The sequence below is a fragment of the Microbacterium ginsengiterrae genome (assembly GCF_014205075.1).
GTDB classification, from domain to species: domain Bacteria; phylum Actinomycetota; class Actinomycetes; order Actinomycetales; family Microbacteriaceae; genus Microbacterium; species Microbacterium ginsengiterrae.
The window spans coordinates 1-56,335 of record NZ_JACHMU010000001.1 but is presented as its reverse complement, the minus strand read 5'-3'; the positions used below and the strand labels follow the sequence as shown (position 1 = coordinate 56,335).

55 protein-coding genes and 2 tRNA genes (1 of these 57 cut by a window edge) are annotated in these 56,335 nt (G+C 68.0%); 50 read left to right on the top strand and 7 right to left on the bottom strand.

All coding sequences use genetic code 11. The annotated features are described in order from the left end of the window. The 10 genes from rpsA to HD600_RS00240 form a co-directional block, all read left to right on the top strand. Nucleotides 1-923 carry the 3' portion of a 30S ribosomal protein S1 gene (gene rpsA / locus HD600_RS00285; RefSeq protein ID WP_144796668.1) on the top strand. Its footprint begins 541 nt before the window's first position, so the window shows 923 of its 1,464 coding nt (coding positions 542-1,464); its start codon lies beyond the left edge, outside the window; its stop codon occupies nucleotides 921-923. Nucleotides 924-1,080: 157 nt separating this feature from the next. Then, nucleotides 1,081-1,932, top strand: coding sequence for an ABC transporter ATP-binding protein (locus HD600_RS00280; RefSeq protein WP_184280753.1), 852 nt, complete (start codon nucleotides 1,081-1,083; stop codon nucleotides 1,930-1,932). Continuing rightward, nucleotides 1,929-2,957 (top strand): aliphatic sulfonate ABC transporter substrate-binding protein, encoded by a 1,029-nt coding sequence (locus HD600_RS00275; RefSeq protein ID WP_184280751.1) that lies wholly within the window; start codon nucleotides 1,929-1,931, stop codon nucleotides 2,955-2,957. The genes HD600_RS00280 and HD600_RS00275 overlap by 4 nt, the downstream gene beginning before the upstream one ends. After that, on the top strand, nucleotides 2,957-3,793 hold the full coding sequence (locus tag HD600_RS00270) for an ABC transporter permease (protein ID WP_184280749.1): 837 nt from the start codon (nucleotides 2,957-2,959) through the stop codon (nucleotides 3,791-3,793). Before HD600_RS00275 ends, HD600_RS00270 begins: the two co-directional genes overlap by 1 nt. After that, nucleotides 3,784-5,811 (top strand): acetate--CoA ligase, encoded by a 2,028-nt coding sequence (gene acs / locus HD600_RS00265; RefSeq protein WP_184280747.1) that lies wholly within the window; start codon nucleotides 3,784-3,786, stop codon nucleotides 5,809-5,811. The genes HD600_RS00270 and acs overlap by 10 nt, the downstream gene beginning before the upstream one ends. 8 nt (nucleotides 5,812-5,819) lie before the next feature. After that, the gene (locus HD600_RS00260) at nucleotides 5,820-7,124 is read left to right on the top strand and encodes an O-acetylhomoserine aminocarboxypropyltransferase/cysteine synthase family protein (protein ID WP_184280746.1); all 1,305 of its coding nucleotides are present in this window, start codon (nucleotides 5,820-5,822) and stop codon (nucleotides 7,122-7,124) included. Further along, a complete protein-coding gene (locus HD600_RS00255) occupies nucleotides 7,121-7,702 on the top strand; it encodes a CoA-binding protein (RefSeq protein ID WP_184280744.1) in 582 nt (193 codons plus the stop codon). Before HD600_RS00260 ends, HD600_RS00255 begins: the two co-directional genes overlap by 4 nt. Before the next feature lie 46 nt (nucleotides 7,703-7,748). After that, entirely contained in the window at nucleotides 7,749-8,348 is a 600-nt protein-coding gene (gene coaE / locus HD600_RS00250) for a dephospho-CoA kinase (RefSeq protein ID WP_184280742.1), read from the top strand. A gap of 48 nt (nucleotides 8,349-8,396) precedes the next feature. Beyond that, nucleotides 8,397-10,472 carry an excinuclease ABC subunit UvrB gene (gene uvrB / locus HD600_RS00245; protein ID WP_184280740.1) on the top strand — a complete coding sequence of 692 codons (2,076 nt, stop codon included), beginning with the start codon at nucleotides 8,397-8,399 and terminating at the stop codon, nucleotides 10,470-10,472. 8 nt (nucleotides 10,473-10,480) lie between these two features. Next, complete coding sequence (locus HD600_RS00240; RefSeq protein ID WP_241731691.1) at nucleotides 10,481-10,807, top strand: TfoX/Sxy family protein; 327 nt, start codon at nucleotides 10,481-10,483, stop codon at nucleotides 10,805-10,807. Between the two features lie 49 nt (nucleotides 10,808-10,856). Here the strand turns inward: HD600_RS00240 and HD600_RS00235 are convergent, their stop codons facing one another. Further along, nucleotides 10,857-11,102 (bottom strand): hypothetical protein, encoded by a 246-nt coding sequence (locus HD600_RS00235; protein ID WP_144796651.1) that lies wholly within the window; start codon nucleotides 11,100-11,102, stop codon nucleotides 10,857-10,859. 60 nt (nucleotides 11,103-11,162) lie between these two features. On the opposite strand from HD600_RS00235, the gene HD600_RS00230 reads away from it, so the two are divergent. The 16 genes from HD600_RS00230 to HD600_RS00155 all read left to right on the top strand — a co-directional run bounded on the left by HD600_RS00230 (nucleotide 11,163) and on the right by HD600_RS00155 (nucleotide 26,940). Further along, a complete protein-coding gene (locus HD600_RS00230; RefSeq protein ID WP_184284565.1) occupies nucleotides 11,163-11,582 on the top strand; it encodes a MarR family winged helix-turn-helix transcriptional regulator in 420 nt (139 codons plus the stop codon). Nucleotides 11,583-11,608: 26 nt separating this feature from the next. Further along, a complete protein-coding gene (locus tag HD600_RS00225; RefSeq protein WP_184280738.1) occupies nucleotides 11,609-12,337 on the top strand; it encodes a DUF4129 domain-containing protein in 729 nt (242 codons plus the stop codon). After that, a complete protein-coding gene (locus HD600_RS00220; protein WP_184280737.1) occupies nucleotides 12,334-12,804 on the top strand; it encodes a hypothetical protein in 471 nt (156 codons plus the stop codon). The genes HD600_RS00225 and HD600_RS00220 overlap by 4 nt, the downstream gene beginning before the upstream one ends. After that, nucleotides 12,801-13,766 (top strand): AAA family ATPase, encoded by a 966-nt coding sequence (locus HD600_RS00215; protein ID WP_184280735.1) that lies wholly within the window; start codon nucleotides 12,801-12,803, stop codon nucleotides 13,764-13,766. Before HD600_RS00220 ends, HD600_RS00215 begins: the two co-directional genes overlap by 4 nt. Further along, complete coding sequence (locus HD600_RS15105; RefSeq protein ID WP_184280733.1) at nucleotides 13,763-15,028, top strand: DUF58 domain-containing protein; 1,266 nt, start codon at nucleotides 13,763-13,765, stop codon at nucleotides 15,026-15,028. The genes HD600_RS00215 and HD600_RS15105 overlap by 4 nt, the downstream gene beginning before the upstream one ends. Further along, nucleotides 15,025-15,552 carry a hypothetical protein gene (locus tag HD600_RS00205; RefSeq protein WP_184280731.1) on the top strand — a complete coding sequence of 176 codons (528 nt, stop codon included), beginning with the start codon at nucleotides 15,025-15,027 and terminating at the stop codon, nucleotides 15,550-15,552. Before HD600_RS15105 ends, HD600_RS00205 begins: the two co-directional genes overlap by 4 nt. Before the next feature lie 46 nt (nucleotides 15,553-15,598). Beyond that, on the top strand, nucleotides 15,599-18,487 hold the full coding sequence (gene uvrA / locus HD600_RS00200) for an excinuclease ABC subunit UvrA (RefSeq protein WP_184280729.1): 2,889 nt from the start codon (nucleotides 15,599-15,601) through the stop codon (nucleotides 18,485-18,487). Next, on the top strand, nucleotides 18,487-20,394 hold the full coding sequence (uvrC, locus tag HD600_RS00195) for an excinuclease ABC subunit UvrC (RefSeq protein WP_184280727.1): 1,908 nt from the start codon (nucleotides 18,487-18,489) through the stop codon (nucleotides 20,392-20,394). The genes uvrA and uvrC overlap by 1 nt, the downstream gene beginning before the upstream one ends. Nucleotides 20,395-20,422: 28 nt before the next feature. After that, a complete protein-coding gene (rapZ, locus tag HD600_RS00190; RefSeq protein ID WP_144796636.1) occupies nucleotides 20,423-21,295 on the top strand; it encodes an RNase adapter RapZ in 873 nt (290 codons plus the stop codon). Between the two features lie 73 nt (nucleotides 21,296-21,368). Next, nucleotides 21,369-22,346, top strand: a complete 978-nt coding sequence (gene whiA / locus HD600_RS00185) for a DNA-binding protein WhiA (protein ID WP_144796634.1) — start codon at nucleotides 21,369-21,371, stop codon at nucleotides 22,344-22,346. 158 nt (nucleotides 22,347-22,504) lie between these two features. Continuing rightward, entirely contained in the window at nucleotides 22,505-23,131 is a 627-nt protein-coding gene (locus tag HD600_RS00180; protein ID WP_144796632.1) for a superoxide dismutase, read from the top strand. A 104-nt stretch (nucleotides 23,132-23,235) separates the two neighbouring features. Further along, the gene (gene gap / locus HD600_RS00175; protein WP_144796630.1) at nucleotides 23,236-24,246 is read left to right on the top strand and encodes a type I glyceraldehyde-3-phosphate dehydrogenase; all 1,011 of its coding nucleotides are present in this window, start codon (nucleotides 23,236-23,238) and stop codon (nucleotides 24,244-24,246) included. 7 nt (nucleotides 24,247-24,253) lie between these two features. After that, the gene (locus tag HD600_RS00170) at nucleotides 24,254-25,468 is read left to right on the top strand and encodes a phosphoglycerate kinase (RefSeq protein WP_184280725.1); all 1,215 of its coding nucleotides are present in this window, start codon (nucleotides 24,254-24,256) and stop codon (nucleotides 25,466-25,468) included. Then, nucleotides 25,459-26,250: a triose-phosphate isomerase gene (gene tpiA, locus HD600_RS00165; RefSeq protein ID WP_144796626.1), complete on the top strand. Its 792-nt coding sequence runs from the start codon at nucleotides 25,459-25,461 to the stop codon at nucleotides 26,248-26,250. Before HD600_RS00170 ends, tpiA begins: the two co-directional genes overlap by 10 nt. An 83-nt stretch (nucleotides 26,251-26,333) precedes the next feature. Next, entirely contained in the window at nucleotides 26,334-26,582 is a 249-nt protein-coding gene (gene secG / locus HD600_RS00160; protein WP_144796624.1) for a preprotein translocase subunit SecG, read from the top strand. A 1-nt stretch (nucleotide 26,583) separates the two neighbouring features. Next, nucleotides 26,584-26,940 carry an RNA polymerase-binding protein RbpA gene (locus HD600_RS00155; protein WP_144796622.1) on the top strand — a complete coding sequence of 119 codons (357 nt, stop codon included), beginning with the start codon at nucleotides 26,584-26,586 and terminating at the stop codon, nucleotides 26,938-26,940. Nucleotides 26,941-27,002: 62 nt separating this feature from the next. Here the strand turns inward: HD600_RS00155 and HD600_RS00150 are convergent, their stop codons facing one another. Both HD600_RS00150 and HD600_RS00145 read right to left on the bottom strand, forming a co-directional pair. Beyond that, entirely contained in the window at nucleotides 27,003-28,205 is a 1,203-nt protein-coding gene (locus tag HD600_RS00150) for a hypothetical protein (protein ID WP_144796620.1), read from the bottom strand. A 24-nt stretch (nucleotides 28,206-28,229) separates the two neighbouring features. Continuing rightward, nucleotides 28,230-28,303, bottom strand: a tRNA-Gly gene (locus HD600_RS00145). 104 nt (nucleotides 28,304-28,407) lie between these two features. On the opposite strand from HD600_RS00145, the gene HD600_RS00140 reads away from it, so the two are divergent. The 12 genes from HD600_RS00140 (at nucleotide 28,408) to HD600_RS00085 (ending at nucleotide 39,579) form a co-directional block, all read left to right on the top strand. Continuing rightward, a tRNA-Pro gene (locus HD600_RS00140) sits at nucleotides 28,408-28,484 on the top strand. A gap of 59 nt (nucleotides 28,485-28,543) precedes the next feature. Next, entirely contained in the window at nucleotides 28,544-30,073 is a 1,530-nt protein-coding gene (gene tig / locus HD600_RS00135) for a trigger factor (protein ID WP_184280723.1), read from the top strand. A gap of 70 nt (nucleotides 30,074-30,143) precedes the next feature. After that, nucleotides 30,144-30,626 carry a tetratricopeptide repeat protein gene (locus tag HD600_RS00130; protein ID WP_184280721.1) on the top strand — a complete coding sequence of 161 codons (483 nt, stop codon included), beginning with the start codon at nucleotides 30,144-30,146 and terminating at the stop codon, nucleotides 30,624-30,626. A 33-nt stretch (nucleotides 30,627-30,659) separates the two neighbouring features. Continuing rightward, the gene (locus HD600_RS00125; protein ID WP_277816232.1) at nucleotides 30,660-31,301 is read left to right on the top strand and encodes an ATP-dependent Clp protease proteolytic subunit; all 642 of its coding nucleotides are present in this window, start codon (nucleotides 30,660-30,662) and stop codon (nucleotides 31,299-31,301) included. Nucleotides 31,302-31,320: 19 nt separating this feature from the next. Beyond that, the gene (locus tag HD600_RS00120) at nucleotides 31,321-31,962 is read left to right on the top strand and encodes an ATP-dependent Clp protease proteolytic subunit (protein WP_144796568.1); all 642 of its coding nucleotides are present in this window, start codon (nucleotides 31,321-31,323) and stop codon (nucleotides 31,960-31,962) included. Between the two features lie 167 nt (nucleotides 31,963-32,129). Further along, nucleotides 32,130-33,065 (top strand): sugar-binding domain-containing protein, encoded by a 936-nt coding sequence (locus HD600_RS00115; protein ID WP_184280719.1) that lies wholly within the window; start codon nucleotides 32,130-32,132, stop codon nucleotides 33,063-33,065. Continuing rightward, nucleotides 33,062-34,063 carry a deoxyribose-phosphate aldolase gene (gene deoC, locus HD600_RS00110; protein WP_184280717.1) on the top strand — a complete coding sequence of 334 codons (1,002 nt, stop codon included), beginning with the start codon at nucleotides 33,062-33,064 and terminating at the stop codon, nucleotides 34,061-34,063. Before HD600_RS00115 ends, deoC begins: the two co-directional genes overlap by 4 nt. Before the next feature lie 9 nt (nucleotides 34,064-34,072). After that, nucleotides 34,073-35,515, top strand: coding sequence for an aldehyde dehydrogenase family protein (locus HD600_RS00105; RefSeq protein ID WP_184280715.1), 1,443 nt, complete (start codon nucleotides 34,073-34,075; stop codon nucleotides 35,513-35,515). Beyond that, the gene (locus HD600_RS00100; RefSeq protein ID WP_184280713.1) at nucleotides 35,512-36,363 is read left to right on the top strand and encodes an aldehyde dehydrogenase family protein; all 852 of its coding nucleotides are present in this window, start codon (nucleotides 35,512-35,514) and stop codon (nucleotides 36,361-36,363) included. Before HD600_RS00105 ends, HD600_RS00100 begins: the two co-directional genes overlap by 4 nt. Nucleotides 36,364-36,616: 253 nt before the next feature. After that, nucleotides 36,617-37,885, top strand: a complete 1,269-nt coding sequence (gene clpX, locus HD600_RS00095) for an ATP-dependent Clp protease ATP-binding subunit ClpX (RefSeq protein ID WP_184280711.1) — start codon at nucleotides 36,617-36,619, stop codon at nucleotides 37,883-37,885. 7 nt (nucleotides 37,886-37,892) lie between these two features. Continuing rightward, on the top strand, nucleotides 37,893-38,438 hold the full coding sequence (locus HD600_RS00090) for an NUDIX hydrolase (protein WP_184280709.1): 546 nt from the start codon (nucleotides 37,893-37,895) through the stop codon (nucleotides 38,436-38,438). 34 nt (nucleotides 38,439-38,472) lie between these two features. After that, entirely contained in the window at nucleotides 38,473-39,579 is a 1,107-nt protein-coding gene (locus tag HD600_RS00085) for an epoxide hydrolase family protein (RefSeq protein ID WP_184280707.1), read from the top strand. An 85-nt stretch (nucleotides 39,580-39,664) separates the two neighbouring features. On the opposite strand, the gene HD600_RS00080 is transcribed toward HD600_RS00085, so the two are convergent. After that, entirely contained in the window at nucleotides 39,665-41,713 is a 2,049-nt protein-coding gene (locus HD600_RS00080; RefSeq protein ID WP_184280705.1) for a M3 family metallopeptidase, read from the bottom strand. Between the two features lie 113 nt (nucleotides 41,714-41,826). On the opposite strand from HD600_RS00080, the gene HD600_RS00075 reads away from it, so the two are divergent. Both HD600_RS00075 and HD600_RS00070 read left to right on the top strand, forming a co-directional pair. Further along, nucleotides 41,827-42,447, top strand: a complete 621-nt coding sequence (locus HD600_RS00075) for an ArsR/SmtB family transcription factor (RefSeq protein WP_184280703.1) — start codon at nucleotides 41,827-41,829, stop codon at nucleotides 42,445-42,447. Beyond that, nucleotides 42,444-42,677 (top strand): hypothetical protein, encoded by a 234-nt coding sequence (locus HD600_RS00070; protein WP_184280701.1) that lies wholly within the window; start codon nucleotides 42,444-42,446, stop codon nucleotides 42,675-42,677. Before HD600_RS00075 ends, HD600_RS00070 begins: the two co-directional genes overlap by 4 nt. An 8-nt stretch (nucleotides 42,678-42,685) precedes the next feature. Here HD600_RS00070 and HD600_RS00065 read toward each other — a convergent pair whose 3' ends face one another. Next, nucleotides 42,686-42,901 carry a hypothetical protein gene (locus HD600_RS00065; protein ID WP_184280699.1) on the bottom strand — a complete coding sequence of 72 codons (216 nt, stop codon included), beginning with the start codon at nucleotides 42,899-42,901 and terminating at the stop codon, nucleotides 42,686-42,688. Then, the gene (gene valS / locus HD600_RS00060; protein WP_184280697.1) at nucleotides 42,901-45,492 is read right to left on the bottom strand and encodes a valine--tRNA ligase; all 2,592 of its coding nucleotides are present in this window, start codon (nucleotides 45,490-45,492) and stop codon (nucleotides 42,901-42,903) included. The genes HD600_RS00065 and valS overlap by 1 nt, the downstream gene beginning before the upstream one ends. Before the next feature lie 169 nt (nucleotides 45,493-45,661). On the opposite strand from valS, the gene HD600_RS00055 reads away from it, so the two are divergent. The 7 genes from HD600_RS00055 (at nucleotide 45,662) to HD600_RS00025 (ending at nucleotide 53,615) form a co-directional block, all read left to right on the top strand. After that, nucleotides 45,662-47,281, top strand: coding sequence for an ABC transporter substrate-binding protein (locus tag HD600_RS00055; protein ID WP_184280695.1), 1,620 nt, complete (start codon nucleotides 45,662-45,664; stop codon nucleotides 47,279-47,281). 7 nt (nucleotides 47,282-47,288) lie between these two features. Continuing rightward, a complete protein-coding gene (locus HD600_RS00050; protein ID WP_184280693.1) occupies nucleotides 47,289-48,245 on the top strand; it encodes an ABC transporter permease subunit in 957 nt (318 codons plus the stop codon). Then, nucleotides 48,242-49,054, top strand: coding sequence for an ABC transporter permease (locus tag HD600_RS00045; RefSeq protein WP_184280691.1), 813 nt, complete (start codon nucleotides 48,242-48,244; stop codon nucleotides 49,052-49,054). Before HD600_RS00050 ends, HD600_RS00045 begins: the two co-directional genes overlap by 4 nt. Next, nucleotides 49,051-50,538, top strand: coding sequence for a dipeptide ABC transporter ATP-binding protein (locus tag HD600_RS00040; protein WP_184280689.1), 1,488 nt, complete (start codon nucleotides 49,051-49,053; stop codon nucleotides 50,536-50,538). The genes HD600_RS00045 and HD600_RS00040 overlap by 4 nt, the downstream gene beginning before the upstream one ends. Before the next feature lie 105 nt (nucleotides 50,539-50,643). After that, entirely contained in the window at nucleotides 50,644-52,371 is a 1,728-nt protein-coding gene (locus HD600_RS00035) for a carbon starvation CstA family protein (protein WP_184280687.1), read from the top strand. A gap of 3 nt (nucleotides 52,372-52,374) precedes the next feature. Continuing rightward, nucleotides 52,375-52,659, top strand: a complete 285-nt coding sequence (locus tag HD600_RS00030) for a cory-CC-star protein (protein WP_184280685.1) — start codon at nucleotides 52,375-52,377, stop codon at nucleotides 52,657-52,659. Beyond that, nucleotides 52,650-53,615 carry an ArsA family ATPase gene (locus tag HD600_RS00025; RefSeq protein WP_184280683.1) on the top strand — a complete coding sequence of 322 codons (966 nt, stop codon included), beginning with the start codon at nucleotides 52,650-52,652 and terminating at the stop codon, nucleotides 53,613-53,615. Before HD600_RS00030 ends, HD600_RS00025 begins: the two co-directional genes overlap by 10 nt. On the opposite strand, the gene HD600_RS00020 is transcribed toward HD600_RS00025, so the two are convergent. Then, entirely contained in the window at nucleotides 53,606-54,256 is a 651-nt protein-coding gene (locus HD600_RS00020; protein ID WP_184280681.1) for a pentapeptide repeat-containing protein, read from the bottom strand. The genes HD600_RS00025 and HD600_RS00020 overlap by 10 nt on opposite strands. A 39-nt stretch (nucleotides 54,257-54,295) precedes the next feature. Here HD600_RS00020 and HD600_RS00015 point away from each other — a divergent pair, with 39 nt between their 5' ends. From HD600_RS00015 to HD600_RS00005, 3 genes are all read left to right on the top strand, one after another. Beyond that, a complete protein-coding gene (locus HD600_RS00015) occupies nucleotides 54,296-54,448 on the top strand; it encodes a ribbon-helix-helix domain-containing protein (RefSeq protein ID WP_184280680.1) in 153 nt (50 codons plus the stop codon). Further along, nucleotides 54,445-55,137 carry a VOC family protein gene (locus HD600_RS00010; RefSeq protein WP_184280678.1) on the top strand — a complete coding sequence of 231 codons (693 nt, stop codon included), beginning with the start codon at nucleotides 54,445-54,447 and terminating at the stop codon, nucleotides 55,135-55,137. The genes HD600_RS00015 and HD600_RS00010 overlap by 4 nt, the downstream gene beginning before the upstream one ends. Nucleotides 55,138-55,910: 773 nt before the next feature. After that, nucleotides 55,911-56,335 (top strand): class I tRNA ligase family protein (locus HD600_RS00005; RefSeq protein WP_184280675.1); only part of this gene is annotated, 425 nt, incomplete at its 3' end.

The window sequence follows — 56,335 nt, the reverse complement described above, 5'->3', positions numbered from 1 at the left end:
ACCGCAACAACGTCGTCCTCAGCCGCCGTGCTCTCCTCGAGCAGACGCAGTCCGAGTCGCGCACCACGTTCCTCAACAACCTGCACAAGGGCCAGGTCCGCAAGGGCCAGGTCTCGTCGATCGTCAACTTCGGTGCGTTCGTCGACCTTGGCGGCGTTGACGGCCTCGTGCACGTCTCCGAGCTGTCCTGGAAGCACATCGAGCACGCCTCCGAGGTCGTCGAGGTGGGCCAGGAGGTCACCGTCGAGATCCTCGAGGTCGACCTCGACCGCGAGCGCGTCTCCCTGTCGCTGAAGGCGACGCAGGAGGACCCGTGGCAGGTCTTCGCCCGCACCCACGCGATCGGTCAGATCGCTGCGGGCAAGGTCACCAAGCTCGTTCCGTTCGGTGCGTTCGTCCGCGTCGCAGACGGCATCGAGGGCCTCGTGCACATCTCCGAGCTCTCCAGCAAGCACGTCGAGCTGGCTGAGCAGGTCGTCTCCGTCGGCGAAGAGGTCTTCGTCAAGGTCATCGACATCGACCTGGAGCGTCGTCGCATCTCGCTGTCGCTCAAGCAGGCCAACGAGTCGGTCGACCCCAACGGCACCGAGTTCGACCCGGCTCTGTACGGCATGCTCGCCGAGTACGACGACAACGGCGAGTACAAGTACCCGGAGGGCTTCGACCCCGAGACCGGTGCGTGGAAGGAAGGCTTCGACGCTCAGCGCGAGGCATGGGAGCAGGAGTACGCTGCAGCCCAGGCTCGCTGGGAGGCGCACAAGGCTGCCGTCGTCAAGGCCGCCGAGGCCGAGGCTGCCGCGGGCGACGACTTCGGCGCTGCCGCTGGTCAGTCGTTCACGAGCGACTCCACCGGCGCCGGCACGCTCGCCGATGACGAGGCTCTCGCCGCTCTGCGCGAGAAGCTCTCGGGCGGCAACGCGTAAGCACACCACTCGAACGGGCCGTCACCCCGCCTTCACCGGCGCGGGTGGCGGCCCGTTTCGTATGCGCGCACGTGCGCAGACAGCGGAGGTTCCGCGCGTGTGACGGTACGTTACGGCGTGACTCGTCACATCTCGTCCGCTCCGCGACGATGGACGAATGAGCACCGCACTCCTTCCTCCCCGCACGGAGAACACCGCCCGTACCGGCGCTGCGACCGCCGTGCGCCTGGAAGGCGTGGAGCGTCACTTCCCCGTCTCCGACGGTCGCCGGCAGGTGCTGCGCGAGCTCGACATCGACCTCTTCGCCGGTGAGATCGTCGCCGTCGTCGGCCCGTCCGGGTGCGGCAAGTCGACGCTCCTGCGGCTCATCGCGGGACTGGACGCCCCGAGCGGCGGTGCCATCACGATCGACGGTTCCGGCGTCTCGGACACCGACGAGCGCACAGCCGTCGCATTCCAGGAACCGCGGCTCCTCCCGTGGCGCACTCTGGCTCAGAACGTCGAGCTCGGCCTCCCGCGATCTCTCAGGGGCAAGACGGCGCGCGCCGAGCGCGTCGGAGAACTCCTCCGCCTCGTCGGGCTGGATCACGCGGCCGCGCAGCGGCCACGAGAGGTGTCGGGCGGCATGGCGCAGCGCGCCTCCCTCGCACGTGCCCTGGCGCGCAACCCCAGCGTTCTGCTGCTCGACGAGCCCTTCGGTGCGCTCGACGCGCTGACGCGCCTGCGCATGCAGGACCTCCTGCTGGACATCCACGCCGCAGAGCCAACGACCATCCTCCTCGTGACGCACGACGTCGAGGAGGCCCTCTACCTCGCGGACCGGGTGCTGCTGCTGCGCTCCCTCGCCGTGGACCCCGACCCGGATGCCGCCTCGATCGCTCGCACCATCAGCGTTCCCGGCATCCGCCCGCGCGACCGCGCCGATCGCGGTATCGCGAAGCTGCGCGCCGAGCTCCTCGAGGGGCTGGGCGTCGACACCCATCACAGCGACACTCTGGAGACCCGATGAGCCTCATCACCCGACGAATCCTCCCTGCGACCGCGATCGCGGGAGCGATGATGCTCGTGGCCTCCGGCTGCGTCGCGGGAGAGAACGCCGACGCGGCATCCGAGTCCGCCTCGGGCGAATGGTCCGCGAGCACCGTGACGGTCGACTGGGCGACCTACAACCCACTGAGCCTGGTGATCAAGGACCAGGGCATCCTCGACGACATCCTCGGCGACGACGTGACGGTCGAGTGGGTCCAGTCCGCCGGCTCCAACAAGGCGAACGAGCTGCTGCGCTCCGGGTCTGTCGACGTCGGTTCCACAGCCGGGTCGGCAGCGCTGCTCGCGCGCGCCAACGGTTCGCCCATCAAGGTGATCGACATCTATTCGCAGCCCGAGTGGTCGGCGATCGTCACGACGCCGGACAGCGGCATCACCACCGTCGCCGATCTCGCCGGGACCTCGGTCGCGGCGACCAAGGGCACCGACCCGTACTTCTTCCTCCTGCAGGCGCTGGAGGAGAGCGGCCTGAGCGTCGACGACGTCGAGGTGCAGAACCTCCAGCACGCGGACGGGCGCGCGGCGCTCGACGGCGGATCCGTTGAGGCATGGGCCGGGCTCGACCCGATCATGGCCGCCGCAGAGGTCGAATCCGGTGACCAGCTCGTCTACCGCAACGTCGACTTCAACACCTACGGTTTCCTCAACGCGACCGAGGACTTCATCGACAACCACGCCGATCTCGCCCAGGCCGTGGTCGATGCCTACGAGCAGGCTCGCGAGTGGGCGCTGGCGAACCCCGAGGAGACCGCTCAGCTGCTCGCCGACGCCTCAGGCATCGACATCGAGGTGGCGACCACGGTGATCGAGGAGCGCTCTAACCTCGACGTCGACGGTGTCCCCGGCGACGCGCAACTGAAGGTCCTCGAGAAGATCGCTCCGGTGATCGTCGACTCGGGCGACGTGCAGGGCGGGCAGGACGCCGTCGACAAGGCACTGTCCGAGATCATCTTCCCGGACTTCGCGCAAAAGGCCGTGCAGGGCTGATGAGCCGGGTCGCCCAGGGCGTCACGGGCGAGGCAACGCGACGCGCGCAGGACGAGCCGGGCTCCGGCCCGCGCAGTCTGTGGTCCCGCCCGGGAGTGCGCGTCATCGGCGGGCTCCTCGTTCCCGCCGTCATCCTCCTCGTCTGGCAGATCGCCACGACCTCCGGGCTCGTGCCGGCCTACCGACTCCCCACCCCGGGGTCCGTCATCACTGCGGGCGTCGAGCTGGCGGAACGCGGACAGCTGTGGACGCACATCGCGATCTCCGTGCAGCGCGTCCTGCTCGGCTTCGCGATCGGATCTCTCGTCGGCCTCGCGGTCGCGGCGATCGTGGGTCTGTCCAAGCTCGGTGACGTGCTCTTGAGCCCGACACTCGCCGCACTCCGTGCCGTGCCGTCACTGGCCTGGGTGCCGCTGCTGATCCTGTGGATGCAGATCGGGGAGGAGTCGAAGATCACGCTGATCGCGATCGGCGCGTTCTTCCCCGTCTACACCTCCGTCGCCGACGCCCTCCGGCATGTGGACCCGCACCTCGTCGAGGCCGGACGTTCGTTCAGCCTCCGCGGGTGGTCGCTGTTCCGCACGGTCCAGTTGCCCGCGGTCGTCCCCTCGGTGATGTCGGGCCTGCGTCTCGCGCTCGCCCAGTCGTGGCTGTTCCTCGTCGCGGCAGAGCTCATCGCGTCCTCGATGGGGCTCGGGTGGATGCTCAACGACTCGCAGACCAACGGTCGCGTCGACCGCATCCTGCTCGCCATCGTGCTCCTCGCGCTGCTGGGCACCATCACCAACGCCATCCTCGGCTTCATCGAAAGGCGCCTGCTCACGCGATGGACCTGATCGAGACCGCTCTGCCCGAAGCACGACTGATCGAAGACCGCGTCTACCCGCCGTCGCCGGAGTTCCTCGCTCAGGCCAACGTCGCCGGAGACGCCTATGCTCGCGCCGATGCCGACCCCATCGCGTTCTGGGAGGATGCCGCGCGGCGACTCGACTGGGTGACCCCGTGGCACACCGCCATGCAGTGGCAGCCGCCGACCGACGGCGCGATCCCTGCGGCGCGCTGGTTCGACGGCGGCACGCTCAACGTCGCATACAACTGCGTCGACAGGCATGTCGCCGCCGGTCGCGGAGGCAAGGTCGCCCTGCACTTCGAAGGCGAGCCCGGCGACCGCACGACGGTCACCTACGCCGACCTGCAGCGACGGGTCGCCCAGGCCGCCAACGCGCTGACCTCACTGGGCATCGCTCCAGGCGATCGGGTCGTCGTGTACCTGCCCGTCCTCATCGAGACGATCGTCATCGCGCTGGCGTGCGCGCGCATCGGCGCGGTGCACTCGCTCGTGTTCGGTGGATTCTCCGCGGAGGCCGTACGCTTCCGTCTCACCGACACCGGCGCCAAGCTGCTGGTGACCAGCGACGGGCAGTACCGGCGGGGTTCCGCGGTGGAAGTGAAGTCCGCCGCCGACGTCGCGGCCCACGATCTGCCGGCACTCGAGCATGTGCTCGTCGTGCGACGAACAGGCCAGGACGTGCCGTGGACCAACGGGCGGGACGTCTGGTGGCATGATGTCGTCGACACGGCGAGCCCCGAGCACACCGCGCAGCCCTTCGCCGCGGAGCATCCGCTGTTCATCATCTACACGTCCGGCACGACGGGGAAGCCCAAGGGGCTCGTGCACACATCCGGCGGCTACCTCGCGCACGCGAGCTGGGCGCACTGGGCGCACTTCGACGCGAAACCCAACGACGTGCACTGGTGCACGGCTGACCTGGCATGGGTCACCGCGCACACCTACGAGATCTACGGGCCGCTCTCGAACGGTCTCACCCAGGTGATCTACGAGGGGACGCCGGACAGTCCTCATCGGGAGCGGCACCTCGAGATCATCGAGCGCTACGGCGTGACGGTGTACTACACGGCCCCGACGCTCATCCGCACCTTCATGACCTGGTTCGGCGAGCATCTGCCCTCAGGGCACGACCTGTCCAGTATCCGCCTGCTCGGCACGGTGGGGGAGGCGATCAACCCGGAGGCGTGGGTGTGGTTCCGGCGCACCTTCGGACGCGACGAGCTTCCCATCATCGACACGTGGTGGCAGTCGGAGACAGGGGCGGCGATGATCGTCCCGCTGCCCGGCGTGACCACCCTGAAGCCAGGCTCCGCGTCCGTCGCACTGCCGGGGATCGACGTCGCCGTCGTCGATGAGAACGGTGCCGAGGTACGGGCAGGACAGTCGGGCACCCTCGTCGTCCGTCGCCCCTGGCCCGGCATGGCCCGCACCGTGTGGGGGAACCCGCAGCGCTACCGCGACTCGTACTGGTCGACCTACGCCGGGCACGGCGAGTTCGGTGGGTACTACGTCGCGGGAGACGGGGCGACCCGCGACGAGGACGGGCACATCTGGATCCTCGGCCGGCTGGATGACGTGGTCAACGTCTCCGGTCACCGCCTGTCCACGATCGAGATCGAATCGGCCCTCGTCGCCGACCCGAGCGTCGGGGAGGCGGGTACGGCGGGGGTCGCCGACCCCCTCACGGGGCAGGCGGTGGTGGCCTTCGTCATCCCCTCCGGAAACGGAGAGGTCACGGCATCCGCCCTCCGCGATCGCGTCGCCCGTGAGATCGGACCGGTCGCCAAGCCGCGCCACATCGTCCTCGTCCCGGATCTGCCCAAGACCCGGTCGGGAAAGATCATGCGCAGGCTCCTCGCGCAGCTCTGGGAGGCCGAGCAGGACCGGCGCGCCGGCCGGACGCCGCAGCCGCTCGGAGACATCACATCGCTGCAGAACCCGGATGCCGTGGCGGCCATCGCCACCGCCCTCACCCGGTTCGGCACCAGCCAGGAAACACACTGAAGGAAGACATGACGGAAGAACACCGCTTCGGGTTCCGCACCCGGGCCCTCCACGCCGGCGGGACGCCCGACGCCGCCACCGGTGCGCGCGCCGTGCCGATCTATCAGACGACCTCCTTCGTCTTCGACGACGCGAAGGATGCCGGCAACCTCTTCGCGCTACAGAAGTACGGCAACATCTACTCCCGCATCGGAAACCCCACGGTCGCTGCCCTCGAAGAGCGGCTCGCATCGCTGGAGGGTGGGATCGGGGCCGTGGCGACGGCATCCGGGATGAGCGCCGAGTTCATCACCTTCGCCGCGCTCGTCGGCGCCGGAGACCACGTCGTCGCCTCGGCCCAGCTCTACGGCGGCACCGTCACTCAACTCGACGTGACGCTCCGTCGATTCGGAGTGGACACGACGTTCGTCCCGTCGACAGACCCCGCCGACTACGCGGCGGCGATCCGACCGGAGACCAAAGTCGTCTACGTCGAGATGATCGGCAACCCCTCCGGCGAGATCGCCGACATCGAGGGGTTGGCCGCCGTCGCGCACGACGCCGGCCTTCCGCTCGTCGTCGACGCGACGCTCGCCACCCCGTACCTCGCGCGTCCGCTCGAGCACGGAGCGGACATCGTGATCCATTCCGTCACGAAGTTCCTCGGCGGCCACGGCACCACCCTCGGCGGCGTCATCATCGAGAAGGGCACGTTCGACTGGGGCAACGGCAAGTTCCCGCAGATGACGGAACCCGTCGCCTCATACGGCGGCATCAAGTGGTGGGACAACTTCGGCGAGTACGGCTTCCTCACCAAGCTGCGCTCGGAGCAGCTGCGCGACATCGGTCCCGCGCTCAGCCCGCAATCGGCCTTCAACCTGCTGCAGGGCATCGAGACGCTGCCGCAGCGGATCGACGCCCATCTCGCGAACGCGCGCGTCGTCGCCCAGTGGCTGGAATCGGACCCCCGCATCTCCTACGTCACCTGGGCGGGGTTGGAATCGCACCCGCATCACGAGCGTGCCGCCAAGTACCTTCCTCTTGGTCCGGGGTCGGTGTTCGCGTTCGGCGTCGCCGCAGAGGACGGCCGAGCAGCCGGGGAGACCCTCATCGAGAGCCTGCAGCTCGCCTCGCACCTCGCCAACATCGGGGATGCGCGCACACTCGTCATCCACCCGGCATCCACCACCCACCGCCAACTCACCGCGGAGCAGCTCGTCGCAGCGGGTGCTCCGGCGGACCTCATCCGCATCTCCGTCGGTCTGGAGGACCCGGAGGACATCATCTGGGACCTCGATCAGGCCCTCACCGCAGCGACGGGAGCCACCCGATGACCACGAACGATGCGTGCGAGTTCACTCCACCCGTCAGTGCGCCGGCGGCCGTGTCGTGCGAGCTGCCCGGCGCCTCCGTCGCCGTGGCTCCCGGTCGTTCCTGGGCCGGACCCGGCCAGCAGGAACGATTCGCGCTGCTGCGTCGATCCCGTTCCGTCGCGATCGTCGGCGCCTCCAGCAATCCGGCGCGCGCCTCGTACTTCGTCGCCACGTACCTGCTGTCCAGCTCACCGTACGACGTGTACTTCGTGAATCCGATGGCGGACGAGATCCTCGGCCGACCGGCGTATGCCTCGCTCGCCGAGCTGCCCGTCGTGCCCGACATCGTCGACGTGTTCCGCAAGCACGACGACCTTCCCGGTGTCGCGCAGGAGGCCGTCGACATCGGCGCCGGCGCGCTGTGGCTGCAGCTGGGTTCCTGGAACGAGGAGGCCGCGGCCATCGCCGAGACGGCGGGGTTGTCGGTCGTCATGGACCGCTGCATCAAGATCGAGCACGCCCGCTTCCACGGCGGACTGCACCTGGCCGGATTCGACACGGGCGTGATCAGCTCGAAGCGGCAGCTGCTGTCGCGCTGAGGCGTCGGCGGCCGGCGTGGCACATCTCGCGTGTCAGGATGGACGCATGCCACTCATCGCCCTCACCGGGGGCATCGCCTCCGGGAAGTCGACGATCGCCCGGCGCCTGCGGGAGCACGGTGCGATCGTCGTCGACGCTGACCAGATCGTGCGCGACGTCCAGGCGCCGGGGTCCCCGGTGCTGGACGACATCGCCGAGGCGTTCGGCCCGGATGTGCTGGACGACAGCGGCGCGCTCGACCGCGCGGCGCTCGGGACGCGGGTGTTCGGTGACGACGAGGCGCTCCAGCGGTTGAACGCGATCGTGCACCCCGCTGTGAGGGCCGAGTCGGCACGGAGGTTCGCCGCGGCGTTCGCGGAGAATGCTGCGGCCGTGGTCGTCTACGACGTGCCGCTGCTCGTCGAGGCGCGCGTCGACGATCCGTGGGACACGATCGTGGTGGCGCACGCGCCCGCGTCGGAGCGGCTCCGCCGACTGGTGGAGCTGCGGGGCATGGAACCGGATGCCGCTCAGAAGCGGATCGACGCACAGGTCTCCGACGAGAAGCGGCTCGCGCTCGCGGACATCGTGATCGACACCTCCGGCACCATCGACGAGACGATCGCCCGGACGGATGCGGTCTGGAGCCGTCTCACGGCCGTATGACCGGGAATCACCGGCCCCGATGTCGGTGGCGACGCTTACGCTGGAAGAATGCAAACCACGCGTAACGTCCGTCCGTTCGAGGTGGTCAGCGAGTACATGCCTGCGGGCGACCAGCCCCAGGCGATCGCCGACCTCGCGGCGCGCATCAATGCCGGTGAGACCGACGTCGTGCTGCTCGGCGCCACGGGTACGGGAAAGTCGGCGACGACGGCGTGGCTGATCGAGCAGGTGCAGCGGCCGACGCTCGTGATGGCGCACAACAAGACGCTGGCGGCGCAGTTGGCGAACGAGTTCCGCGATCTCATGCCGAACAACGCGGTCGAATACTTCGTGTCGTACTACGACTACTACCAGCCGGAGGCATACGTCCCCCAGACGGACACCTTCATCGAGAAGGACTCGTCGATCAACGCCGAGGTCGAGCGGCTGCGTCACTCCACGACGAACTCCCTCCTCAGTCGGCGTGACGTCGTCGTCGTGTCCACGGTCTCCTGCATCTACGGTCTCGGTGCCCCGGAGGAGTACCTGCGCGCCATGGTGGCACTTCAGGTGGGGGAGCGGTACGACAGGGATGCGCTGATCAGACAGTTCATCTCCATGCAGTACAACCGCAACGACGTGGACTTCTCGCGCGGCAACTTCCGGGTCCGCGGCGACACGATCGAGATCATCCCGGTCTACGAGGAGCACGCGATCCGCATCGAGCTGTTCGGCGACGAGATCGAGGGGCTCTACTCCCTGCACCCGCTCACCGGAGACGTGATCGAGAAGCTCGACGCCGTGCCGATCTTCCCCGCGTCGCACTACGTCGCCGGCACCGACGTGGTCCAGCGCGCGATCGGGACGATCGAGGCCGAGCTCGCACAGCGGCTCGAGGAGTTCGAGCGTCAGGGCAAGCTCCTCGAGGCGCAGCGTCTGCGCATGCGCACGACGTTCGACCTCGAGATGCTGCAGCAGCTGGGCTTCTGTTCGGGCATCGAGAACTACTCGCGGCATCTCGACGGGCGCGCCGCGGGCGAGCCGCCGCATACGCTGCTGGACTTCTTCCCCGATGACTTCCTCCTCGTCATCGACGAGTCGCACGTGACGGTGCCGCAGATCGGGGCGATGTACGAAGGAGACGCGTCGCGTAAGCGGACGCTCGTCGACCACGGCTTCCGACTGCCCAGCGCGATGGACAACAGGCCACTGCGCTTCGACGAGTTCAAGAACCGGATCGGTCAGACGGTGTATCTGTCGGCGACACCGGGGAAGTACGAGATGGGCATCGCCGACGGCGTGGTGGAGCAGATCATCCGCCCCACCGGACTCGTCGACCCGCAGATCATCGTCAAGCCCTCCAAGGGGCAGATCGATGATCTGCTCGAGGAGATCCGCGTCCGTGTCGAGCGCGACGAGCGTGTGCTCGTGACGACGCTGACGAAGAAGATGGCCGAGGAGCTCACCGACTTTCTCGGCGAGCACGGTGTCCGGGTGCGGTACCTGCACTCCGACGTCGACACCCTGCGCCGGGTGGAGCTGCTCAGCGAGCTGCGCTCCGGTGTCTACGACGTCCTCGTCGGCATCAACCTGCTCCGAGAGGGTCTCGACCTTCCCGAGGTGTCACTTGTGGCCATCCTGGATGCCGACAAGGAGGGTTTCCTGCGATCGGGGACCTCGCTCATCCAGACGATCGGCCGTGCGGCACGAAACGTCTCGGGTGAAGTGCACATGTACGCGGACAACATGACCGATTCGATGGCGAAGGCGATCGAGGAGACCGAGCGTCGACGCGACAAGCAGATCGCGTACAACAAGGAGCACGGCGTCGACCCGCAGCCGCTGCGCAAGCGGATCGCCGACATCACCGACGCCCTGAACAGGGAGGCGTCCGACACGCAGGAGCTGCTGCGGGGCAAGGGGCGGACGAAGTCCGGCAAGGGGAAGAGCCCGACGCCTCAGCTCCGTCGCGACGGCATCGCCGCCGAGGGCGCTCAGCAGCTCCAGGCGACGATCGAGGATCTCTCCGCCCAGATGCTCGCCGCCGCGGACGAGCTGAAGTTCGAGCTCGCCGGCCGACTGCGCGACGAGGTGCAGGATCTCAAGAAGGAACTGCGGGCGATGGAGCGGGCCGGCCACGCCTGACCACGATCATGGACGCTGCGGCTGCGGAGATGGCGGATCGGGTTCGTGCGCTCCTCATGTCCGAACCGGGGCTCGAGGAGAAGCGCATGTTCGGCACACGCGCGTTTCTGCTCGACGGACGCATCCTCGTCGGTGTCAGGGCTGGGGCCGTGCTGCTCGTGCGCGTGACGCCGGAGCGCGGGACGACACTGCTGACCGAACCGGGTGTGGCGGTCGCCGTCATGGGGGCGAAGTCGATGGGGCCGAGTTGGTTGGACGTTGCGCCCACGGTGCTCGACGACGACGAGGCGTTGATGTTCTGGATCGATGCCGCGCGGGAGAGCGCGGCTGCCTGAACACGCCGGTTCGCCGTCGACCCGGCCGCGTCGCGCGGTGTCGCGCGGTTCAGGAGGGGCAGTGCATGAGCGGCTTCGGGCCGCTGCGATCGATCTCGTGGGCCGTCATCGGCTGACCGCACAGCGGACATGCGCGCTCGGCGCGCTGCGCAGCGGTCGGGGGAGGAGTGGACTCGTACGGGCCGACCGCGGCGGGACCTGCGAGACGGACGAGGTTCGTGTTGAACCACCGGTACAGCCCGCCGGCTTCGCGGATGCGCGTCCGCAGTGGCACTCGTTCTGAAGGATTCTCCATGACTATTAGTGTACTAACGATTAGTGCGTGTACGATCGTGGCGTGGTTGATGCTCATGACATGCTCAGGCTCGAGAACCAGCTGTGCTTCGCCCTCGTCACCGCAGCGCGCAACGTCGTGGCCATCTACCGGCCGATCCTGGAACCGCTCGGGCTCACCCATCCGCAGTACCTCGTGATGCTCGCGCTCTGGGAACGATCGCCGCGGACGCTGAACGACCTCGCCGTCGATCTCGCACTGGACCCCGCGACGGCGTCGCCGCTGGTGAAGCGCCTCGAGAAAGAAGGGCTCATCGCTCGCGAGCGCAGCAGCGCGGACGAGCGGCGACTCGAGATCAGGCTGACTGAAGCGGGCGTGCAGCTGCGTGAGCGAGCGCTCGACGTCCCTCGCCAGGTGATGGTCGCGGTGGGCATGGACATCGATCAGATCGCTGCGCTCCGGGACGGTTTGTCCCCATTCGCAGGTCGCGCCGCCGTCTGATCGACTCGCCCGCATAGGGTGAGGGGATGTCGACGTCGCCGCCGTTCCTGCGCGAACGACGGGGAGGACGAGTGTCGCTGGCCGTCGGCATCCTCGCAGCGTTCGGAGCCGTGATGCTCGCGGCGTCCGTGCAGGGCACGCCGACGCTGACCCCCGCCGACTTCCTCTCCTCGACGCCGGCCCCCGTCGTGCTCCCGGACGAGGCCGCGTCGCCGCTCGCCACGCCGATGCCCCTGCCCGAACCGTCGAACGATGTCGTCGGGGCGATCCTCGGCGTGATCTTCCTCCTGCTCGGTGCAGCCGTGGTCGCGCTGCTCGCGACCCTGCTCGTGCGGGCGCTCATGCGCATGTGGCGCGATCGCCCTCACCGCCGTCGCGACACGGCCGAGGTGGGTGCGGAGACGGTGTCGACGGAGGCCCCTCGGGAGGCGGACGCTGCCGCGCCGGTGATCCGCCGCGGCATCGCGGGTGCGCTCCGGATCATCGACGAACGCGCCGATCCGCATGACGCGATCATCGCCGCGTGGGTGGGCTTGGAGGAGAGCGCGGCCGATGCCGGCCTCGTCCGAGGTCGGAGCGAGACTCCGGCGGAGTTCACGTTGCGCATCATCACCCGTCGCGAGGGCATCACCGATGCGGCGACCTCGCTGTTGCGACTGTACGAACAGATCCGCTTCGGCGGACATGCGTCCGGCGAAGACGACCGCGCGGCGGCGCGCAGCGCGCTCCGGATGATCGAGGAGGGCTGGCGATGACCCGCGGACGCACAACCGCCGCCGTGGTGGTCGCCATCGTCGTCGCGGCCCTGCTCTGGCTCGTCGTCGGCGTCGAAGAGGTCTTCGCGGTGGCGTGGGGCGTCCTCGCCGGCGTCGTCGTGCTCTGCTCCCAGCTCGTCATCCCCGACGATGCCCGCACGGATGCCGTGGTGCTCCCGTCCGGTCCGGAGAAGCGGGGGACCGCGGTCGCGCGCATGGCATGGTCGATCAACCCGCGTACCGGGGCGGTAGGGGACATCATCACGCGGCGCGTACGCGGCATCCTGCGGCACCGCCTCCTGCGACGAGGACTCGACACCGAAGACCCCGCCGATCGCGCACAGATCGACGCGCTCATCGGCGCCGGTCTCTGGGACCGACTCACCGGGCAGGGCACGCACAGAACCGACATCGAACGCGCGCTCGATGCCATCGACCGGCTCTCGCCGACGAAGGAGAAGCAATGACGCAGAACACCTCGATCGCCGACACCGGCGCGCAGATCCTCGCTGCCGTCCGCACGGTCGTCGTCGGCATGGACGATCCCGTGGAGATCGCGCTTGCCACCGTCCTCGCCGGCGGCCATGTGCTGTTCGAGGACGTCCCCGGGCTCGGCAAGACGCTCGCGGCGCGCAGCCTGGCGTCCGCGCTCGGGCTCGGTTTCCGACGCCTGCAGTGCACGCCGGACATGCTTCCCGGCGACGTGACCGGATCATACGTGTACGCCCCCGACACCGGGGAGTTCGTGTTCCGGCCCGGCCCGATCTTCACCGGTCTGCTGCTCGCCGACGAGATCAACCGCACGACGCCGAAGACCCAGTCCGCCATGCTGGAGGCGATGGCCGAGGGGCAGGTCACGGTGGAGGGCAACAGCTTTCCGCTGCCCGCTCCCTTCCACGTCATCGCGACGTCGAACCCCATCGAGTACGAGGGGACGTATGCGCTCCCCGAAGCCCAGCTCGATCGCTTCATGGTGCGGCTGTCGGTCGGATACCCCGAGGCGGACGGGGAGGCGCAGATCCTGCTCAACCGGATGGAGCGCAGACGGGCGGCAGCCCACGTCGCGCCGGTGATCGACGCGCAACGTCTGGTGGAGCTTCAGCAGGCGGTGGAGGCGATCCACGTCCACCCGGACATCGCCCGGTACTGCGTCGAGATCACGAGAGAGACCAGGCGCGCCCAGAACGTCGCCGTCGGTGCGTCGCCGCGCGGGTCCTTGGGTCTTCTCCTTCTCGGAAGAGCGCTCGCCGCTCTGGACGGTCGCGATTTCGTGCGGCCGGACGACATCAAACGGATCGCCGTACCGGTGCTCGCACATCGCCTCACCCTGACACCGCAGGCCTGGGCGCAGGGCATCAGCGCGGACCAGATCGTCGCAGGGGTCGTCGGCCGCGTCGCGGTCCCCCCGACGGTGAGTGCGCCGGCGTGACGGAGAACCCGGCGCGTGAACGGTGGGGGCCGGGATTCGTCCTCGGTCTCATCGCGGCGATCGCCTTCGGTATCGCCGGGCTGGTGTTCTCGCGTCCCGACATCGTCGCGCTGGGACTGCCGTTTGCGCTCCTCACGGTGTGGGGGATGCTGCGGGCACCGACGGCGACCCCGGTCGCCGTCGAGCTCGAGGACGTGCCGGCGGCGGGGAACGCCGACCGGCGCGAGACCGCCGTGCGCGTGACAGGTGATGCCGAGATGGCGCAACTGGTGATGGTGCAGTCCGAGCGCCGGACGCGTCGTCTCATCGTGCCGACGAATGGCTCCCCGGTGATCGCATGGAGCCGCTCGCTGCACTCGGGGCCGGTGAACGCCGTGACCGCCTCCGGGCGAGGGATCTCCATGGACGGCAGCATCCTCGAGACCCCGTCCCCTCTCGTGCGCGCGACGCGCCACGTCGCGCCGGGGCTGACCGTGCTGCGCCACCTCCCGCTGTCCCGCCGCCTCACCGGGATGCAGGGCGGGCACCAGGGGCGGCGCCTCGGGCAGGGCGGGGACTTCCGCGACATCCACCCGTTCGTCCCGGGCGATGAGCTCCGGCGTGTCGACTGGCGGGCGACGGCACGCGTGGCGCGCAATCGCGGAGAGCTGCTCGTCCGCCGCACCGACACGCTGAGCGACGCGACCATGGTGATCGCCATCGACACCGCTGATGATCTCGGCGAGGTGGTGGCGACCTGGGGGAGCGGCGATCTCGAACGCAGCGGGACGACATCGCTCGATCTCGCGCGGCTCGCCGCCAGGTCGATCGCGGTGAGCGCCGTCGCCGCAGGGGACAGGGTGGCCCTGCACGTGCTGACCCATGGTGGCAGATCCGTGCGAAGCGGCGCAGGGCGGAAACACCTCGCGAAGGTGGAAGCGGCGATCGCCGCGACAGGTCAGGCCGGCGAGGATGCCCGATTCCGACGGACGCCGCCGGTGCCGCACGGCTCGGCGGTCTTCGTGCTGTCGACGTTCTTCGACGGCGCCGCCGCCGATGCTGCACTGGCGTGGCGTGCGGCGGGTCATGCCGTCGTCGCCGTCGACGTCCTGCCATCATTGGAGACACGACGGCTCAGTCCGGAACAGCGGCTGGCCCTGCGCACGGTACTCGCGGAGCGCGAGGACGTGCTGCACGACCTGCGCAGCGCCGACATCGACGTCGTGACCTGGCGGGATGACCCGGCCACCGAGCTCGACGCCGCAGCGAGGGCTCGGCGATGAGGATCGCCCGGCGGGCCGACGACGGCATCCGCACCGGACCGGCGATCCCCGGCGCCGTCATGCACCTGCTTCTGCCGATCGTCGCGACGCTCGCCGCCCTGCTCCTGCCGGTTCTCGGATGGCAGATCGCGGTGATCGTCGCGGCGGTGATCGGGATGCTGTTCCCGCAGACGTTCGCCGGATGGCTGGCGATCGCGTGCCTGGCCGTCGGCCTGCTGCTCGTCGAGCCGGAACCGTGGCAGAGCATGCTCGCCGTACTCGCGGTGCATCTCCTGCATGTGCTCTCGTGCGTCCTCCCGGCGGTCCCGTGGCGGGGGCCGGTCGTCCTCGCTGCGCTGCGCCCGACACTGCGCCGTTTCGTCGTCGTGCAGCTGGTGGCGCAGCCGATGACGTTTGCAGCGTTGTGGCTGCACGCGCTCGACACGACCGCCGTCCCCGCCGCGGCGCTGGTGGGCGCGGCGGCTCTCGCGGTGTTCGCGATCTTCCTCGTGCGTCGCATCCTCGGTCGCTCCCGCGGAGTCTGAACGTCGTCCCAGGGCCGATGTCCGTGGTCCCTCGTAGACTTGTTCGGTGCCCATAGTCCCCGTCGCAACCCCAGGAAAACTCAGTGTCCGCGGTGCCCGCGTGCACAATCTCAAGAACGTCGACATCGACATCCCGCGCGACTCCCTCGTCGTGTTCACCGGCCTTTCCGGGTCCGGCAAGTCGAGCCTCGCCTTCGACACGATCTTCGCCGAGGGTCAGCGGCGTTATGTCGAGTCGCTGAGCGCGTACGCGCGCCAGTTCCTCGGTCAGGTGGACCGGCCGGACGTCGACTTCATCGAGGGTCTGAGCCCGGCGGTGTCGATCGACCAGAAGTCGACGAACCGCAACCCCCGCTCGACGGTGGGCACCATCACCGAGATCTACGACTACATGCGTCTGCTCTGGGCGCGCATCGGCATCCCGCACTGCCCCGAGTGCGGTGAGCGCATCCAGCGGCAGACCGTGCAGCAGATCGCCGACCAGCTCATGGAGCTGCCGGAGCGCACCCGCTATCAGATCGTCGCCCCCATCGTCTCGCAGAAGAAGGGCGAGTTCGTCGACCTGTTCCGCGAGCTCGGCGCCAAGGGCTATTCGCGGGCGATCGTCGACGGCGACCTCATCCAGCTCGCGGAGCCGCCGAAGCTCAAGAAGAGCTACAAGCACGACATCGCCGTCGTCGTCGACCGCCTCGTGGCGTCGGACGACATCCTCGGCCGCGTCACCGATTCGGTCGAGACGGCACTTGGTCTGGCAGGCGGCGTCGTGCAGGTCAACTTCGTCGACGAAGAGGGCGACGACGCATGGCAGTCCTTCTCCGAGAAGCTCGCGTGCCCAAACGGGCACCCGATCACGCTCACCGAGGTCGAGCCGCGGACGTTCTCGTTCAACGCGCCTTTCGGGGCCTGCCCGACGTGCTCGGGACTCGGCACCCGCATGTCGGTGGACGTCGATCTCATGCTCGCCGACGAGGAGCTCTCCATCCGTGAGGGTGTCATCATCCCGTGGACCACTCAGGGCAAGGGGCTCTTCCAGTACTACGAGCGCCTTCTCGAGGGGCTCTCCCGTGACCTCAACTTCTCGCTCGACACGCCCTGGAAGGACCTCCGCGTCGACGTGCAGGACGCCGTCCTCCGCGGGGACAACTACAAGGTCACCGTGAAGTGGAAGAACCGCTACGGCCGTGAGATGCGCTACGCCTCCGGTTTCGAGGGCGTCGTGCCCTACATTGAGCGCCAGTACGCCCAGGCCGAGAGCGACAACCAACGCGCCAGGTGGGCCGAATACCTCCGCGAGGTCCCGTGCCCGGTGTGCAACGGCGACCGTCTGAAGCCCGAGGTCCTCGCGGTCAAGGTGCACGAGCACTCGATCGCCGAGATCTCGCACCTCAGCCTCTCCGACGCTCGCGATTTCATGGAGCAGCTCGTCCTCACCGACCGTGAGGCGAAGATCGCGGCACAGGTGCTGCGCGAGATCCGTCTCCGTCTGGACTTCCTGCTGCAGGTCGGGCTGAACTACCTCAACCTCAGCCGTGCGGCCGGTTCCCTCTCCGGTGGAGAGGCCCAGCGGATCCGCCTGGCGACGCAGATCGGATCCGGGCTCACCGGTGTGCTCTACGTCCTCGACGAGCCGTCGATCGGCCTTCATCAGCGTGACAACCGGCGACTCATCAGAACCCTGCAGAAGCTGCGCGACCTGGGCAACACGCTCATCGTCGTCGAGCACGATGAGGAGACGATCGAAGCCGCGGACTGGGTGGTCGACATCGGACCGGGCGCCGGCGTGAACGGCGGAGACGTCGTGCACTCCGGGCCGTACTCCGCGCTCCTGAGCGACACCGAGTCCATGACGGGGGACTACCTCGCAGGGCGCAGGGAGATCCCCACGCCGAGCAAGCGCAGGAAGATCGACAAGAAGCGTCAGCTGACCGTCGTCGGCGCGCGCGAGAACAACCTGAAGAACGTCACCGTGAACTTCCCGCTCGGCGTCCTCACCGCGGTCACCGGGGTGAGCGGTTCCGGCAAGTCCTCGCTCGTGAACGACATCCTGTACCGGGTCCTGGCCTCCAAGCTCAACGGTGCACGGACGCTGGCGGGCAAGCACACCCGGGTCACCGGTCTCGACAACCTCGACAAGGTCGTGCACGTCGATCAGGCGCCGATCGGTCGCACACCGCGGTCGAACCCGGCCACCTACACCGGCGTGTTCGATCGCATCCGCTCGCTGTTCGCCGAGACGCCGGAGGCCAAGGTCCGCGGCTACCAGCCCGGCCGGTTCAGCTTCAACGTCAAGGGTGGGCGCTGCGAGGCGTGCTCGGGCGACGGCACGATCAAGATCGAGATGAACTTCCTGCCCGACGTGTACGTCGACTGCGAGGTCTGCCACGGCAAGCGCTACAACCGCGACACTCTCGCTGTGCACTACAAGGGCAAGAACATCGCCGAGGTCCTCGAGATGCCCATCGAGGAGGCCGCGGAGTTCTTCGAGCCGATCCAGGCGATCCATCGCTACATGAAGACGCTCGTGGACGTCGGGCTCGGGTACGTCCGCCTCGGCCAGTCGGCGACGACGCTGTCCGGTGGTGAGGCGCAACGTGTCAAGCTCGCCACCGAGCTTCAGCGCCGCAGTAACGGTCGCAGCATCTACGTCCTCGACGAACCGACGACCGGTCTGCACTTCGAAGACGTCCGCAAGCTGCTCGAGGTGCTCAACGGTCTGGTGGACAAGGGCAACACGGTCATCGTCATCGAGCACAACCTCGACGTCATCAAGTCGGCCGACTGGGTCATCGACCTCGGTCCGGAGGGCGGCTCGGGAGGCGGTGAGGTCCTCGCCGTCGGCACGCCGGAGCAGATCGCCCGGGTCGATGAGAGTCACACCGGACTGTTCCTCGCCGAGATCCTCGAGGAGGGGCGCGGAGCCAGGAAGGCCAGCTGATGGCCAACGTGCTTCCGTACAAGCCGGCGCAGGGTGAGATCCCCACGGCACCGGGGGTCTATCGGTTCCTCGACGCTCAGGGGCGGGTGCTGTACGTCGGCAAGGCGAAGAACCTGCGCCAGCGCCTGTCGAACTACTTCGCGCCGCTTCGCACCCTGCACGAGCGCACGAGGCGGATGGTGACCACGGCGTCGTCCGTGGAGTGGACGGTCGTGCCCACCGACGTGGACTCCCTGCAGTTGGAGTACATGTGGATCAAGGAGTTCGATCCGCCGTTCAACGTCCGGTACAAGGACGACAAGTCCTACCCGTTCATGGCGGTCACCCTCGGTGACGAGGCGCCTCGGGTGATGGTCACGCGAAACAGGAAGATCCCCGGTGCGCGGTACTTCGGTCCGTACCCGAAGGTGTGGGCCGTCCACGAGACCATCGACCTGATGATCAAGGCGTTCCCGATCCGCACGTGCAGTGATGCCAGTTACAAGCGCGCGATGGCCACCGGCAGGCCGTGCTTCCCCGGTCAGATCGGCAAGTGCGGCGGACCGTGCTCGATGAAGGTGACCATCGAAGAGCACCGGGCCATCGTGAACGACTTCGTCGCGTTCATGGCGGGCGGCGACGAGCGCTTCAAGAAGGAGCTCACCGCGCGCATGCGCGCGGCATCGGCCGCGATGGACTACGAGGCGGCTGCGCGGTACCGCGATCAGATCATCTCGATCGACGCCGTGCTCGGCAAGAGCGCGCTGGTGCTGCCCGCCGACGAGGACGCCGATCTCTTCGGCATCGCAGAGGACGAGTTGGCTGCCGCCGTGCAGCAGTTCACGATCCGCGGCGGACGCATCCGCGGCGTCAGGGCCACGACCATCGAGAAGGAGATCGACATCTCCGGCGCCGACCTCGTCGACCAGGTCCTGCAACGCGCCTACGGAGACGGAGTGGACATCCCACGTCGCATCCTCGTGCCGCATCTGCCGGACGCCGCGGCCGACCTCGAAGTCTGGCTGAGAGAGCGCCGCGGCAAGCGCGTCGAGATCGCCGTGGCGCAGCGGGGCCAGCGTGCCGACCTCATGCGCACCGCGACACTGAACGCGCAACAGGCGCTGATCCGTCACAAGACCCGCCGCACGAGCGACTATGTCGCACGCACTCAGGCCCTCACCGATCTACAGGAGGCGCTCGACCTGAGCGAGGCCCCGCTGCGCATCGAATGCTTCGACATCTCTCATCTGGGCGGCACCAACGTCGTCGCCTCGATGGTGGTGTTCGAGGACGGGCTTCCGCGCAAGGACCAGTACAGGTCGTTCAACATCGCGGAGACGACAGACGACACCGACTCGATGTACCAGGTGCTCATGCGCCGCCTCGCATATCTCGATCGGCCGGAGGAGGAGCGCGAGCCGGACAGCGAGGTCGTCACCGATCCGCTGGCGACCGACGCCGAGGTCGTCACCACGCGCAAGAAGCCGCGCTTCGCCTACCCGCCGCAGCTGCTCCTCGTCGACGGTGGGAAGCCGCAGGTCGAAGCGGCGGCTCGAGCGCTGCGCGACTCCGGACACACCGAGATCGGGCTGTGCGGCATCGCGAAGCGCCTCGAGGAGGTGTGGCTCCCGGGCGAGGACTTCCCGGTGATCCTGCCTCGCACGAGCGAGTCGCTCTATCTGCTGCAGCGCCTCCGCGACGAGGCGCACCGGTTCGCCATCACCCACCAGCGCAAGCGGCGCAGGCGGGACATCTCCTCCGTGCTGGAGGAGGTGCCGGGGCTCGGGGCATCACGCATCAAGGCGCTGCTCAAGCACTTCGGCTCCGTGAGTGCACTCAAGGGTGCCACGTCCGAACAGATCCAGGAGGTCCCCGGCATCGGGCCGGCCCTGGCCCAGAGCATCCACAGCCACCTCGGGAATGGATAGGCTGGACTCCACGGGAGAGGGAGTACGGATGACCGCCGAGGAGAGGAATGAGTTCCTCATCGTCACCGGGATGTCCGGTGCGGGAAGATCCACGGTGGCGAACGCCCTGGAAGATCTGGGATGGTACGTCGTCGACAACCTCCCGCCGCAGATGCTGCCGCCCCTGCTCGACCTCACCGGACTCGGCGGGGGTGCGCTGCCCAAAGTCGCCGCGGTCGTCGACGTGCGCGGACGCAACCTGTTCAACGACTTCCCGGAGGTCGCCCGCGCACTCCGGTCGCGGGGCAGCGTGCGCGTCGTGTTCCTCGATGCCTCGGACGACGTCCTCGTCCGCCGATTCGAGGCGGTGCGACGTCCGCATCCGCTGCAGGAGGACGGCACACTGCTCGACGGCATCCGCCTCGAACGGTCCCGACTCACTCTCGTGCGCGAATCGGCCGACATCGTCATCGACACGTCCTCGCTGAACATCCACCAGCTGGCGACCCAGGTCTCAGAGACCTTCTCCGAGGAAGGCGCGGCCAGACACCGGCTGACCATTCTCAGCTTCGGCTTCAAGTACGGGCTCCCCACCGACGTGGATCTCGTCGCCGACATGCGGTTCCTCCCGAACCCGTTCTGGAACGACGAACTCCGCGGCCTCACCGGTCAGGATTCGCAGGTGCGCGACTACGTCCTCGGACAGGAGGGCGCGTCGGAGTTCCTCGACGCGTACGCCGCCGCGCTCACACCCGTACTCGAGGGGTACCAGCGGGAGAACAAGGGGCATTCGACGGTGGCGATCGGCTGCACGGGCGGCAAGCACCGCTCCGTCGCGATGGCGGAAGAGCTCGCGAAGCGTCTCTCCGCAGTCCCCGGCGTCGCGGTGAGTGTGCGGCATCGGGACCTCGGACGCGAGTGAGGGCCGCAGGTCGCGGGCGGTAAACTGATTCTTTGCGTCGCGATCCGACGCGCCAAGCTTTTCAAGGAGTCCCGTGGCACTTACCACCGATGTCAAGGCTGAGCTCGTCAGCATCCGCAATGCACCCCCCACGGTGCGCGTCGCTGAGGTGACCGCGATCCTCCGGTTCGCCGGCGGTCTGCACTCCATCGCCGGTCGTGTCGCCGTCGAGGCAGAGGTGGACGCAGATCTGCTCGCACGTCGCGTGGCTCGCGATCTGGCCGAGATCTACGGTGTCCGGCCTGAGATCGCTCAGGTGCAGTCGGCGAGCTCGCACGAGGGAGCGCGCTACGCCGTGCGCGTCATCGGCGCGGGGGAGACCCTCGCCCGCCAGACCGGTCTCCTCGACCAGCGCCGGCGCCCGGTGCGCGGCCTTCCCAACCGCCTGACCACCGGTTCCCGCGAGGAGATCGCGGGTCTGTGGCGTGGCGCGTTCCTCGCCGCAGGCTCTCTCTCCGAGCCGGGTCGTTCCGCCATGCTCGAGGTCTCCTGCCCGTCGTCCGAGGCGGCGATGGCTCTCGTGGGTGCCGCGCACCGTCTCGGCGTCGCCGCGAAGGCGCGCGAAGTGCGCGGGATGCCGCGTGTCGTGGTCCGCGAAGGCGAAGCGATCCGCTCCCTGCTCGCCCAGATGGGCGCTCAGAAGACGGCCGCGGCCTGGGAGGAGATGCGCCAGCGCCGCGAGGTGCGCGCGGGAGTGAACCGCCTGGTGAACTTCGACGACGCCAACCTCCGTCGCTCCGCGCAGGCGGCGGTCGCCGCATGCGCCCGTGTCGAGCGCGCGCTCGAGATCCTCGGCGACACCGTCCCCGATCATCTGCGTCTCGCGGGAGAGCTGCGGCTCTCGCACCGCGATGCGAGCCTCGACGAGCTCGGTCACCACGCCGATCCGCCGCTGACGAAGGATGCCGTCGCCGGCCGCATCCGACGACTGCTGGCGATGGCGGACAAGCGCGCGCAGCAGGAGGGCATTCCGGGCACCGAATCCGCGGTTCCCGCCGGCCTCGACGTCTGATCTCATCGACATCCGATCTCATCGGTCATCCGCGGAAGCATCCTGGCCCCGCGTGCGTTGTCGTCAGTAGGATGAAGTTCGTCTGCTCCGCGTCGCATTCGGGTGGCGCGGACGAAGCGACAAGCGCCGCGTCGCGGCGCGGATTGGATGAAAGCGACATGGCCACATACACGCTCCCCGACCTCCCGTACGACTTCGCGGCGCTGGAACCGCACATCAGCGGCAAGATCATGGAGCTGCACCACGACAAGCACCACGCGACCTACGTCGCCGGCGCGAACGCGGCCCTCGAGGGGCTCGCGGAGGCACGTGAGAGCGGCAACCTCGCCAACGTCAACAAGCTCGAGAAGGACCTCGCCTTCAACCTCGGCGGGCACGTGAACCACTCGATCTTCTGGACCAACCTCTCGCCGAACGGCGGCGGACAGCCCGAGGGCGAGCTCAAGGCTGCGATCGACGAGTACTTCGGATCGTTCGAGAAGTTCCAGGCGCACTTCACTGCTGCGGCCACGGGCATCCAGGGATCCGGATGGGCGGTCCTCAGCTGGGACTCGATCGGCCAGCGCCTGATCATCCAGCAGCTGTTCGACCAGCAGGCGAACACCGCTCAGGGCACGATTCCGCTGTTCCAGCTCGACATGTGGGAGCACGCCTTCTACCTCGACTACCTCAACGTGAAGGCCGACTACGTCAAGGCGGCCTGGAACATCGCCAACTGGGAGAACGTCGCGCAGCGCCTCGACGTCGCCCGTAAGCAGACGAACGGCCTGCTGGTACTGTCGTAAACAAGACGGGCGTCCCGACGGACATCAAGCCCGTCGGGACGCCGTCGTCCACGAATTCTCTATTGAAACGCGCGAGAGCGCACGAGAAACAGGGAGAGACCTTAGTGTCTGTCAAGATCGGCATCAACGGCTTCGGCCGTATCGGACGCAACTTTTTCCGCGCGGCTCTCGCGCAGGGTGCGGACCTCGAGATCGTCGCGGTGAACGACCTCACCGACAACAAGAGCCTCGCGCATCTGCTCAAGTACGACTCGGTCGGCGGCGTCCTCGACGCCGAGATCAGCTACGACGATGAGAGCATCACCGTCAACGGCAAGCAGATCAAGGCCTTCGCGGAGCGCGACCCCGCCAACCTTCCGTGGGGCGAGCTGGGCGTCGACATCGTCATCGAGTCGACCGGGTTCTTCACCAAGGCGGAGCTGGCCAAGAAGCACATCGACTCCGGTGCCAAGAAGGTCCTCATCTCCGCTCCCGCCTCCGGCGCGGACGGCACGTTCGTCCTCGGCGTGAACGAGGAGTCCTACGACCCGGCCAACCACCACATCATCTCGAACGCGTCCTGCACCACGAACGCCCTGGCTCCTCTCGCCAAGGTCTTCAACGACGCATTCGGCATCGAGCGCGGCTTCATGATGACCGCGCACGCCTACACCGCCGACCAGAACCTGCAGGACGGCCCGCACGCCGATCTGCACCGTGCGCGCGGCGCGGCGATCAACATCGTCCCGGCATCCACGGGTGCGGCGAAGGCGATCGGCCTCGTCCTCCCCGAGCTCGACGGCAAGCTGAGCGGTTCGTCCTACCGCGTGCCCGTCCCCACGGGCTCGATCGTCGACCTGACGCTCGTCACCGACCGCGACGACCTCACGGTCGACGAGATCAACGCCGCGTACCGCAAGGCCGCTGAAGAGGGCTCCCTCGCCGGCTACCTGCAGTACAACGCCGACCCGATCGTGTCGAGCGACATCCAGCACAACGCGCACTCGTCGATCTTCGACTCGACGCTGACCAACGTCAGCGGCAACCTCGTCAAGGTCTCCAGCTGGTACGACAACGAGTGGGGCTACTCCAACCGTCTCGTCGACCTGACCGAGTACGTCGCAGAGCGTCTCTGAGCACATCATGACCCTGCGCACCCTGGAATCACTGGGGTCGCTCGAGGGCAAGCGCGTCATCGTCCGTTGTGACCTGAACGTCCCCCTGAAGGACGCGGTCATAACGGACGATGGCCGTGTACGCGCCTCGTTGCCGACCTTGAAGACGCTCATCGAAGCGGGAGCCCGCGTCGTCGTGTGCTCCCACCTCGGACGCCCCGACGGCGCTCCGGACCCCCAGTACAGCCTCGAGCCGGTCGCGAAGCGGCTGTCCGAGCTGCTGGAGCAGCCGGTCGCGTTCGCGACGGACACCGTCGGTGAGTCGGCGCGCGACACCGTCGCGAGCCTCGAGAAGGGCGAGATCGCCGTGCTCGAGAACCTGCGTTTCAACGCGGGGGAGACCTCCAAGGATGACGGGGAGCGCGAGGCGTTCGCCGCGCAGCTCGCAGAACTCGGCGACGCGCTGGTGTCCGACGGCTTCGGCGTCGTCCACCGCAAGCAGGCCAGCGTGTACGACCTCGCCAGCGTCCTGCCGTCCGCTGCCGGTCTGCTGATCGCCGCGGAACTCGACGTTCTCGACCGGCTCACGGAGAAGCCGGAGAGCCCGTACACCGTCGTCCTCGGCGGTTCGAAGGTGAGCGACAAGCTCGGCGTGATCTCGCACCTGCTTCCGCGCGTCAACCGGCTCCTCATCGGCGGGGGGATGCTGTTCACGTTCCTCGCCGCGCAGGGCCACGCCGTGGCATCCAGTCTTCTGGAGAAGGACCAGCTCGTCACCGTTCGCGGGTACCTCGCGGATGCCGCCGAGCGCGGCGTCGAGATCGTCGTGCCGACCGATGTCATCGTGGCCGAGTCGTTCTCGGCGGATGCCGCGCACGAGACCGTCGCGGCGGATGCGATCGAGGAGTCCTCGTTCGGCAGCTCCGGCATCGGACTCGACATCGGTCCGGAGACGGCCGAGCGCTTCGCCGAGGCCATCCGTGGGTCGAAGACGGTGTTCTGGAACGGCCCGATGGGCGTGTTCGAGTTCCCGGCGTTCGCCGGCGGGACCAAGGCCGTCGCACAGGCGCTCACCGAGGTCGACGGCCTCGGCGTCGTCGGCGGTGGTGACTCCGCTGCCGCGGTGCGTCAGCTCGGATTCACCGACGACCAGTTCGGTCACATCTCGACGGGCGGAGGCGCCAGCCTCGAGTTCCTCGAGGGCAAGAAACTACCCGGCCTGGAGGTGCTCGGATGGGCGTGACAACCCGAACCCCGCTGATCGCGGGCAACTGGAAGATGAACCTGGACCACCTGCAGGCGGTCGCGTTCGTGCAGAAGCTGCACTGGGCGCTCAAGGATGCCAAGCACGAGGACGGGTCGGTCGAGGTGGCGGTGTTCCCTCCGTTCACCGATATCCGCAGCGTGCAGACGCTCATCGACGCGGACAAGATCCCGTTCGCCCTCGGCGCGCAGGACCTGTCTGCGCATGACTCCGGTGCGTACACCGGTGAGGTGTCCGGCGCGTTCCTGTCGAAGCTCGACGCGAAGTACGTCATCATCGGTCACTCGGAGCGCCGTGAGTACCACGCCGAGTCCGACGACGTGGTCGCCGCCAAGGTGCAGGCTGCGCTCAAGCACGGCCTCGTGCCGGTGATCTGCGTCGGCGAGACCGCTGAGGACCTGGAGAAGTTCGGCGCGAGCGCCGTTCCGGCCGGTCAGCTCGAGGCCGCGCTCAAGGGCGTTCCGGCATCTGCGGACATCGTCGTGGCGTACGAGCCCGTCTGGGCGATCGGTTCCGGCCAGGCCGCGACTCCCCAGCAGGCGCAGGACGTGTGCGCCGCGCTGCGTGGCGTCGTCGCGCGCACCCTCGACGAGGATGCCGCGGCACGGACCCGGATCCTTTACGGCGGATCGGTGAAGGCGGCGAACATCGCCAGCTTCATGCGCGAGCCCGATGTGGACGGCGCACTCGTCGGTGGGGCGAGCCTCATCGTCGACGATTTCGCCGCGATCATCCGTTTCGAGAAGCACGTCGGCGTCTGAGCGGGTGACGGGGCTGCGGCCCCGCACCTGCGTATACTTGACGTTTGCGGGCATCCGAACGCCCAATCGAAAGGCTTTCCCTCGTGGCAATTCTTGAGTTCGTTCTGCAGGTCCTGCTGGGTATCACCAGCGTCCTGCTGACACTCCTCATCCTTCTCCACAAGGGCCGCGGAGGCGGTCTGTCCGACATGTTCGGTGGTGGCATGACCTCGGCTGTCGGCTCGTCCGGTCTCGCGGAGCGAAACCTCAACCGATTCACTGTCGTCCTGGCGCTCGTGTGGTTCCTCTCCATCGTGGCGCTCGGTCTCATCACGAAGCTCGAGGTGATCTGATATGGCCACTGGAGGAAACGCCATCCGCGGAACGCGCGTCGGCTCCGGCCCGATGGGCGAGCAGGACCACGGGTACCACGCCGACCGCATCGCGGTGTCCTACTGGGACGGGCTCGGCAACGAGACGGTCCGGTACTTCGCCGCCGGTCTTCCCGACGAGGAGATCCCGGAGACGATCGATCACCCCCAGTCGGGTCTGCCGGCCGGGCGTGACAAGAACAACCCGCCGGAGCTCGCCAAGAACGAGCCGTACAAGACGCACCTCGCCTACGTGAAGGAGCGTCGCACCGAGGACGAGGCGGAGCAGCTTCTCGACGAGGCGCTCACGCAGCTGCGCGAACGTCGCGGCCAGGCCTGAATCATCCGGATGAGACCGCCGTACCCTCCGGGGTGCGGCGGTCTCGTCGTCTGCCTGGCGGCTCAGCGACAGCCTGCAGCGGTGTCGATCAGTTCCTGAGGGGGCGGTCCGTATGCGGATGTCCCGTTCGCGTCGTCCGTGTAACCCATGCTGATGGCCCACGCCGTCGCCCACGCCTCGATCGTGTTCGTGTCGGTGTCGTCGTACATCCCGACGCACTTGATGCTGATCGCGTGGCCGACCTCATGCGCGACGAGCGCGCGGCTGCGGTCGCTGGGCCAGAACTCGGCCACGGAGTTCGTCAGCTCGATGTTCGCGTACCCGGGATCGCCGTACCACCATGACGCCAGGCCGGCCATGCTCTCGCCCTGGCCGTAGCCGATGACGATCGGCGACCAGTCGAAATCGAGAAGCACATCGGGGGCGAGGCCACGGGCGAACGCCTCGATCTCGAGGCGCGCCTGATACAGCGGTCCCTCCTTCTCGGCGAGCTCCGCCTGTTCCGATGCGAGCATGGCGACGGCGGCCGCCTCCAGGTCGCGGTACGCGTCGGCCGTGTTGGAATCCAGGACCTCTGCGCCGTCGAGCCACTCGGCCGCGGCGCGCAGCGACAGGATGTCGCGGTTACGAGCCGACACATGTGCGTCCTCGAACCCCTCTGCGGCGTCCGCGGCGACCTGCACCGCGGCCAAGCCGGCCTCGCTGACGGCATCCGTTGCCGACGCGAGTGCGGCGCTCGCGGAATCGAGATCGTCGCGTCGCTCCTCGACGGTGATCCGGTCCTCGTTCAATCGTGATGTCTGGCTGAACAGTTCCCACGCCCAGTCCGGCTTCTCGCCGGCGTGGAGGAGCAGCGAGCTGGTGAGTGCCGTGGCATCCGTCTCCGCGTAGCTGAGCTCTGCGACAGCGGCGTCGAGGGCTTCCCGCGCTCCGGCATCCATGAGGTTTCCGGTGTCCGCGTCCTGCACGAGTGCTGCGGGATCCATCACCTCCGGTAGGAGGGACAGTCCCTGTTCGAGAGCCACCTGGCTCGTGGCGGCGTCGGCCACCGCTTCGTCGAACGCGACGAGCGCGTCGTCGTATCCGAGGTTGGCGTTCCACTGGACGCCCGCGCACACCGCACCGACCACGGCGACACTGAGGATGCCGACGACGAGACCGATGCGTCGCCTGCGCGGCGGATTCCGCGGGGCGGGGGAGTCCGACCCACTGAGGACCGGGGGAAGGAGGTGGCCGCCTTGCTCAGAGAAAGCTGACATCGTCATGCCATCTCCTCTGAAAAGGGGAAGTGGAGGGGATGACGGGAATCGAACCCGCACCATCAGTTTGGAAGACTGAGGCTCTACCATTGAGCTACATCCCCGGAGCGGAACGCGATGTTCCGTACCGACTGTAAAAGCATAGCGGACGTTGTGCATGCTCCTGTCCGTTAGACTCGTGAAGGCCGTTTCCCCGCGCGGGTACAACCGGGGCGTAGCTCAGCTTGGTAGAGCGCCCGCTTTGGGAGCGGGAAGTCGCAGGTTCAAATCCTGTCGCCCCGACCACGGCCCCTCGACCTCAGGCCGCGCGGTTCGCGCGGAAATCCAAAGGAGAACAGACAAGCATGGCGAACAGCACCGTTGAGAAGCTGACCCCGACGCGGGCCAAGCTCACCATCACGGTCACTCCGGACGACCTCAAGCCCAGCATTGCTCACGCGTACGAGCACATCGCGCAGGACGTCCAGATCCCCGGATTCCGCAAGGGCAAGGTTCCTGCCCCGATCATCGACCAGCGCATCGGACGCGGCGCCGTCATCGAGCACGCCGTCAACGAGGGTCTCGACAAGTTCTTCCGTGAGGCGGCGACCGAGCAGAAGCTCCGCGTCGTCGGCCGTCCGTCCGCTGACATCACGCAGTGGCCGAACGAGAAGGACTTCTCCGGCGACCTGATCGTCGAGGTCGAGGTCGACGTGCGCCCCGAGATCGAGGTTCCCGAGCTCTCTGACATCACCCTCACGGTGGACGCCGTCGAGGCTGACGAGGCCGCCCTCGAGGCTGAGGTCGACAAGCTGCGTGCCCGCTTCGGAACGCTGATCCCCGTCGATCGCCCTGCGGCCAAGGGTGACTTCGTGGAGCTCGACCTCGTCGCCGCCATCGACGGCACCGAGATCGACCGCGCCGAGGGCGTCTCCTACGAGGTCGGCTCCGGCGAACTGCTTGAGGGCATCGACGACGCCGTCGAGTCGCTCACCGCAGGCGAGGACACCACGTTCCGTTCCAAGCTGGTCGGCGGCGACCACGCCGGTGAAGAGGCCGAGGTCTCCGTCACCATCAAGTCGGTCAAGGAGCGCGAGCTTCCCGAGGCGGACGACGAGTTCGCGCAGATCGCCAGCGAGTTCGACACCATCGCCGAACTGCGTGACAGCCTGTCGGAGCGCGTGAACGAGCAGGGCGTCTTCGCTCAGGGCTCGGCCGCTCGCGACCAGCTCATCGAGACGCTCCTCGAGAAGATCGAGATCCCCGTCCCGCCGCAGCTCATCGAGGATGAGGTGCACAACCACCTCGAGTCCGAGAACCGCCTCGAGGACGACGAGCACCGCGCCGAGGTCACCGAGGCCAGCGAGAAGCAGTTCCGCACCCAGGTGCTCCTCGACACGATCGCCGAGCAGTCCGACGTGCAGGTCTCGCAGGAAGAGCTCACGCAGTACCTGATCCAGTCCGCTGCGCAGTACGGGATGGCGCCGCAGGAGTTCGTCGAGGCGCTGCAGTCCTCGAACCAGCTCCCCGCGCTCGTCGGCGAGGTCGCCCGTAACAAGGCGCTCGCGATCGCTCTCGGCAAGGTGAACGTCGTCGACTCGAACGGTAAGGCCGTCGACCTGTCGAGCCTGGTCGCCGTGGACGAGGACGAGGCTGCCGAGGACGGCGACGCCGCCGAGGCAGAGGAGAAGCCCGCGAAGAAGGCTGCTGCCAAGAAGCCCGCCGCGAAGAAGACCCCCGCCAAGAAGTCGGACGACGCCGCTGACGAGAAGCCCGCGGCGAAGAAGGCTCCCGCCAAGAAGGCTGCGGCGAAGAAGGATGAGGCTGACGAGCCCGCCGCCAAGAAGCCGGCGACCCGCGCAGCCGCGAAGAAGGCGGCCGAGAAGGCCGAGTGATCGCACGGCGATCCTGACGAGAGGGCGGATGCTTCGGCATCCGCCCTCTCGCATTCCGGAGGAGGGTTCCATGGATCGGTGGCAAGAACGAATCGACGCCGTCTGGGGTGACGACACGATCTCCGACGATGAGCGCATACGAGCCATCGACGCACTCGCCCTCGAGCGCGCCGCCGATGACCCTGTCGCCCTCTTCGAACGCGCGGGAGCGAGGGACAGCGCCGGTGCCGAGCTCGCTGCCAAGGCTCTGTACCGACAGGCCCTGGACGGCGGACTCGACGAGGAGCGTCGCGTGCGGGCGACCATCCAGCTCGCCAGCACTCTCCGCAACCTCGGCGAGATCGAGGAGAGCCTCCGGATGCTGCGTGAGGAGCATGACCGGCCCGGGATCATCCTGCATGACGAGGTCGCCGCGTTCTACGCACTCGCCCTCGCATCGTCCGGTGACACGGCGGCCGCGACATCCGTCGCGCTGGAGACGCTGGCTCCGCATCTGAGTCGGTACCACCGGTCCGTGACGGCCTACGCCCGTGCTTTAGGCGGCGACACCTGATATGCCGACGGCGAACACGACCTGAGCGCTGCGTTGTCGCCGGTAGATTCGAATCACCGAACACGGAAACAGGAGCTTGAAATGGCTGCAGAACCCCTTGTCGCGACGAGCGTCTTCGACAGGCTGCTCAGAGACCGCATCATCTGGCTGGGTTCAGAGGTGCGTGACGAGAATGCGAACGAGATCTGCGCGAAGATTCTTCTTCTCGCCGCAGAGGACTCGGAGAAGGACATCTACCTCTACGTCAACTCGCCCGGTGGATCGATCACCGCGGGTATGGCGATCTACGACACGATGCAGTTCGTGCCCAACGACATCGTCACCGTCGGCATCGGCATGGCGGCATCCATGGGTCAGCTGCTGCTGACCGCCGGCACCAAGGGCAAGCGGTACATCACCCCGAACGCCCGTGTGCTGCTGCACCAGCCGCACGGCGGCTTCGGCGGCACCTCCAGCGACATCCAGACGCAGGCTCAGCTCATCGTCTCGATGAAGAACCGCCTCGCCGAGATCACGGCTGCGCAGACCGGCAAGTCCGTCGAGCAGATCAACGAGGACGGCGACCGCGACCGCTGGTTCACCGCGGAAGAGGCGCTCGAGTACGGCTTCGTCGACCACATCCGCGAGTCGGCCACCGATGTCATCGGCGGCGGCGGCACGGACGTGGCTGAGTAACGGATTCGAGAGGACAACCATGTACACCCCCACCTTCCAATCCGCAGGCAACCTGCCCTCCAGCCGCTACGTGCTCCCGCAGTTCGAAGAGCGCACGGCCTACGGCTTCAAGCGTCAGGACCCCTACAACAAGCTGTTCGAGGACCGCGTGATCTTCCTCGGCGTGCAGGTCGATGACGCATCGGCCGACGACGTGATGGCGCAGCTGCTGGTTCTCGAGAGCCAGGACGCCGAGCGCGACATCACGATGTACATCAACTCGCCCGGTGGCTCGTTCACCGCCATGACGGCGATCTACGACACGATGCAGTACGTCGCTCCGCAGATCCAGACCGTCGTGCTCGGGCAGGCGGCATCCGCAGCCTCCGTGCTGCTCGCCGCCGGTGCCCCCGGCAAGCGCCTCGCCCTCCCGAACGCCCGCGTGCTCATGCACCAGCCGGCGATGGGGGAGGCCGGTCACGGGCAGGCATCCGACATCGAGATCCAGGCCGCCGAGATCCTGCGCATGCGCACGTGGCTCGAGGAGACCATGGCCAAGCACACCGGGAAGCCGGTCGAGCAGGTCAACCGGGACATCGATCGCGACAACATCCTCTCGGCCGCCGAGGCGCTCGAGTACGGCATCGTCGACCAGGTGCTGACGACGCGCAAGCGCGCCTAGTATCCGGCACAGAGCAGGGGCGGTGGTCTTCGGGCCACCGCCCTTCTGCGTGCCTGGCGCAGCGCCGGACAACGGATGTGCAGCGCGCCTAGGAGATGTTGCTCGTATGCGCAGCAACGTGCGCAAACGCTTGCGAGTGCTTAGGCTGAACACGGAAGGAGGATGCCGTGAACGAAGACCTGCTCATCGTGCGAGTGGCCGAGCTCTACTACGACGAGAACAAGACTCAGGACGAGATCGGCGCCCTCCTCAAGATCTCGCGTTGGAAGGTCGGGCGCCTGCTGACCCAGGCCAGGGTCAAGGGCATCGTCCGGATCGAGATCGTGCATCCCCGCGCCCGGCGTCTCGGCCTCGAGCGCGACGTCGTCGAGCGGTTCCGTCTCGCTGACGCCGTGGTCGTCCCGACACCGGATGATGAGACCACCGTGCTCGAGCGCGTCGCACAGGCGGCGGCCGATCATCTCGCCGCCATGCGCCCGGTGCCGCGCACGCTCGCCGTCAGCTGGGGGCGCACGCTCTCCGCGGTCGCCGATGCCCTTCCCGAGGGGTGGGCGAACGGTGTGAGCGTCGTGCAGCTCAACGGCGGCGTGAGCCTCAACCGGCGGTCGGGCGGCGCGGCGAGCCTCGCCATGACGATCGCCCAGCGCGCCGGCGGGCAGGCGACGCTCCTCCCGAGCCCGGCGATCCTCGAGCGCGTGGAGACGAAGCAGGCCATCGAGAGCGACCGCACCGTCGCCGCGATCCTCGAGCAGGCCGCCGACGCGCAGACCTACCTCTTCTCGGCCGGACCAGCCGACGCGTCCTCCGCACACGTCGAGAACGGGTATCTCAAGCCTGTCGACATCGAGGAACTCGCACGACGCGGTGCGGTGGGCGATGTCCTCGGCCGTTACATCGATGCGGACGGCAACGTCGTCGATCCGCAACTCGACGCCCGCACCGTCGGAGTGAGCCTCGATCGGCTCCGCTCCGCCGCCCAGACGATCTTCGTCACCGCCGGAAGTGCGAAGCACGACATCGCGCGTACAGTCGTCAGCAACGGCCTGTGCAGCGTCCTGGTGACCGATGAGACCACAGCCCGAGCATTGTTGGAGGAACGATGACGACCACAGAACTGGCCCGCCGCAGCGCGGTTGACGTGCTGGGCGGTGAGCCGGACGACGCGACGCTTCGACGGTTCCTGCACGGCCTCCCCGGAGTCGATGCGACCGGCCTCGAGCAGCGGGCCGCCGGCCTCGGCACCCGGTCGATCAAGACCACGTCCAAGGCATGGGCGATCGACAAGATCATCTCGCTGATCGACCTCACGACCCTCGAGGGCGCCGACACTCCCGGCAAGGTGCGTTCGCTCGTCGCCAAGGCCAAGACGCCGGACGCGGCCGACCCGTCCACGCCGCTGGTCGCCGCTGTCTGCGTGTACGGCGACATGGTCGGGGATGCCGTCGAAGCGCTCGGCGCGATGCACGGCGACCCCGACGACGGCAGGATCTCCGTCGCCGCTGTGGCGACGGCCTTCCCCAGTGGTCGCTCCTCTCTCGCCATCAAGCTCGCCGACACGGCCGAAGCCGTTGCCGCCGGCGCGGACGAGATCGACATGGTCATCGACCGAGGGGCGTTCCTGTCCGGACGCTACGGACTCGTGTTCGACCAGATCGCCGCAGTGAAGGAAGCGTGCCGCCGTGAGGACGGCACGTACGCCTCGCTGAAGGTCATCCTCGAGACCGGTGAGCTGAACACCTACGACAACATCAAGCGCGCCTCCTGGCTCGGCATCCTCGCCGGTGGCGACTTCATCAAGACCTCCACCGGCAAGGTCCAGCCCGCGGCCACTCTGCCGACGACACTGCTGATGCTCGAGACGGTTCGCGACTGGTATCGCGCCACCGGCGAGAAGATCGGCGTGAAGCCCGCCGGCGGCATCCGCACCTCGAAGGACGCCATCAAGTACGTCGTCACCGTCGCCGAGACCGCGGGGGAGGAATGGCTGCAGCCGCACCTGTTCCGCTTCGGTGCGTCGAGCCTGCTCAACGACGTCCTGCTGCAGCGGCAGAAGCTCACGACCGGCCACTACTCCGGCCCCGACTACGTCACGATCGACTGAGGACAGAACATGTCATTCCTGGAATATGCTCCGGCGCCCGAATCGAAGGCGATCCTGAACCTGCGCGACAGCTACGGCCTTTTCATCGACGGCGAGTTCGTCGACGGCTCCGGCAGCAGCTTCGCGACCATTTCGCCGTCGGATGAATCGCACATCGCGGAGATCGCGGGCGCATCGGACGAGGACATCGACCGCGCCGTCGCCGCCGCCCGCCGCGCCTACGACAAGGTGTGGTCGAAGATGAGCGGCCGCGACAGGGGCAAGTACCTGTTCCGCATCGCCCGCCTCGTGCAGGAGCGCGCCCGTGAGCTCGCCGTCGCGGAGAGCCTCGACAACGGCAAGCCGATCAAGGAGAGCCGCGACGTGGATGTGCCGCTCGTCGCATCCTGGTTCTTCTACTACGCAGGGTGGGCCGACAAGCTCGACTACGCAGGGCTGGGAGCCAACCCCCGCGCTCACGGCGTCGCCGGACAGATCATCCCCTGGAACTTCCCGCTGCTCATGCTCGCGTGGAAGATCGCTCCTGCCCTCGCCGCGGGCAACACCGTCGTGCTGAAGCCCGCAGAGACCACGCCGCTCACGGCGCTGATCTTCGCGGAGATCCTGCAGCAGGCCGACCTTCCGGCCGGCGTCGTGAACATCGTCACCGGCGCCGGCTCTACCGGCGCGACGCTCGTCCGCCACCCCGGCGTCGACAAGGTCGCCTTCACCGGCTCCACGGGTGTCGGCCGCGACATCGCCAAGGCCGTCGCGGGCACCGACAAGAAGGTCACCCTCGAGCTCGGAGGCAAGGCCGCCAACATCGTCTTCGACGACGCCCCGATCGATCAGGCCGTCGAGGGCATCGTCAACGGCATCTTCTTCAACCAGGGCCACGTGTGCTGCGCAGGCAGCAGACTGCTCGTACAGGAATCGATCCATGACGAGGTCATCGACCGGTTGAAGAACCGCCTGTCGACGCTGCGTCTCGGCGACCCGCTCGACAAGAACACCGACATCGGTGCGATCAACTCCGTCGCTCAGCTCGCCCGCATCCGCGAACTGAGTGACATCGGCGAGGCGGAGGGCGCCGAGCGCTGGACCGCGGACTGCGCCATCCCGGACAAGGGCTTCTGGTTCGCACCGACGATCTTCACCGGTGTCGAGGCATCCCACCGCATCGCGCGGGACGAGGTCTTCGGGCCGGTGCTCTCGGTGCTCACCTTCCGCACCCCGGCCGAGGCGATCGCGAAGGCGAACAACACGCCCTACGGATTGTCCGCCGGAATCTGGAGCGACAAGGGATCCCGCATCCTCGCCGTCGCCGACCGGCTGCGCGCCGGTGTGGTGTGGGCGAACACGTTCAACCGCTTCGACCCGTCGAGCCCGTTCGGCGGCTACAAGGAATCCGGTTACGGCCGCGAGGGCGGCCGCCACGGCCTCACCGCATACCTGAAGGGAGCTTCGGCATGAGCAAGCGACTGACTGTTCCGAAGACGTACAAGCTCGCGATCGGCGGCAAGTTCCCGCGGAGCGAATCCGGACGCACCTACGAGGTGCTCTCGCCGAAGGGCGCCTTCCTCGCCAACGCGGCGCAGGGTTCGCGCAAGGACGCGAGGGATGCCGTCGTCGCCGCGCGCGCGGCGGTCAAGGGGTGGTCGGGGGCCACAGCCTACAACCGCGGCCAGGTGCTCTACCGTGTCGCGGAGGTTCTCGAGGGACGCCGTGCACAGTTCATCGACGAGATCATGGCGCAGGAGGGCGCCTCGTCCTCCGCTGCTGCGGCGCAGGTGGACGAGGCCATCGACCTGTGGGTCTGGTACGCGGGATGGTGCGACAAGTACGCACAGGTCGCGGGCAACGCCAACCCCGTCTCGGGCCCGTACTTCAACATCTCCGTGCCGGAGCCCACCGGTGTCGTCGCGATCATCGCGCCTCAGGACTCGGCGCTGCTCGGACTCGTCTCCGTCGTCGCACCGGCACTCGTGGCCGGAAACGCGGTCGTCGTCGTGGCGAGCGAGCGGTTCCCGCTGTCAGCGATCAGCCTTGCGGAGGTGCTCGCCACAAGCGACGTGCCAGGGGGAGTGGTCAACGTCCTCACCGGCTCGCCGGCGGAGATCGCCCCGTGGCTCGCGTCGCACGCTGACGTCAACGCGCTCGACCTCGCAGGCGCCGGTGCGCTCGACTGGGTCGATCTGCAGATATCCGCGGCGGACACGCTCAAGCGGGTGCTCGCGCCGGGCGCGGTCACCGCGTCGCCGGAGCGGATCGCCGCGTTCACCGAGACGAAGACCGTCTGGCACACGAAGAGCATGATCTGACATCACCCGCTCCGTGTGATTCGCAGTATGAGAGCGCCCACGTGATCCCGTATGCGGGACTACGTGGGCGCTTTCGTGTGTGACCTGCGCCGCGCGCACACCCGCCGTGTCGAGGTCGGGGCTCCGCCGGGCCGGGCATCCGCGCGCGGTCGGCGCGATCCCTCGATTTCGTATCGACCGCCGCCAATACGCCGCAGTGTCCGAGGGAGCGGTTAGGCTCGAAGTTGTCTCTCAGGCTCCAAGGAGGATGCGCATGGCCAGAATCGGTGAAAGCGCTGACCTGTTCAAATGCTCGTTCTGCGGAAAGAGCCAGAAGCAGGTGCAGCAGCTGATCGCCGGCCCCGGCGTATACATCTGCGATGAGTGCGTCGAGCTGTGCAACGAGATCATCGAGGAGCGCATGGCGGAGTCCTCCGCCGACGGCGTCACCGAGTTCGAGCTTCCCAAGCCGCGAGAGATCTACTCGTTCCTCGAGGAGTACGTGGTCGGGCAGGAGCATGCGAAGCGCTCCTTGTCGGTGGCCGTCTACAACCACTACAAGCGGGTCCGCGCGCACGGCACGCTCCAGTTGGCCGAGCAGAAGGCCGACGAGATCGAGATCGCCAAGAGCAACATCCTGATGATCGGCCCGACGGGTTGCGGCAAGACCTACCTCGCTCAGACGCTGGCGAAGCGCCTGAACGTCCCGTTCGCCGTCGCCGATGCGACAGCTCTCACCGAGGCCGGCTATGTCGGTGAAGACGTCGAGAACATCCTCCTCAAGCTCATCCAGGCCGCCGACTACGACGTCAAGCGCGCCGAACAGGGCATCATCTACATCGACGAGATCGACAAGATCGCCCGCAAGGCGGAGAACCCGTCGATCACCCGCGACGTCTCCGGCGAGGGCGTGCAGCAGGCTCTGCTGAAGATCCTCGAGGGCACGGTCGCCTCCGTCCCGCCCCAGGGCGGTCGCAAGCACCCGCACCAGGAGTTCCTCCAGATCGACACGACGAACGTCCTGTTCATCGTCGCCGGAGCATTCGCCGGTCTGGAAGACATCGTGTCATCGCGTGTCGGCAAGCACGGGGTCGGGTTCGGCGCCCCGCTGCACGACAAGACCAAGGATCTCGACCTGTTCAGCGAGGTTCTTCCCGAAGACCTGCACAAGTTCGGTCTGATCCCCGAGTTCATCGGACGGCTCCCCGTCGTGGCATCCGTGTCGCCCCTCGACCAGACCGCACTCATCGACATCCTCACCGGGCCGCGCAACGCACTGGTGAAGCAGTACCAGCGCATGTTCGAGCTCGACGATGTGGAGCTCGACTTCGACGAGGACGCGCTCCGATCGATCGCCGACCTCGCCGTCGAGCGGAAGACCGGAGCCCGCGGCCTCCGCGCCATCCTGGAAGACGTTCTCGGTCCGATCATGTTCGAGATCCCTTCTGCGGAGGACGTGAAGAAGGTCGTCGTCACGCGCGCCTCGGTCGAGGAGGGCGCACCGCCCACCGTCGTGATGGAGCGCAAGCGCAAGAGCGCATGAGTCGTTGATGGCGGGGGAATCGATGGGGCCCGCCCCATGGGTGGTCACCGCCAGCGAGACCGTCATCGCCGATCGGTGGATCCGTCTTCGCGCTGACACCTGCATCGACGCCGCGGGGCGGACGATCGCCCCGTATTACGTTCTCGAGCCGGCCGAATGGGTGTCCGTGCTGGCGCTGACCCCTGCCGGTGACGTCGTGGTCGTCGAGGAGTACCGTCACGGGGCGGGCATCGTCGCGATCGGGACGATCGGCGGTGCCGTCGGCGAAGGCGAGACCCCTGTGCAGGCTGCGGGTAGGGAACTGCAGGAGGAGACCGGATTCGCCGCGCGTGAGATCGTCGACCTCGGAGCCACATGGGCGAACTTCGGCAATCAGACCAACCGCGTACACCACTTCCTCGCTCGCGACTGTGTGCGCGTCGCCGACCAGTCCCTCGACGAGGGCGAGACCATCAGCGTCCGGGTCACCCCGTTCGCCGATCTCGGTGAGCGACTGCAGCAGAGCTTTCACCAGCTGACCTGGTTCAAGGCGCAGGCATTCCTGAGAGGGTGACCCGAACGTCACAGGGGCGGAGTAGGTTCGGCGCATGCGACGCTTCCGGGTTTCGGTTCCTGATGCGGTTCTCGACGATCTGCGCGCGCGGCTGAAACGCGCTCGGCTCCTGCCCGACTCGCCCCGACGGCCAGAGGCGGGGATGAACGCGGCCTACCTGAGTGACCTTGTCTCGGCATGGCACGATTTCGATTGGCGGGAGCGCGAAGCGCAGCTGAACGCCGACTCGCACTTCATCGCCGACGTCGCCGGGGCGGGCATCCACTTCGTCCATCTGCGTTCCGCCCGCATCGGTGCCCCCGCCCTGCTCGTGATGCACGGCTGGCCCCATACGTTCCAGTTGCAGCTCGAGTTCGCGCACCTGCTGCCGGACTTCGACGTCATCGTGCCCAGCCTGCCCGGCTTCGCATTCTCGGAACCGTACGACGGCACCATGACCGAATCCGTCATGGCCGAACTCATGCACAGGCTGATGACGGAGACTCTCGGCTACGACCGCTACCTCACCTACGGTGAAGACGTGTCGGCGAATGTCAGCGACCTCATCGCTGCGGCGTACCCGTCGTCCGTACAAGGGATCCTCGCGACTCATGCGCACTTCGGTACGGATGCCGAACGCGCGCGCAGCACCGACCCCGCTGCGCGCGCATTCTTCGACCGCTTGGCGGCGTCAGGCGGCCCCGACGGGGCCTACGGTCACGTACAGGGGACGAGGCCGGACACTCTGGCTGCGGCGTTGAACGATTCGCCCGCCGGGCTCCTGGCGTGGATCGCGGAGAAGCTCGTCGAATGGAGCGACACCCCATCCGGCCAGCCGCATCTGCTCGAACGCCGGATCTCCCGTGAGCGCATCCTCACGGAGGCGATGTTCTACTGGGCGACGCAGAGCATCGCGACCTCTTTCCGGCCATACTTCGACGAGGGAGAGCCCGCACCGATCCCGCCGGTCGAGGTGCCGGCCGCCGTCGCGATCCAGCGCCACGAGCACGATTACCCCGAGAGCGTGGCACGGGACTTCTATCGCGATCTGCGCTCGTTCGATCGACTGAAAGAGGGTGGGCACTTCGCCGTCGCCGAAGTTCCGCACGAGATGGCGCGCCGGATGCGCGACTTCGCCCGCAGCCTCGATCTGTTGCCGTGAGAAGCGCGGTGACCCGGGCCTCGACCAGCGGTGTGCTGGTCGCGCGGGCCTCGGCGCCGCTGCGCAGGCCGTCCGATCGTGCCCGTCAGCCCAGGCCGCGGCGCTTCAGCAGTGGAGCGATGTCGGCATCACGGCCGCGGAAGTCGCGATACGCCTCGAGCGGATCCTTCGATCCGCCGACGCCGAGCAGCCGCGCGCGGAAGCGGTCACCGTTCTCTCGAGTGAGGCCGCCGTTCTCACGGAACCACTCCACGGTGTCGGCGTCGAGCACCTCGCTCCAGATGTACGAGTAGTACCCCGCGCTGTATCCGCCTGAGAAGACGTGCGCGAAGTACGTCGACGAATAGCGCGTCGGCACGGCAGGGTTGTCCAGACCGATGTCGGCGAGCGCCTCAGCCTCGAACGCGTCGACATCGGTGACGGCATCCGACGTTCCCCGTCGGTGCCACGCCTGATCAAGCCAGGCGGCTGCGAGATACTCGCTGGTGTCGTGCCCCTGATTGAACGTCTCGGACGCGCGCAGTCGCTCGACGATCGAAACATCCAGCGGTTCGCCGGTCTCATGGTGACGGGCGTAGTTGTCGAGCACCTCCGCCCACAGGATCCACATCTCGTTGACCTGGCTGGGGAACTCGACGAAGTCGCGGAAGACGTTCGTGCCGGCGAAGTGCGGGTAGTTCACCGTCGCGAACAGGCCGTGCAACGCGTGACCGAATTCGTGGAACAGAGTGGTCACCTCGTCGAGGGTCAGCAGTGTGGGCTGCCCGTCCGCGGGCTGCGCCACGTTGAGGTTGTTGACGACGACCGGGGCCGTGCCGCGGAGCGCGGACTGGCTCACGATGGGGTTCATCCACGCACCGCCACGCTTGGTGTCCCTGGTGTAGAGGTCGAGCACATACAACCCCAGTGGTGAGCCACCCGGGTTGAAGACTTCGAAGACTCTGGCGCCAGGGTGGTAGGCGACGAGGTCGTGGCGTTCGTTGAAGCTCACCCCGTAGAGCTGCGTCGCGGCGTGGAACACGCCGTCCTGGAGCACGCGCTCGGCCTCGAACCAGGGGCGCAGCGCCGCCGTGTCGATGTCGTACTTCGCCGTGCGCACCTTCTCCGTGTAGAAGGCCCAGTCGTGCGCCTCGAGTGCGAACCGCTCCGCCTCGGTCTCATCGATGATCGCCTGGAGAGCAGCCTGTTCGGTGCGGGCGTTGGATGCTGCGGCCGGTGCGAGCCGGCGCAGCAGATCGGCGACCGCGTCCGGCGTACCGGCGGTCTCGTCCGCGGTGACATAGGCGGCGTGCGAGTCGTACCCGAGGAGCGCGGCCCGCTCGGCTCGCAGAGCCACGATGTCGGTCAGGACGGCGCGATTGTCGTGCTCGTTGCCCCGCATGCCGCGAGACCGCGACGCCTCCATGATCCGGCGGCGGCTCTCGCGGCGAGTCAGGCTGGCCAGGTACGGATGCCCGGTGAAGAGCGGCAGCGTGACGAGGAACTTCCCGTCGAGCCCGCGCTCGGTCGCGGCGCGCGCAGCGGCGGACAGCTCGCCGTCGGTGAGCCCGTCGAGCTCCTCCTCGTCGTCGAATATCACGGCGAGCTCGTTCGTGTCGGCGAGCAGGTTCTTCTCGAAGGTCGTGGTGAGCGTCGACAGCATCTGGTTCAACGCTGTCAGTCGAGTCTTGTGTTCGTCGTCGAGGCCGGCGCCGGCGTGCGTCATCTCACGGTAGTGCCGCTCCACGAGGTATCGGCTCTCCACATCGAGAGCGAGCTCATCGAGCTGATCGTGCAGCGTCTTCACGCGCCAGTACAGCTGCGCGTCGAGCCGGATGGCGTCCTCGTGCGCAGCCATGAGGGGCGCGAGCTCCTCGTCGATCGCCTGGATCTGCGCAGTCGCATCGGCGGAACTGACGGTGTAGAACGCGTGCGCCACGCGGTCGAGCAGGGAGCCGGACTGTTCGAGGGGGACCATCGTGTTCTCGAAGGTCGGCATCGACCGCACGCGGGTGATGGCGGAGATCTCCGCGAGGTGCTCGTCGAACGCGGCGCGGAAGGCCGGTAGATAGTGCTCTGGACGGATCGCGGCATAGTCCGGCAGTGCGTATGGCAGATGCGGGGGAGCGAGGAGCGGATTCGCGGCGTCGTTCATCACTCGAGCCTACGACGGATGGCGGTCGCTGCCGCAGCGGCGATCCGTCGGTGCAAACAAAGGGCTGCAAAGGAATGCTTGCAAAGAAACCTTTGCAATGCTATCTTTGCGATATGAGCGAGAACGAGACGCCAGGAGCGGACGACGAACGGCGGGTTCTGGATGCCGGGGCGCTGCGGGCGCTGTCGCACCCTCTGCGCGTGCGCATCTTCGACGTCCTGGCACAGGAAGGACCGCAGACCGCCAGCACTCTGGCGGAGATCCTCGGCGAGTCCTCCGGTGCGACGAGTTACCACCTGCGTGCACTCGCCCGACACGCGCTCATCCGAGAGGTGGCCGGGGAGGGCGGTGGGCGCGAGCGCTGGTGGGAGCGACCGCCGGGCGGGATCGTCTACGACTCCCGCGCGGTGCAGGGTTCCCCGGCAGGCGAAGCCGCACTACAGGTGGCCGTGACGGAGATGCACCGTCGCCGCAACGACGATCTCATGGAGTACTTCGGCGGACGCATAGATCGGGAGCCGGAGGAATGGGTGGACGCCAGTGCGTCCTTCACCAGTGGGATCAGCATGACGCCGGAGCAGACCACTGAACTGATCCACAAGATCGAGGCGATCATCGACGAGGCCGGGCACAGGTACCGCGGCCAGAAAGGGGAGGGAGTACGCCGCGTCAGCGTGCGCGCCGACGTCTTCCCGCTCAAGAACCTCACGAACACGAAGGAGAGCTCATCATGAGCGCTGTGGCCTATGACAGCACGTTCGCCGTGCCACGGGGCGCGACGACGGTCGAGCGCTGGTCGATCCGGCTGGCGAAGGTGCTCACCCGCTGGGCGACCGAGCGGGCCGAGCGGCGTCACGAGCGTCGCGACGCGATGCTTGCCGCGATACACGCCGAGCAGGCTCATCCGACCCCGCCGCTGGCGACCGACCACCTGCTCGCGCAGGCGGGGCTGCGCCGACGCTGAGTGCGGGGTCAGTCCTGGAAGGGGCGGGCGACGACCTCACCCGATGCCGTGAGGAACACTTCCCACCCGGCGTCCAGTTCAGCGATCGGTCGACCTTCCAGCCAGGTCAGTGTCCAGTGGCCGCCGAGTCCCTGCGCCTCCACCTCGGCGATCGCCGGGAGCAGGGCGGCCGGCACGGATGCCGGTGCATCCGTGCCCGCCGCCCAACGGGTCCCCAGCTGCATCAGTTCTCCTCAGCGGGCGTCAGCTCGATCTCGGTGACGGCGAGTTCCTCGCCCTGGACGACCTCAAGCTCGGCGATGCGACCGACGGCTCGCAGGTCACCCGCTGCGGCGCGCAGCGCCTCGATCGATGCGGCAGGAGCGGTGATCACGGCGCGGGAGACCGGGGTCTTCTGGGACGCCTTCGCCTCGGTCTTCGCCCGGCGGATGCCGATCAGTGCGGCGCTGGCCGCGGAGAGCACGGAGGTGTCTCCACCGGCGAGGTCTCCGGCCGACGGCCACGCGGCGGTGTGCACCGAGCCCTCCTCGAACCAGCTCCATGCCTCTTCGGTCGCGAACGACACCACGGGGGCGAGCAGACGCAGCAGCGTCGAGAGCGCGATCCGCAGCGCAAGCGCAGCGGACGGCTGCCCGACATCGGTCTGGTCGTACGCGCGTTCCTTGACGAGCTCCAGGTAGTCGTCGCAGAACGTCCAGAAGAACGACTCGGTGACCTCGAGGGCGCGGGCGTGGTCGAACGCGTCGAACGCCTTCGTCGCCTCGGCGACGACCTCATCGAGAGCCGCGAGCATCGACGCGTCCAGCGCGTGCGTGACCTGGGCGCCCTCCGGCACAGGGAAGGACAGCACGAACTTCGCCGCGTTGAGGATCTTGATCGCCAGGCGGCGGCCGATCTTCATCTGCGTCGGGTTCTGCGGATCGAACGCGGCATCCACACCGAGGCGGCTCGACGCGGCCCAGTACCGGACGGCATCCGAGCCGTGCTTGTCGAGGATGTCCGCCGGGGTGACGACGTTGCCCTTCGACTTCGACATCTTCTTGCGGTCGGGGTCGACGATGAAGCCGGACACGGAGGCGTGCTTCCAGGGGGAGCGGCCGTCCTCGAGCGTCGAGCGCAGCATGGTCGAGAAAAGCCAGGTGCGAATGATGTCCTGGCCCTGCGGGCGGACGTCGAACGGGGCGACGAGGTTCCACAGCTCCTCGTCGCGCTGCCAGCCACCCGCGAGCTGCGGAGTGAGGGAGGACGTCGCCCACGTGTCGAGGATGTCGACCTCGGCCTCGAAGCCGCCTGCGACGCCGCGCTGATCCTCGGTGTACCCCGGCGGGACGTCCGTGGTCGGGTCGACCGGCAGTGAGGCGGCGTCGGCGAGGATGACACGGTCGTAGTCGCGCTCACCGTTCTCGTCGAGGCCGTACCAGACGGGGAGCGGGACGCCGAAGAAGCGCTGGCGGGACACGAGCCAGTCGCCGGTGAGACCGCCGACCCAGTTCTCGTAGCGCACGCGCATGAAGTCGGGGTGCCACTGCAGTTCGCGCCCGTGATCGAGGAGCTGTTCACGCAACTGTTCGTCGCGGGCACCGTTGCGGATGTACCACTGACGGGTCGACACGATCTCGAGCGGGCGGTCGCCCTTCTCGAAGAACTTCACCGCGTGGTTGAACGGCTTGGACACCTCGAGGAGCTCGCCGGTCTCCTCCAGCAGCTCCACGATGCGCTTCTTGGCACTGAAGACGGTCTTGCCGGCCAGCTCGGCGTACGCGTTCCGGCCGGCATCCGAGGCGATGACGTCGGGGACGTCGGCGATCACGCGGCCGTCGAGTCCGAGGATCGTGCGGATCGGCAGATCGAGCTCGCGCCACCAGATCATGTCGGTGACATCTCCGAAGGTGCACACCATCGCGATACCGGAACCCTTGTCCTGCTGCGCGAGATGGTGGGCGAGCACGGGGACCTCGACGTCGAACAGCGGGGTGCGCACGGTCTGGCCGAAGTAGGGCTGGTAGCGCTCGTCATCCGGGTGGGCGACGAGGGCGACGCAGGCGGCGAGGAGTTCGGGGCGCGTGGTCTCGATGTGGATGTCGCCGGACCCGTCCGTCTTATGGAACGCGATGCGGTGGTACGACGCCTGCTGGTCGCGGTCCTCCAGTTCGGCCTGCGCGATGGCGGACCGGAAGTCGACGTCCCACAGCGTCGGGGCGAGGGCCTGGTAGGCCTCACCGCGCTCGTGGTTGCGGATGAATCCGAGCTGGCTCTGGCGGATCGTCTCGTCCGAGATCGTGCGGTACGTCTGCGTCCAGTCGACGCTGAGCCCGAGCTGACGGAACACGTCCTCGAACTGCTTCTCGTCCTCGACCGTGAGGCGCTCGCACAGCTCAATGAAGTTGCGTCGGCTGATGGGCTGCTGATCGGCGGCCTTCAGGCTCTTCGCGTTGCCCTCGAACGGCGGCACGAAATCGGGGTCATAGGGGAGCGTGGGGTCGACCCGCACACCGTAGAAGTTCTGCACGCGGCGCTCGGTCGGCAGTCCGTTGTCGTCCCAGCCGATCGGATAGAAGACGCTCTTTCCGCGCATGCGCTCGTAGCGGGCCTTGACGTCGGTGTGCGTGTATGAGAACACGTGCCCGATGTGCAGCGAGCCGGATGCCGTGGGGGGAGGCGTGTCGATCGAGTAGACGCCGTCGCGGCCGGCTTCAGCGGCGCGGAGCCGGTCGAAGAGGTACGTGCCCTGCTCGGCCCACACTCCGTCCCACTTCGCCTCGAGCCCCTCGAGGACCGGCTTGTCGGGAATCTGGTTCGGTGTGGACGCGGCCATGAGAGGTCTCCTCGGGCGATGTATGCGGCACGGTGTGTACGTGCCTGAGTGTGAGTGTGTCGTCCAAGTCTAACGACACGGCACCGGCGGCCGGTGGTGTCCTATTTCGACCCCGTCCAAAAACGACGCGTAGAATGGATCCACCCCTTCCGCCTTTCTGAGGACCCGCATGCCCACTTCGCTCGTGCGCCGTATTCTGCCCATCACCGCGTTCGCCGCGGCGGCCGCCCTCCTGCTCAGCTCGTGCGCCGGCACCGCGAACGACGACGTCTCCGACGGCGGAGGGGAGCTCGTGTGGGCGATCGAGGGCGCGAACCTCGCAGCCGGCCACATGGACCCGCAGACCAGTCAGCTCGACGTGTCGAGCATGGTCCAGCGGGTCGTCCTCGACTCCCTCGTCCACCAGGAGGCCGACGGATCGTTCTCGCCGTGGCTCGCTGAGGACTGGCAGGTCTCCGACGACAGCACGACATACACGTTCGAGCTCCGCGACGACGTCACGTTCCATGACGGTGAACCCTTCGACGCGGCGGCGGTCAAGGCGAACTTCGACCGCATCGTCGCCCCCGAGACCGCCTCCGCGCAGGCGGCGAGCATGCTCGGAGCCGACTTCTACGCCGGCACGACCGTCATCGATGAGTACACCGTCGAGGTCGCCTTCACCCAGCCGTATGCACCGTTCCTGCAGGCGGCCAGCACAGCCAACCTGGGCTTCTACTCACCGAAGGCGCTGGAGCAGTCCGTCGAGCAGCTCAAGGCGGGGGGTCCGGGGATCAACGTCGGCACCGGCCCGTTCGAGCTCACCGAGTACACGCCGGATCAGGAGCTCGTCTACACCCGCAACCCCGACTACGCCTGGGGCCCGGACGGCGCCGAGGCCGCGCAGTTCGAGACGCTGCGGGTGGAGATCCTCCCCGAGGCATCCGTCCGCGCCGGTGTCCTCGAGAGCGGCGAGGCGGATCTCGCGAGCAACATCCCGCCGAACCTCGCCGTCGACCTGCCGGACACGCTGACGGTCGACTCGGTGGAGTACGCCGGACTGCCGTATTCGCTGTACCTGAACGAGGACTACGGCGTCTTCGCGGACGAGAAGGTGCGTCAGGCATTCGCGCGGGGCATCGACATCGACGCGGCAGTCGAGGAGATCTTCTTCGGACAGTTCCCCAGGGCATGGAGCATCCTCGGGGCGACCACCCCGGGATACGACCCCGACCTCGAGGGCAGTTGGCCGTTCGACCCTGACGCCGCAGAGGCGCTGCTGGATGAGGCGGGGTGGACCGACCGCGACAGCGACGGCGTCCGGATGAAGGACGGCGAGCGCCTGTCCGTGCGCTGGATCGCCTGGACTCCGGTTCCCGACGACCGCGCCGCCCTCGGCAACGCGATCCAGTCGGATCTCGCCGACATCGGATTCGAGGTCGTCCGAGAGGTCCTGGAACCCGGGGCGTACAACGAGCAGTACGGCCCGAAGACGTTCGACCTCACGGACTGGGGCTTCTCGGGCGTCGATGCCGACCTGCTGCGCAGCCACCTGCACACCGATGGGTTCCAGAACGCCTCGCAGGTGAGCGATCCCGAGATCGATGCGCTGCTCGAGCAGGGCATCTCCGTCAGCGATCCGGACGATCGTGCGGCGATCTACCGACAGTTGCAGCAGTGGAACGCCGAGTACACAGCGATCGTGCCGCTCTACAGCCCGTCGTTGATCACGGCATCGGGTGACACCGTGTCCGGGCTCGAGTACGACCTGTACGGTCGTCCGCTGTTCTACCGGGTCGCGCTCGACTGACCCGGTCGTGAAACCAGTCCTCATCCGGGTCGCATCCGTCGCGGCATCCGTCGTCATCGTCCTGTGGGGCGCGGCGACCCTCGCCTTCCTCGCGTTCCGTGTCATCCCCGGCGACCCCGTCTCCGTGATGCTCGGGCCGCAGGCGCAGGTGAGCGACGCGGTCAAGGACGGCATCCGGGCCGAGCTCGGGCTGGATCGCCCACCGCTGGAGCAGTACGCGGCGTACCTCGCTCAGCTCGTGCGGGGTGATCTTGGGGAGTCGTATCAGTTGCGGATGCCGGTCGCCGAGGTGATCGGTCGCCAGCTGGGCGCCACGCTGCAGCTGACGGCGGCCGCGTTGGCGATCGCCATCGTGCTCGCGCTCGCCGGAGCCCTCCTCATCCGCGGACAGGTGTCGCGGGGCGTGCTCGCCGCAGCCGAGCTGGTCGTCCTTTCCTCACCGGTCTTCTGGATCGGCCTGCTGCTGCTGAGCGTCTTCGCGTTCGGGCTCGGTTGGTTCCCCGTCTCGGGCACGCGGAACCCTGCGACGATCGTGCTCCCCGCCGTGACGCTCGCCCTCCCCGTCGCCGCTCTTCTCGGGCAGGTGCTCCGCGACGGCATCGAGGCGGCCGAGAGGCAGCCGTTCGCGACCACCGTCCGTGCTCGAGGAGCAGGCCCCGTCCGGCTGACGGCGCGTCACACCCTCCGGCACGGCGCAGCGGGGGCGCTCACGCTGACCGCCTACCTCGTCGGGTCGCTGCTGGGTGGCGCCGTGCTCGTCGAGACCGTGTTCGCCCGCCCCGGGATCGGGCGGGTGACACTTGCCGCCATCACCGACAGGGACCTGCCGGTGATCACCGGCATCATCCTGCTGAGCGCCCTGATCTTCGTCACCGTCAACGTGGTCGTCGAGCTCGTGCATCTGCTGATCGACCCACGACAGCGCCGCGCCGCCCGCGTCGTGCCAGAGCGAGTACCGCAATGAGCGTCTCCCGCCGGATCGTGCTCGGCCTCGCACTCCTCGTCCTCGCTGTGATCGCGGCCATGGCGCTCTTCCCGCACGTGATCGCCCCGGCGGACCCGCTCCGGGTGGACGTGCGCGCCGCGCTCGAGCCGCCGAGCGCTGCGCATCTCTTCGGCACCGACCAGAGCGGGCGCGACGTGTTCTCGAGGGTCGTCCACGGGGCGGGGCGTTCGGTGGGGATCGGCGTCCTCGCCACAGCGCTCGCGCTCGTTCTCGGGCTGATCATCGGATCCCTGTCCGCCGTCGCGCCGCGCCCCGTCGACGCGGTCGCGATGCGGATCACGGACGTGCTGATGGCGTTCCCCGAGTTCCTCGTCGCGCTCGTCGTCGTCGCGATCCTCGGACCGGGCCCGGCGAACGTCGCCGTGGCAGTGACGATCGCCGCCATACCGGTGTACGTCCGGCTCGCACGCGTGCAGACGCGGACATTCGCGCTCGCCGAGCACGTCGAAGCCGCGAAGATCCTCGGGGTGCCGCCTCTGCAGGCGTTCACCCGGCACGTGATCCCCGGGGTGATCGGCTCGCTCAGCGTCCTGGCGACCATCGGGATCGGGACGAGCATCCTCGCCGTCGCCGGTCTCAGCTTCCTCGGACTCGGACCCGTCGAGCCGGTGCCGGAGTGGGGTCTCATGCTCTCCGGCGGCCGCAACGTGCTGGGTTCGGCGTGGTGGATCTCGGTGTTCCCCGGCCTCGCGATCACCCTGACCGTGATCTCGGCCACCGTGGTCGGCCGGGCCCTGCGGGCGAGGGCCGAAGGGAGAACCTCATGACGGTACTGCGCGTAGAGGATCTGTCGATCGCCATCGGAGCGCGGGTGCTCGTCGACGGGGTGTCGTTCGACGTCGCGCCCGGCGAGTGCGTCGCCCTGGTCGGCGAATCCGGAGCGGGCAAGTCGCTGACAGCGTCGGCGCTGCTCGGACTGACCCCCTCAACCGCGCAGGTGAGTGCTCGCGCGCTCGACATCGACGGGGTCGATCTCCGTCGTGCGTCGGAACGACAGTGGCGAGGAATCCGCGGGTCTCGTGTCGCGCTCGTCTCACAGGACGCCCTGGTCTCTCTCGACCCTCTCCGCCGGATCGGCGCCGAGGTGGCGGAGCCGCTCGAGATCCACACGCGCCAGAGCGCGGCCGAGCGACGTGCGAAGGTGCACGAGCTGCTGCGATCGGTCGGGATGCCGTCACCGCACTCCCGCGCCGCCCAGTACCCGCACGAGCTCAGCGGCGGGCTCCGGCAGCGCGCCCTGATCGCCTCTGCGCTCGCGGCCGCGCCCGCAGTCCTCGTCGCGGACGAACCGACGACCGCGCTCGATGCGACCGTGCAGGCTCGCGTACTGGCACTGCTGCGTGAGATCGCGGATGCCGGCACCGCCGTGGTCTTCATCAGTCACGACTTCGCCGCCGTGCGCCGGGTGGCCGATCGGGTGCTCGTGATGCGCTCAGGACGGGTGATCGAAGAGGGCTCGACGAGCGAGGTCCTCGATGCTCCGGCCGACCCCTACACGCGCGCGCTCATCGCCGCGACGGCGCATGAGCCCCGAGCCGCACGACTCGACGAGGGGGCGGCGGTGCTGACCGCGGTCGACGTCTCCAAGAGCTTCTCCGGCACGCCGGCCGTCCGCGGCGCCTCCTTCACCGTGCGCGGAGGACGGACACTGGGCGTGGTCGGAGAGTCGGGTTCGGGGAAGACGACGCTCGCACGGATGATCGTCGGGGTGGAGCGCCCGGACGCCGGGGATCTGCGGTGGCCGGGAGCCCACAGGGTGCAGCTCGTCCACCAGAACCCGTTGGGAGCGTTCGACCCGCGGTGGACGGTGGGGCGCTCGCTGCGGGAAGCGCTCGCCGCCGGTGGAGTCGCACGGTCGGAGCGGGACGCGGGGGTCAGCGCGCTCCTGGCGGAGGTGGGCCTGGATGCCGAGCTCGCCGGACGGCGTCCGGCGCAGCTGTCGGGAGGTCAGCGTCAACGCGCGGCGATCGCTCGCGCGCTCGCCGCGGAACCGGACATCCTCGTGCTCGACGAACCGGTCTCCGCACTGGATCCCTCCGTCCGAGAGCGGGTGCTGCAGCTCCTCGGTCGGCTGCAGCGCGACCGCGGCCTCACGATGATCTTCGTCTCGCACGACCTCGATGTGGTCGCGGCCGTCGCCGATGAGGTGCTCGTGATGCAGGACGGCGTGATCGTGGAGCAGGGGCCGGTGGCGGGGGTCTTCGACGACCCGCAGCATCCGTTCACCCAGGAGCTGCTCGCGGCGCGGTGAGGCCCGCCGACACCCCGAGCCTCCTCGCTCAGCGTTCTTTCAGGTTTGCTACGGTGGGGCACCACATGGCGACGGAGCTGTCGTCATGAGAGAGGAAGATCGCCCATGAGTCCTGTCCTACTGATGCTCATCGGCCTCGCTCTGTTCGTGTTCGGATACCTCGTGTACTCGAGGTACCTGGCCAAACGGGTGTACCGGCTCGACGCGTCGTACACGACGCCTGCGCACGAACTCAGAGACGGTGTGGATTACATGCCGACGAACAAGTTCATCCTGTGGGGGCACCATTTCACTTCTGTTGCCGGGGCGGCCCCGATCGTCGGGCCGGCCATCGCCGTCATCTGGGGATGGCTCCCTGCCTTCCTGTGGGTGACGCTCGGAACGGTCTTCTTCGCGGGGATGCATGACTTCGGCGCCCTGTGGGCGTCGACGCGCAACAAGGGCCGATCGATCGGTGCACTCTCCGCGCGCTACATCGGCAAACGTGGCGCCAACCTGTTCCTCGTCGTGATCTTCCTCCTGCTGCTCATGGTGATCGCAGCATTCGCGGTCGTCATCAAGAACCTGCTCATCAGCACTCCTTCCGCTGTGATCCCGACCTGGGGCGCGATCATCGTGGCGCTGCTCGTGGGGGTCGCGGTCTACCGCCTTCGCTGGCCCCTGCTCCCGGTGACCATCGTCGGTGTCGCGGCGCTCTACGCGTTGATCGTGCTCGGCGACCAGATGCCCGTCGTGCTGCCTGACGACTTCCTCGGCATGGGCCCGGCCACCTTCTGGATCCTCGCGCTGTTCGTCTACGGTGCTATTGCGTCGCTTCTTCCGGTCTGGGTGCTGCTCCAGCCGCGCGACTACATCAACGGGGTCCAACTCTTCGTCGGTCTCGGTCTGCTCTACGGTGCTGTCCTGATCGGCACGCTGTTCGCGGCCGACAAGCCGGAGATCGTCGCGCCGATGATCAACACGGCGCTGCCGGAAGGCACACCGAGCATGATCCCGCTGCTGTTCGTCACCATTGCCTGCGGTGCCATCTCCGGCTTCCATGGCATGGTCTCCTCGGGAACGAGCTCGAAGCAGCTCGACAAGGAGACCGACGCGCGCTTCGTCGGTTACTTCGGTGCGGTCGGCGAGGGTCTGCTGTCGCTCGGCACGATCCTCGCCGTGATCGGCGGGTTCCGCACGGTCGCCGAATGGGAAGAGGTCTACAGCTCCTTCGGAGCCGGCGGCGTCGGCGCGTTCGTGCAGGGCGGTGGGGCGCTGCTGGAGAACGGAATCGGCCTGCCGGCATCCCTCAGTGCGACCGTACTCGCGACGATGGCGGTGCTGTTCGCGGCGACGACCATGGACACCGGCATGCGCCTGCTGCGTTTCGTCGTCCAGGAGATCGGCGACGCCGTGCACGTGAAGATCCCGAAGGTCGCCGCGACGCTCGTGGTGGTGGTCGTCGGCCTCGGCCTGACCTTCTCGCAGGGGCTCGGGGGAGACGGCGGACTGCGTATCTGGCCGCTGTTCGGCACGACGAACCAGCTGCTGGCCGCGCTGACACTGTCGATCCTCACCGTGATGCTGATCCGGAAGCGCCGCAACATCCTGCCGGCACTGCTCCCGCTGATCTTCGTCTTCGTGATGTCGTTCTGGGCGGCCCTCGAACAGCTCTTCTCCTTCACGAACCCGTCAGAGCCGGACTGGTTGTTGTTCGCACTCGATGTGATCATCATCGTCGCGAGCGTCTGGGTCGCCATCGAGGCGGTGATCGCCATGCGCAAGGCCGCGGCGTCCCCGCCGGAGCCCGAGGACGAGGATGCCGGGATCCAGGCGGTGCGCGAGGAGGTCTGACACGTGACGCATCGGACGGCGGCCCCGCGCTTAGCGCGGCGCTGGGCCGCCTTCCGCGCCGGGCTGAACGAGTATTACGCCGGTCCCTACCGGCAGGCGCTCGCTCGAGAACGACGCGATGAGGACGACCTGTTCACGCTCGTCGTGCTCGGGGAAGCGCTGGGCGTGCCAGACCCGGCCGCGTACTACAGCGCAGAGCTCATGCCGCTCCTCGCCGAGGAGTTCCATGCCTGGCACCGACGGATGGGCATGCCGCGATCACCGCTGGACCAGATGACATGCTGCTGACGGACCCGGAACGCCGACTGCTGTTCGTCGGCGGCAAGGGCGGGGTGGGCAAGACCTCGCTCGCCTCGGCGATCGCGCTCGCGCGTGCGCGTCAGGGAGCTCGCGTGCTCGTCGTGTCGACGGACCCGGCGCACAACCTCGGCCATCTGTGGGAGCGAGAGGTGGGGGACGAGCCGGTCCGCCTAGCCACACCCGTCGGTGGCGCGGTCGACGGCGTGGAGATCGACCCTGACCGGACGATCGATCGTCATCTCGCCGCCGTCGAGCAGACGATGCTGCGACTGCTTCCCGAGAGACAGCATGCGCAGGCGCGTGAGCATCTCGCGCGTGCCAGGCTCGCGCCGGGCAGTCACGAATCCGCCGTCCTCGAGCGGATCGCCGAGGCCGCAGAACTCGGCGGAAGAGACTACGACCTCGTCGTGTTCGACACGGCACCCTCCGGGCACACGCTGCGTCTGCTGGCGCTGCCCGGCCAGCTCGCCGGGTGGACGGACACGTTGCTGCGCAATCGCGATCGCTCGGAACGCTTCTCCGCGGCGATGCGGGGCCTCACCGGACGCGGCGACCCCGAGCGATCGACGGAAGCGGAGTTGCGCCGCACGCTGCAGCGGCGCAGGGAACGATTCGTGGGCCTGCAGGCGGCGGTCACGGACGACCGAGCGAGCGGGTTCGTCGTCGCGTTCACGGCGGAGGCGCTTCCCGTGGCCGAGACACTCGAGGTGGTCGCTGCGCTGGGCGGCATGGACGTGCGCGTCACCGCTCTCATCGCGAACCGGCGCTCTCCCGCCGATGGTGGCGACATCCTGCGCGCGAGGCGCACTGTCGAGGACCGGCACCTCGCGAAGGTGCGGACATCCGTCCCCGGCATCCCAGTGATCGAGGTGCCGTTGATGAAGGGCGAACTCACCGGGGCTGATGCACTGGGGGAGCTCGCCGAGCTACTCGTTCAGTCCTGAACGTGGATGCCGACACCTGCGGCGAGGGCGGGGGCGAGCAACTGAACCTGCTCATGGGAGAGAGTGACGCCTCGGAGCCCGTTGGTGTCGATGTAGGCGGCGGCGTCGAGCCCGCGCAGGTCGACGTCCTTCGCGCGGAGGCCACGGGGATCCACCTCGCCGCTGCGGCAGTCATCGAAGCGGGCGCGGGTCAGTTGGGCCTGGGGCATGTCGAGGGTACGGATGCTGCATCCGCTGAACAGCAGGTCCGTGCCCTTCGCCGCCCCGAGGTTGAGGTAGTCGACGCGGACGTCGATCAGAGCGAGCTCGTCGATGCGCGTCGTGCTGAGGTCGAGCGTGCCCATGCGGCCACCGGTGATCCGCACACGGCGGATGTTCGCGTCGCGCAGCGAGAGGGACGCGACGCGCATGTCGTTCGCGTCGACGTCCAGCAGTGTCGCCCCGCGGAGATCGACGGCATCGGCATCCGCGGTGATGGTGCACTGCTCGAGGGTGGCATGCGCGAGATCCGCGATGCCGGTCAGGGAGAGGCGTGCCGCGATGAGATCGACAGCGCGGCCGGGGTCGGCGGGTGCGAGGACAGGCGGCAGATCGGGTGGAGAGACCCGCGGCGCGGCGGGGGACTGCGAAGCTCGAGCCATCTCTTGATCCTACGCGGATGCCGATGCTAAATTGCTAGCATGCAAGCAGATGCGAAGCCGAAGGTGCAGTTCAACGTGTATCTCCCGCCCGACCTCGTGCGGGAGGTCAAGCATCGCGCGATCGACGAGGGGGCGAGCCTCTCCGCGCTGGTCGAGAAGGCCTTGCGTGCCTACCTGGAGGTGCCGTCATGACCGTCGTGCAGCAGATCTTGTACACCGCCGAGCCTGAGCGGTGGTGGACGCTCGCCGAGGCGCTCGGCTTCGTGGCGCCGTTCGAACCGACGGCCGAATGGGCGGAGTTCCACGCCGACGGAGTGCTGGCCGTCCACGGCGTCACGGAGCAGCATCCTGCGGGAACCGTCGACATCCACCTCATCGTGCCGGAGCTGGATGCCGCGGCATCCGCCCTCGACGGGTTCGCGACGCAGCGGCTCGTCATGGACGGCGTGGGGGAGATGCTCCTCGTGCGGCCGGCATCCGGGATCGCGGTGTCGGTGTCCGAGGGGGCGGTGCAGCGCGGCATCGGTGACATCGCCGTGCAGCCGATCTGGTTCCAGCCCGAGCTCGACGAGCCGCGTGCGATCCTCGATGCGCTCGGATTCCGGGCGGGCGTCGCAGCCGACAGGGGCGGCTGGGTGGAGATGCTGTGCGACGGCGGGTCGATCGGGCTGCACGAGGGCGAGGCGCGGATCGGACTGTCCTTCGAGGCGCGCGGCGATCTCGACGCGCTTGCCGCGCGGTTGCGTGACGCCGGCTTCGCGGCCTCCGTCGTCGATGAGGCGTTCGCGCGAACGATCCGTCTCCCCGATCCCGACGGCGGCGCGGAGATCTGGATCAACGGCGTGCAGGACGACCTGCACGGCTACCACCGCGAGGGATGATGCGCACGGAACTCGCAGAACAGCACTGATCTCCCAGAGATCTCGCGAATGCCTGCGAGATCTGGGCGATTCTGCGAGATTCCGGCGAGCAGCGACTCGTTCTGCACCGGCACGTGAAGCGGCCCAGCGCGCACTGATCGCGGTTGCGCAAGGCTGCGAGCGGATGCGACGGCGCAAGGCTGATGCGCATGTCCTCGGGCCTCCGCTCGCAGCTGGCAGACGCGGTCGCCGTCCGCGGTGGCGTCGCGCGCACGGCGGACATGCGCGAGCTCGGCTTCCGCCGCACGGCGTTCGAGACCGCGGTCGCGGAGGGCGAGCTCGTGCGGATCCGCCAGGGATGGTTGGCCTCTCCCGACGCCGATCCATTGCTCGTCGTTCGAATGGCCGCTCGTGCAGGACCTCATCATGCGCGCCGTGGCGCAGGGTCTGCACGCCGCCTGAGCCTGCTCAGATCTCGCAGAACAGCACGGTTCACGCAGAGACAGGGCAGATGCCTGCGAGATGCGTGCCGTTCTGCGGGATTCGTGCGGCGCACACGCGGCCCCACGAGAGAGCGGATGCCGCGTACAATGGACGCACCAGCATCGATCCGGCCATCACCGGGGAGCTCTCGGAAGAACGGTCCGTGTGACCCAGTAGAACCGAGCGGGGCAGGCCCGTCATCGCCGCAGTGAGAGGGGCAGCGCCGTGAGGCGCGGCACGCGAGGTGGTACCGCGGTCCTGTACAGGGTCGTCCTCGCAGCAGCATCCGCCCACGATCTCTGCGAGACACGATGACCTATCCCCGCACCTCCGCCTTCGGCCCCGCCGCTTCGACCTCCTCCGTCGCCGCCAGCCCGCGGTTCCCCGAGATCGAGAAGGACGTCCTCGAGTTCTGGAAGCAGGACGACACCTTCCGCGCCTCCATCGCCCAGCGCGAGGATGCCGATGAGTGGGTCTTCTACGACGGCCCTCCGTTCGCCAACGGACTGCCCCACTACGGGCACCTGCTCACCGGGTACGCGAAGGACCTCTTCCCGCGCTTCCAGACCATGCGCGGCAAGAAGGTCGACCGCGTCTTCGGCTGGGACACCCACGGTCTTCCCGCCGAACTCGAGGCGATGAAGCAGCTCGGGATCACCGAGAAGAGCGAGATCGAGGACATGGGCATCGATGTCTTCAACGGGAAGGCGCGCGAGTCCGTCCTCGCCTACACCGA

Bases quoted from the DNA above. Each gene is read 5' to 3' on its own strand.
- HD600_RS00280 (WP_184280753.1), top strand. From the start codon at position 1,081: ATGAGCACCGCACTCCTTCCTCCCCGCACGGAGAACACCGCCCGTACC.
- HD600_RS00275 (WP_184280751.1), top strand. From the start codon at position 1,929: ATGAGCCTCATCACCCGACGAATCCTCCCTGCGACCGCGATCGCGGGA.
- HD600_RS00270 (WP_184280749.1), top strand. From the start codon at position 2,957: ATGAGCCGGGTCGCCCAGGGCGTCACGGGCGAGGCAACGCGACGCGCG.
- acs (WP_184280747.1), top strand. From the start codon at position 3,784: ATGGACCTGATCGAGACCGCTCTGCCCGAAGCACGACTGATCGAAGAC.
- HD600_RS00260 (WP_184280746.1), top strand. From the start codon at position 5,820: ATGACGGAAGAACACCGCTTCGGGTTCCGCACCCGGGCCCTCCACGCC.
- HD600_RS00255 (WP_184280744.1), top strand. From the start codon at position 7,121: ATGACCACGAACGATGCGTGCGAGTTCACTCCACCCGTCAGTGCGCCG.
- coaE (WP_184280742.1), top strand. From the start codon at position 7,749: ATGCCACTCATCGCCCTCACCGGGGGCATCGCCTCCGGGAAGTCGACG.
- uvrB (WP_184280740.1), top strand. From the start codon at position 8,397: ATGCAAACCACGCGTAACGTCCGTCCGTTCGAGGTGGTCAGCGAGTAC.
- HD600_RS00240 (WP_241731691.1), top strand. From the start codon at position 10,481: ATGGACGCTGCGGCTGCGGAGATGGCGGATCGGGTTCGTGCGCTCCTC.
- HD600_RS00235 (WP_144796651.1), bottom strand. From the start codon at position 11,102: ATGGAGAATCCTTCAGAACGAGTGCCACTGCGGACGCGCATCCGCGAA.
- HD600_RS00230 (WP_184284565.1), top strand. From the start codon at position 11,163: ATGCTCAGGCTCGAGAACCAGCTGTGCTTCGCCCTCGTCACCGCAGCG.
- HD600_RS00225 (WP_184280738.1), top strand. From the start codon at position 11,609: ATGTCGACGTCGCCGCCGTTCCTGCGCGAACGACGGGGAGGACGAGTG.
- HD600_RS00220 (WP_184280737.1), top strand. From the start codon at position 12,334: ATGACCCGCGGACGCACAACCGCCGCCGTGGTGGTCGCCATCGTCGTC.
- HD600_RS00215 (WP_184280735.1), top strand. From the start codon at position 12,801: ATGACGCAGAACACCTCGATCGCCGACACCGGCGCGCAGATCCTCGCT.
- HD600_RS00205 (WP_184280731.1), top strand. From the start codon at position 15,025: ATGAGGATCGCCCGGCGGGCCGACGACGGCATCCGCACCGGACCGGCG.
- uvrC (WP_184280727.1), top strand. From the start codon at position 18,487: ATGGCCAACGTGCTTCCGTACAAGCCGGCGCAGGGTGAGATCCCCACG.
- rapZ (WP_144796636.1), top strand. From the start codon at position 20,423: ATGACCGCCGAGGAGAGGAATGAGTTCCTCATCGTCACCGGGATGTCC.
- HD600_RS00180 (WP_144796632.1), top strand. From the start codon at position 22,505: ATGGCCACATACACGCTCCCCGACCTCCCGTACGACTTCGCGGCGCTG.
- HD600_RS00170 (WP_184280725.1), top strand. From the start codon at position 24,254: ATGACCCTGCGCACCCTGGAATCACTGGGGTCGCTCGAGGGCAAGCGC.
- tpiA (WP_144796626.1), top strand. From the start codon at position 25,459: ATGGGCGTGACAACCCGAACCCCGCTGATCGCGGGCAACTGGAAGATG.
- HD600_RS00155 (WP_144796622.1), top strand. From the start codon at position 26,584: ATGGCCACTGGAGGAAACGCCATCCGCGGAACGCGCGTCGGCTCCGGC.
- HD600_RS00150 (WP_144796620.1), bottom strand. From the start codon at position 28,205: ATGACGATGTCAGCTTTCTCTGAGCAAGGCGGCCACCTCCTTCCCCCG.
- tig (WP_184280723.1), top strand. From the start codon at position 28,544: ATGGCGAACAGCACCGTTGAGAAGCTGACCCCGACGCGGGCCAAGCTC.
- HD600_RS00130 (WP_184280721.1), top strand. From the start codon at position 30,144: ATGGATCGGTGGCAAGAACGAATCGACGCCGTCTGGGGTGACGACACG.
- HD600_RS00120 (WP_144796568.1), top strand. From the start codon at position 31,321: ATGTACACCCCCACCTTCCAATCCGCAGGCAACCTGCCCTCCAGCCGC.
- deoC (WP_184280717.1), top strand. From the start codon at position 33,062: ATGACGACCACAGAACTGGCCCGCCGCAGCGCGGTTGACGTGCTGGGC.
- HD600_RS00105 (WP_184280715.1), top strand. From the start codon at position 34,073: ATGTCATTCCTGGAATATGCTCCGGCGCCCGAATCGAAGGCGATCCTG.
- HD600_RS00100 (WP_184280713.1), top strand. From the start codon at position 35,512: ATGAGCAAGCGACTGACTGTTCCGAAGACGTACAAGCTCGCGATCGGC.
- clpX (WP_184280711.1), top strand. From the start codon at position 36,617: ATGGCCAGAATCGGTGAAAGCGCTGACCTGTTCAAATGCTCGTTCTGC.
- HD600_RS00090 (WP_184280709.1), top strand. From the start codon at position 37,893: ATGGCGGGGGAATCGATGGGGCCCGCCCCATGGGTGGTCACCGCCAGC.
- HD600_RS00085 (WP_184280707.1), top strand. From the start codon at position 38,473: ATGCGACGCTTCCGGGTTTCGGTTCCTGATGCGGTTCTCGACGATCTG.
- HD600_RS00080 (WP_184280705.1), bottom strand. From the start codon at position 41,713: ATGAACGACGCCGCGAATCCGCTCCTCGCTCCCCCGCATCTGCCATAC.
- HD600_RS00075 (WP_184280703.1), top strand. From the start codon at position 41,827: ATGAGCGAGAACGAGACGCCAGGAGCGGACGACGAACGGCGGGTTCTG.
- HD600_RS00070 (WP_184280701.1), top strand. From the start codon at position 42,444: ATGAGCGCTGTGGCCTATGACAGCACGTTCGCCGTGCCACGGGGCGCG.
- HD600_RS00065 (WP_184280699.1), bottom strand. From the start codon at position 42,901: ATGCAGCTGGGGACCCGTTGGGCGGCGGGCACGGATGCACCGGCATCC.
- valS (WP_184280697.1), bottom strand. From the start codon at position 45,492: ATGGCCGCGTCCACACCGAACCAGATTCCCGACAAGCCGGTCCTCGAG.
- HD600_RS00055 (WP_184280695.1), top strand. From the start codon at position 45,662: ATGCCCACTTCGCTCGTGCGCCGTATTCTGCCCATCACCGCGTTCGCC.
- HD600_RS00045 (WP_184280691.1), top strand. From the start codon at position 48,242: ATGAGCGTCTCCCGCCGGATCGTGCTCGGCCTCGCACTCCTCGTCCTC.
- HD600_RS00040 (WP_184280689.1), top strand. From the start codon at position 49,051: ATGACGGTACTGCGCGTAGAGGATCTGTCGATCGCCATCGGAGCGCGG.
- HD600_RS00035 (WP_184280687.1), top strand. From the start codon at position 50,644: ATGAGTCCTGTCCTACTGATGCTCATCGGCCTCGCTCTGTTCGTGTTC.
- HD600_RS00025 (WP_184280683.1), top strand. From the start codon at position 52,650: ATGCTGCTGACGGACCCGGAACGCCGACTGCTGTTCGTCGGCGGCAAG.
- HD600_RS00020 (WP_184280681.1), bottom strand. From the start codon at position 54,256: ATGGCTCGAGCTTCGCAGTCCCCCGCCGCGCCGCGGGTCTCTCCACCC.
- HD600_RS00015 (WP_184280680.1), top strand. From the start codon at position 54,296: ATGCAAGCAGATGCGAAGCCGAAGGTGCAGTTCAACGTGTATCTCCCG.
- HD600_RS00010 (WP_184280678.1), top strand. From the start codon at position 54,445: ATGACCGTCGTGCAGCAGATCTTGTACACCGCCGAGCCTGAGCGGTGG.